This window comes from Nocardioides sp. 503 (assembly GCF_004522095.1).
Classification (GTDB): domain Bacteria; phylum Actinomycetota; class Actinomycetes; order Propionibacteriales; family Nocardioidaceae; genus Nocardioides.
Window position 1 is genome coordinate 1,243,961 of sequence record NZ_SPUI01000003.1, and the last position, 56,791, is coordinate 1,300,751.

Genomic DNA, 56,791 nt, shown 5'->3' on the forward strand with positions numbered 1-56,791 from the left:
CCGGTGCTCGGGTCGAGCGCCACGACCGAGCCCTCGACGTCGCCGGGCAGCGCGTCCAGGCCCTCGAAGGCGGCGTCCTGCGCCTCGGGGTCGATCGTGAGCTGGACGCTGCCGCCCTTGTGGGGGTCATTGGTGAGCAGGTCGACGAGCTTGGTGACGAACAGGCGCGGGTCCTCGCCCGAGAGGACCTGGTTCTGGGAGCGCTCCACGCCGGTCTGGCTGAAGTAGGAGAAGTAGCCCGTGACGGGCGCGTAGCGGAACGGCTCGGCGTAGGTGCGCTGGAACTCGAACCGGTCGTCGCTCGGCACGCTCTCGGCCACCGGGTCGCGGCCGACCAGGATCGCGCCGCGCTCGCGGGAGTAGGACTCCTCGATCACCCGGCGGTTGCGGGCGTCGTTGTTGAGGTCGTCGGCCTTCCAGAACTGCAGGTAGGTCGCGTTGAGCATCAGCGCCACGAACAGGAAGAGGCAGAAGAGCGAGACCGTGCGGATGGGCTTGTTCACAGCTTGATCACCTGCGTGGACTGCTCGTCGGGCGCCTCGCTCGGCCCGGAGAGGTCCGGGACGGGGCGACGGGCCTGGTCGGAGATGCGCAGCAGCAGCGCGATGATGACCCAGTTGGCCACGAGCGAGGAGCCGCCGTAGGACAGGAACGGCGTGGTGAGACCGGTGAGCGGGATCAGCCGGGTGACGCCGCCGACGACCACGAAGACCTGCAGCGTGACCACGCCGGCCAGCCCGACCGCGACCAGCTTGCCGAAGCCGTCGCGCGAGATCAGCGCCGCGCGCAGGGCCCGCTCGACGATGAGGCCGTAGAGCACCAGCACGGCGATGACGCCGGTGAGCCCGAGCTCCTCGCCGATCGCGCCCATGATGAAGTCGGCCTCGGCGTAGGTGATGCGGGTCGGGTCGCCCTCGCCGAAGCCGCGCCCGATGAGGCCGCCCCAGCCCATGCCGAACATGGTCTCGACGATCTGGTCGCTGTAGGGCGGGCGCGGGGCGTTGTAGTAGTCGAAGGGGTGCAGCCAGATGTCGACGCGGTCCTGCACGTGGCCGAAGAGGCGCCACGCGACGAACGCGCCCGAGATGAACAGCCCGCCGCCGACGACCAGCCAGCCGGGCCGCTCGGTGGCGACGTAGAGCATCACGAGGAAGAGGCCGAAGAAGAGCAGGCTGGAGCCGAGGTCGCGCTGGAAGACCAGGATGCCGAGGCTGACCAGCCACATCGCGAGGATCGGGCCGAGGTCGCGGCCGCGCGGCAGGTCGACGAAGAGGACCCGTCGTCCGGCCAGGGCGAGCGCGTCGCGGTGCAGGACGAGGTAGCCGGCGAACGCGACGACCAGCAGCACCTTGGCGACCTCGCCCGGCTGGAAGGTGAAGGGCCCGACGCCGATCCAGATCTTGGCGCCGTTGATGGTCTTGCCGACGCCGGGGACCATCGGCAGGAGCAGCAGCACGATCGCCAGCAGGCCGAAGGTGTAGGTGAACCGGGTCAGGATGCGGTGATCGCGCAGGACCACGAGCGCGCCGACGAACAGCACGACGCCCAGCGTCATCCAGGTCAGCTGCTGGCGGGCGAAGGTGGTGCCCTCGGTGAGGTCGAGGCGGTGGATGACCGCCAGGCCGAGACCGTTGAGCGCGGCGACGACCGGCAGCAGCACCGGGTCGGCGTACGGCGCGACCAGGCGGACCGCGACGTGGGCGCCGACGAGCAGCGCGGCCAGCCAGCCGCCGTAGCCGAGGATGTCGACGGGCACGTGGCCCTCGACCCCGATGCCGACCGCGGCGTAGGCGCCGATGCCGACCCCGAGCGCGAGGATGAGCAGGAACAGCTCGGCACCGCGTCGCCGGCGGTGCACGAACCCCATCAGGGCCGAGGACTGGGACATGGCTCAGCCGGCCCCTTCGGTGCTGGCCGTGCTCGGCGGGGTGCCGGTCGGCGTCTCGGTGGCCGTGCCGGTCGGGGTGTCGGTGGGGGTGTCTGCGGGGCTCTCCGCGGGGGACATCTCGGCGGACAGGTTCTGGACGGTCTCGCGGGCGGCGTCGAGGTCGCTGACCTCGATGCCCTGCCGCACGCGCCCGGCGTCGTAGTCGCTGAGTCGGTCCAGCTCGACGTCGCTGGTCTGGTAGAGGTCGCTGAGGTCCATGCCGGGCAGGTCGGTGTTGATGCCGCGGTAGATGACGACGTTGCCGTCGCTCTCGCCGACGAAGTACTGGCGCTGGGTCCAGGAGTACGCCGCCGCGGCGGCCACCCAGACGACGCCGACCACGACCGCGAGCACGAGCAGGCGGGTCAGCCACTGGTAGCGCGACGGGGGGATCGGGGCGTAGCGGGCGGCCTCGGGGTCCACCGGCGCCGACGAGCCGCCGGCCCCGCCCCCGGGTCCGCCGACGATCTCGTCCTCGATGGGGTCCAGCTCGCCGGTGTCGCCGGCGCGGTGCCCGCGGAAGAGGCTGCCCTTGGCGCGCGGGGCGCGGCGGCGCAGCTCGGCGGCCGCGCCGACCAGCAGCGGCTCCAGGGCCTCGTAGGCCGGGTCGTCGGCCGAGGCCTCCTCGGTGACGACGTCGGCGACCAGGCAGGTGACGTTGTCGGAGCTGCCGGCCTCGAGGCTGGCGCGCACGAGCTCGACCGCGGCGTAGTCGGGCGTGCCCATCGAGAGGATGTCGGCGAGCCGGCCGTCGTCGAGCACGCCGCAGGCGCCGTCGCTGCACAGGAACAGCCGGTCGCCGGGCACCAGCTCGATCATGAACAGGTCGGGGTCGGCCTCCTGCATGCCGTCGAGCGCCTTGAGGATGAGGTTGCGGTGCGGGTGGACCCGCGACTCGGCCTCGGTGATGCGGCCCTCGTCGATGAGCGACTGGACGAAGGTGTGGTCCTTGGTGAGCTGGGAGAGCTCCTGGTCGCGGTAGAGGTAGGCGCGGCTGTCGCCGACGTGGCCCATCCCGACGCGGTCGCCGTCGAAGAGCGCGACGGTGGCGGTGGTGCTGGTGCCGTTGAGGGCCGGGTCGGCGTCGACGAGCTGCCCGATGCGCAGGTGCGCCTCGTGCAGCGTGTCGGCGACCCGGTCGAGCAGGTCGGCGCCGGTGTCGTCGGCCGGCGGCACGTCGAGCTCGCGCAGGGTCTGGATGGCGGTGGCCGAGGCGATGTCGCCCCGGGCCGCCCCGCCCACGCCGTCGCACACGGCGAGCAGCCAGGCGCCGGCGTACCCGGAGTCCTGGTTGTCCTTGCGTACGCGGCCGACGTCGGAGATGGCCGAGTAGTGCAGGCGCAGGCTCATGAGCAGCTCACTTGCGCAGCTCCAGGATCGTCTTGCCGATCCGGACCTGGGTGCCGAGCGTGATCGTGGTGGGCTGGGTGATGCGGACGGTGCCGATGTAGGTGCCGTTGGTGGAGCCGAGGTCCTCGACGAACCACTGGTCGCCCGAGGCGGCGATCCGGGCGTGTCGGGTGGAGACGTAGTCGTCCTCGAGCCGGATCGCGGCGTCGGGGCCGCGGCCGATCAGGATCGGGGCGTGGTCGAGCGAGGCGGTGGCGCCGTTGTTGGTGCCGGAGGTGACGACGACCTGGGTGGGAGAGCCACGGCGCTTGGGCGGCTTCTTCTGCTTGGCCGGCTTGGCGCCGCCGGCGGCGGCCCGCGCGGCCTCGGGCACCCGGGCGCCGAACATGTCGGAGCGGATCACCGAGATCGCGGACAGTACGAAGATCCACAGGATCGCGAGGTAGGCGATCCGGATGAGGAAGAGCGTCAGCTCAGACATCGGCGTCCTCCCGGACCACGCGCACGGTCATGGTGGTGTTGCCGATCTTGACCCGCGAGCCGTCGTGCAGGCCGGCGTGCTTGACCTTGCGGCCCTCGACCAGCATGCCGTTGGTGGAGCCCAGGTCGTGGACCTCGATCTCCAGCTCGTCGCCGACGCCGGAGACGGTGAACTCCACGTGCCGTCGGCTGACGCCCGGGTCGCTGATGCGGACGTCGGCCTCGGTGCCGCGCCCGATCACCAGGCCGGGAGGCTGCAGCGGGTGCTGGGTGCCGTTGACGTCGAGCACCGCGCGGGCCCGGCTGACCTGCGTGTGGGAGGCGTTGCCGGTGACCGACGCCTGGGCGGAGCTGCGGATCCGGAAGCGGCCGGTGGTGAGGTCGTCGGCCGGCTCGAAGCCGAGCTGCACGGGCCCGGTGAAGACGTAGCCCTGGGCGTCGGCGTGCTCACGGAGCTGGCCGATGAGCTCCTTGGCCATGGCGCCCTCGTACGTCGCGAGCCGGTCCAGGTCGGTCTGCGAGAGCTCGACGTGGAAGTCGTTGGGCACCAGCCGGCGGTCGCGCGAGAGGATCTGGGCGTTGTTGTCGCACTCGCGCTGGAGCGCGGCGGCGATCTCGACCGGCTGCACGGCGGAGCGGAACGCCCGGGCGAACGCGCCGGAGATCATCTGCTCGAGCCGTTGCTCGAACCTCTGCAGGCCTCCCACGTCCCCCTCCTTCCGCAGACAGCGCCAGACATGGCGAACGGACCCGTCCTCGAGACGGGGTTCGATCGATCGTATCGGGGTCGTGCCCGCGCATCGTGCACCCTCCGGCCCGGTTTGGGGGTCAAACCCGCCCTGGGATAGCCTGACCCGGCTCACTTGCGCGAGTGGCGGAACGGCAGACGCGCTGGCTTCAGGTGCCAGTGTCCGAAAGGGCGTGGGGGTTCAAATCCCCCCTCGCGCACAGATAGACCGCAGGGCCCCGGGTCTCCCGGGGCCCTGCGGCGTTGTGGCGAGCGGTGCGCAGTGGGTGCGTGGTGGGTCGGTGCGGGGTCGGTGCGGGTCGTGTGCCGCAGGCAGCGCCGGAGCGCGCTCTCCGGCACACGACCCGGTCGGCGGCGCGTCCACCGATCAGCTGGACGGGTCAGGCGCGCCCGGCGGCGGAGGTCGCCCTGGGCGCGTCGGCCGGGGGGACGGGCGGCTCACCGGCGCGGCGCGCCGTGCCGCGCTGCACGAGGGCGGTGGCGCCGTACAGCGTCTCGCCCTGCGGGCCGTCCATGTAGGAGCGGGTGCCGATGACCTCGCCGGTGCGCGGGTCGAGGATGAGGACGTCGCGAGTCAGGAACACGCCGTCGGTGCGGGTGAGCCCGACGCCCGGGCGACCGAGCAGGTCGCGTGCGCCCGCCTCGACCTGGACGCCGGGGATCCGCGTGAGCGCCTGGAAGAGGGCGGCGGTGACGTCGGGCGGCGCGGCCACCTCGCCCATCAGGCTCGCGATCTGGTCGAAGACGACCTGGTCGCGGGTGCGGGCGTCGTCCCAGGGCGCGAGCTGTGACTCCAGCGCGTCGAGGAGCTCGTCGGGGTCGGTCGGCAGGGAGGCCAGGTAGCCGTAGGTGGGACGTGCCGGACCCGCCGGCACCGGCCCGCCGCTGCGGATGGGCCAGTCCTGGCCGAACTCGCGGATCAGCCCGAGGTCCTGGGTGGGTCCGTCCTCCTGGCTCAGCCAGATCTCGCGGACGTGGCGCCCGGCCAGCTGGACCGGACCGCCGTACCGGCCCTCGTTGGAGCGCACGATGCTGCGGGCGTAGAGCAGCTCGCCCGGCGCCGGCGGCGTGACGTCGCGGCGGGCCGCGTTGCGCGAGGCGCGGTCGAGCACCTGGACGGCGAGCGGCGCGGCCACCACGGGACGGACCCGCTGGGCGCTCCCGCTCTCGGGAGCGGGGGACCCGGCGACCAGCACCGTCAGGGTGACCACCGCTCCCAGGCACGCGAGGACGACGCCGGGCGCGGCGACCGCGCCGGCACGCTCGCGCCACGCGGTGGCGCGCTGCTCGCGTCGGGCCTGGTGGCGCAGCCCCTCGCGCAGCCTCGCCTCGATGCGGTCCCGCTCGGGCGCCGTCGGTGAAGTCGTCACCGGTGCGGGGAGGAGGTCGTGCAGGGTCTGCTCGGGGGCGGTCACCGGTGTCCTCGGGGGTTCGTGGGGGCGGGGGCGGGACGAGTGGACGGTGGCGTGGGGGCCGGGTCCGGTCCCGCGGTCAGCGTGCGGAGCCGCCGTCGCGCGCGGTTCAGGCGCGAGCGCACCGTGCCGACCGGGACGCCGAGGGCCTCCGCGGCCTCGGCGTACGTGAGCTCCGACCAGACGCACAGCGTGACCACCTCCAGCTCGGGGCGGGTCAGCGCCGCCATCGCCGCGCGGGTGCGCTCGAGGAGGCGGGCGTCGTCGAGGCGGCCGGCCGTCTCGTCGGCGAAGTCGGCGACCACCCCGGGTCGGGCCCGGCCCGAGTGCAGGAACGACCGCCGCCGGCGGATTCCGCGGGTGGCGTTCATCGCCTGGCGGGCGGCGATGGCGAGCAGCCAGCTCCGCAGCGGGAGGTCGCTCAGCTCGACGGTGTGGCGCCGTCGCCAGGCGACGAGGTAGACCTCGGACGTGACGTCCTCGGCGACGGCTCGCAGGCCGGTCAGGCGCAGGGCCAGCGAGAACACCTCGTCGGCGTGGTCGGCGAAGAGCCGCCCGAAGGCGTCGTGGTCGCCGGCCCGCAGCAGCGCGCGCTGCGCCCGGTGCTGCGGGGCGTCGGGACGGTCGGGGGAGGAGCTCACACCCGTCACTGTCCGCGACGCCGTCACGGTTGCGCGACCAGGCCGGTGTTTCTCGGTCGGGGCTGCGGGTTGCCCGGGAGGGTCGTGTGCCCCCCGCAGCGCCGGAGCGCGCTCTGCGGCACACGACCCCGGCCCGACGCCCGACGCCCCCGCACCGCGACCGGCGCCTGGGGTCCGCGAGAGAATGGGCCCATGACAGCCACCGAGGTCGTGCGCAACGACGCCGAGAGCCGCTACGAGATCCGCGAGGGGGAGACGCTGCTCGGGTTCGCCGCCTACCAGTCGACCCCCGAGCTCGTGGTCTTCACCCACACCGAGGTGTTCCCCGGCTCCGAGGGCCAGGGCGTCGGCGGCGCCCTGGTGCGCGCGGCGCTCGACGACGTCCGCGCCCAGGAGCTGCGGGCGCTGCCGGTGTGCCCCTTCGTGCAGGCCTACCTGCAGCGCCACCCCGAGTACGCCGACCTCGACTACCGCGCGCCCCGCTCGACCGCCACCGACTGAGGGTCCCGCGTCGCGGGGTCGGGTCGTGTGCCGGAGGCCGCGTCCCGGCGCTGGGTGCGGCACACGACCCGCCGCGCCGCCGCGCCGCCGCGACCCACGCCCCGGAGATCGGCGGAACGACGACGCGGCACGCACCTGCCGTGGTCGAATCAGACGAGAGGCAGGCCGGACGTCGGCGCCCGAGAACCTTGGAGCGTCGTGAAGAGCATCCGCGCGTGTGTCACCGTCCTGTCCCTGTGCGTCGCCGGTCTCGCCCTGACGCCGGCCGCGCCCGCTGCCGCGGACCCCGGCTCGGACGTGACCGACCTGCAGGCCGCGCTGGCCGCCTGCGCCGGATCGCCGTACCGCGTCGCGCTGACCCAGGACCTGAGCGGTCCCACCACCGTGCTCGAGGTCGGCTGCGACACCGTGCTCGACCTGGCTGGGCACGACCTGACCGTCCGCAGTGTCCAGATCGGCGGCGGTCAGACGCTCGAGGTCACCGACTCCACGACGGCGGCGACTGCGGGCGTCCTGACCGCCGACGCGAGAGCGAGCGAGGCAGACCAGTACTACGGACCCGCCGGCATCCGCAACGGTGGCCCGCTCGTGAGCTCGGGGTTCGCCCACGTCCGCGCCTACGGCGGCTTCGGCTCCGCCGGCGTGGGCGGCCAGGGTGGCGGTGGCGGTCGTGACGGAGGCGACGTCACGGCGCGCGGCCACTCGACCATCGAGGCAGTCGGCGGCCACGACTCAGCGGGGATCGGCGGGGCGGAGTACGGCGGCAACGGCACCGTCCGCAGCGAGGACTTCGCCACCATCAGGGGGACCACCGGCGACCACGGCGCCGGCATCGGCTTCGGCAGGTCCGGCCGCGGCGGTGCCAACCCGGTGGTCGCCGACGACGACTCGGTCATCACCGGCCTCGGCGTCGAGGGGGGTGCCGGCATCGGCGGGGGGCTCTTCGGCACGGGCGGGGCGACCGTCGTGGCCAACGACCGGGCCACGATCAACGCAGACGGCGACGGCGACGGCGACGGCTACGGCTACGCCGGGATCGGCAGGGGCGCCCAGAGCCCCTCCGGCCAGGCCCTGGGCGCCGTGTCGGTCACGGTCAACGACGAGGCGACCGTCGTGGCCCACGGCAAGGACGGTGCGTCGGCCGTCGGCGACGACGCGGCGGCGCCGACCGGCATCCTCGTCACCGTCAACGGCGGGACCCTGCGTCTGCGGAGCAACCTCGTGGTCCCCAACCTCGGCGCCGATCCGAGCGTGGTCGTCGCGGCCGCCGGGACGATCGAGCGCGACCCGGCCACCTCGGCCGGCCTCACCGGCGCCGGCACCGTCAGCAACGGCGGCGCCATCACCGTCCCCACCGACGGGGTGACCGTCGCCGAGGTCACCGGGCGCCACACCACCATCACCTACGACGCGGACGGCGGCACCCCCGTCCCCGCACCGACCACGGTCTTCGCCGACACGCTCGCCCACGGCGACCGCACGCTGCCGCCGTCCCCCGAACGGGCCGGCCACGTCTTCACCGGCTGGGTCACCGGCGCCGGCGCCGACCCGCTCGGCATCGACACCGACCTGACCGTCTTCGGCTCCAGCACCGACGGCACGGCGGTGGCGGTCACGGCGCGCGCGAGCTGGCAGCAGATCGTCGACGTGCCTGCGCCGACCCTGTCCAACACCAGCAGCGCCACGCGCGGCACGGGCGCCCCCGCCGTCGGGGACGTGCTCCTCGCCAGCACGGGACCGACGTCGCCGAGCGGCGCGGACGTCACCTTCACGTGGCAGCGCACCGCGCGCGGCAGCACGACCCCGGTCGCGGCGGCGACCGGCCCGACGTACGAGCTGACCCCGAGCGACCTCGGTGCCACGTTCAGCGTCGTCGCCGACGCCGAGCTCGCGCCGTACGCCCCGGGCACCGGCACGTCGCAGCCCACCGGCGTCGTCCGGCGAAGCGCCCTGTACGACCTGCCCAGGATCGGGCTCACCGGCCCGTCCCTCGTGGGCCGGAGGATCACCGTCACCCTGCCCGCGTGGACTCCGACTCCGAGAATCATGTGGCAGCGTGACGGCGTGGCGATCGCGGGCGCCACCGGGCTGCAGCACGTCCTCACCGCCGCCGACCTCGGTCACCGCGTCGCCGCCAAGGTCACCTTCTCCAAGGCCGGCTACGTCGACCGCAACCGGTTCGTGGGTCGGGTGGTCCGCCCCGGGCGGCAGCACCGGGTCCCCGTGCCCGCGGTCAGGGGCACGGCTCGGGTCGGCCGGGTCCTCACCGCCGTCCCCGGAGCGCACGACGCGGGCGCCACGCTCACCTACCGGTGGAGCGCGGACGGGGTCGTGATCAGGCGCGGCACCGGCCCCCGGCTGCGGCTCCGGCCGGTCCAGTGGGGCCGGCGGATCACCGTCACGGTGACCAGCGTCAAGACGGGCTACCGGTCCACCGTCCGCACGAGCACGCCCACGGACCGCGTCCAGCGCCGCTGACCGGCGTCGGCGTCGCCCTCAGGCGTGGTGCTCGGTGAGCACCAGCGCGAGGTCGTCGTCGACGGAGGTGCCGGCGTGCAGCAGTAGCTGGTCGACGAGGTGGTCGAGCGCCTGGTCCAGCGAGCCGTCGGCCAGCTCCTCGGCGTGGTCCTCGAGCGGGAAGAAGCGGCCGCGGCGGTCGCGGGCCTCGACCAGGCCGTCGGTGAAGAGGAGCAGGCGGGCGCCGTCGGGCCACTCGTGGGTGCTCAGGACCGGGTCGGCGCCCAGGCCGAGGGGCAGCGTGTGCTCGCTGGGGTCGAGGACCACGGTCCGCCGGCCGGCCACGAGCACCGGCGAGGGGTGGCCGCAGTTGGCCAACGTGACCCGGTCGTGGGTGAACTCCGCGACGATGGCGGTCACGAAGTCCTCGTCGGAGACCATCCGGCCCACGGCCGCGTCGAGCGTGCGAGCCACCGCGCCGACGTCGGTCTCGGTCACCGCGGCGTGGCGGAAGGCGCTCAGCACCGAGGCCGCGATCTGGACCGCCTCGATGCCCTTGCCCTTCACGTCGCCGACGATCATCCGCACGCCGTACGGCGTGGAGCTCACCTCGTAGAGGTCCCCGCCGACCTGGGCGGCGGTGGTGGCCGAGACGTAGCGCGCCGCCAGCTCGACCTCGGCCAGCCGGGACGGCATCGAGCTGAGCAGGGCCTGCTGCGCGGTCGCGGCGATCACCGTCATCCGGCGCAGCCGCTCCTCGCGCCGGTCGCGCACCACGGCCGAGATCACGGCGAGCACGCCGAGGGCGGCGCCGAGCCAGCCGCGCAGGAGCCATTCCTCTCCGGCGGCGCCGTCGTCGAGGTAGCCCACCAGGAACGCCAGCACCCCGCTGACCACGGCCACGGCCGCCGTGCGGCGGGCGGTGGTGAGCATCGAGGCGATGATCGCGCTGGCCGAGTAGGTGGCGGTGAGCAGGATGTCGCGGCGCAGGTCGCCTACGACGAAGAGCGCGAGGACGCCGAAGCCGGCCTGGAGCCCCCGATCGCGTGCGAGGAGCCCCAGCCGTCCGAGAGTGCTGGGGGGCATGCGCAGAGCATCGCAGCAGACAGGCCCCCTGACCTGCGAATACGTAGACCCGCTGCGGAATGTTCCGCATGACGTCGGTCACCCCCGTTCCCGCTTGCTCCTGCTGCCAGGCTGGCCCCATGTCCGCCACCGCCGTGCTCGACGCCGTGCTCGACCGCTCCCTCGTGCTCGGCTACACGAAGATCGGGCCCGCGCTGCGCCGCCGGTGGTGGCCCGCCGACCCGGCGCCCGGCTCGATGCACGGCAAGCGGGTCGTCGTCACCGGGGCCACGTCCGGCATCGGCGAGGCCATCGCGGTCTCCTTCGCCGAGCTCGGCGCGACCGTCCACGTGCTCGGGCGCAGCGCCGACAAGGTCACCCGCTACGCCGAGCGCCTGCGCCGCGCCGTGCCCACCGCCGAGGTCGTCGAGGAGGTGTGCGACATCGGCGACCTGGACGCCGTACGCGTCTGGTGCGCCGACCTCCTCGGGCGCGTCGACGTCCTCCACGGCCTCGTCCACAACGCCGGCGCCATGCCGCCCGAGCGCGCCGAGACCGCGCAGGGTCACGAGCTCGCCCTCGCCGCCCACGTCCTCGGGCCGCACCTCATGACCGAGCTGCTCCTGCCCGTGCTCGGCGCGGCGACCACCACCGGCGGCTCGTCGGTGGTGTTCATGTCGTCGGGGGGCATGTACGGCGCCGGGCTGCGCGACACCGAGGACGGGATCGAGTTCCGCGACGGGACCTACGACGGCGTCCAGGCCTACGCCCGGACCAAGCGGATGCAGGTCGTCCTGGCGGAGGCCTGGGCCGGGCGGCTGCGCGGCGGCGGGGTCCGCGTGGAGAGCATGCACCCCGGCTGGGTCGCGACGCCGGGCGTGAGCGAGAGCCTCCCGCGCTTCGACAAGGTGATGGGACCGCTCCTGCGCGACGCCCGCAGCGGCGCCGACACGGCCGTGTGGCTGGTCGCGACCCGTCCGGAGTCCTCGGGCAGCTACCACTTCTGGCACGACCGGGCGCTGCGCCCGACGACGTACGGCTGGCAGCGCGGCGAGGACCACACCAAGGTGCGGCGCTTCCTCTCCTACGTCTCCGCGGCCACCGGGACGTCCGCCGCCTGGTAGCGGCTGCTCACCAGGCGACGGGCCCGGCCGCGTCGACGAACGTGGCGGCCGGGGTCTCGGTCGGCGACCCGGCCCGCCACACGACCTCGGAGGCCTCCGTGGCGGTGAGCGGCGCGATGTTGCGGCTGAAGGGCGTCAGGTCGGTCTGCACGAAGCCCGGGCAGACGGCCGTGACGACGACGGACGTCCCCTCCAGCTGACGCGCCAGCGAGACGGTCAGGCTGTTGAGTGCGGCCTTGGACGCGCGGTAGGCCGGCACGGCCGTGGCGGCGTACGGCGACGCCGGGTCGGCGTGGTCGCTGAGCGAGCCCATGGTGCTGGACACGTTGACGACCCGGCCCGCGTCGCTGCGCAGCACGAGCGGCAGGAACGCCTCGATGACGAGCGCGGCGCCGACCACGTTGGTGTGGAGCGTCCGGGCCAGGACCGACGGCTCGGCGAACGCCGCGCCCGTCGAGGTCGCCTCGGGCAGGATCCCGGCGTTGTTGACCAGCACGTCGAGGCGGTCGTGGCGGCGCGACACCTCCTGCGCCGCGCAGCGCACGCTGACCTCGGAGTCGACGTCCAGCCCGACGCCGGAGACCTCGAGCCCCTCGAGGCGCAGCCGGTCCACGACCCGGCCGAGGGCCTGCTCGTCGCGGCCGGTGAGGACGACGTGGTCGCCGTCCTCGGCGAAGCGGCGGGCGGTGGCCAGGCCGAGGCCGCGGGTGCTGCCGGTGACCAGGACGATGCGTGACATGGGATCTCCTTCGAGGGGGTGTCCTGCCACGGTGCCGGTCCGGCGCCGCGCGCTCTCGCGGGATCCGGACCTGTCATCCCCGGGCTGCCCGGGCCCGGTGATACTGGCGCCATGGACGAGGGCCACACGGAAGCCGACCGCACGGAGCCGTCGCACGCGCCGATGCCCGGGGCCGAGTCGCTGGCCGAGCCGCTGCGCTCGCGCTGGAGCCCGAGCATCTTCGACGACACCCACCGGCTCGGGCCCGAGGACGTCGAGACGCTGCTGCACGCGGCGCAGTGGGCGCCGAGCTGGGGCAACAGCCAGCCCTGGGCCTTCGTGGTCGCCGAGCGCGGGTCGCCGAGCCACGACCTGCTGGTGCCGCACCTGAGCCGCGGCAACGCCGGCTGGGTGCCGCGGGCGAGCGTCGTCTTCGTGACCGCGGTGCAGGTCGCGCCGGACCCCGCCGGCGAGGGTGGGGCCAGCCCCGGCCACGCCTTCCACGACCTCGGCCAGGCGGCCGCGCACCTCACGCTGCAGGCGCGGTCGATGGGGCTGCACGCGCACCAGTTCGCGGGGTTCGACCGGGAGGCGGTGCACGCGGCGCTCGGGGTCCCGGTGTGGTTCGAGGTGATGACCGGGATCGCCGTCGGCGTGCGCGGCAACCCCGAGGACGTGCCCGAACGCGACCGCGGCCGCGAGCAGAAGGTACGCCGACGACGCGAGCTGTCCGAGTTCGTGTGGGGTCCCTCCTGGGGTGAGCCCTGGGGCGCGCCCGGGCGGGCCGAGTGAGCCGGCGAGGGAAGTCGCTGCTGCTGCTCGCCCTGGTGGCGCTGCTGGTCAACCTCCCCGTGGCGCACAGCACCTGGACGAGCTGGCGCGTGGACCGGCACGGCGTCGACGTCACCGCGGAGGTCACCGACACCGAGGAGCTGGCCGGCGGCGACGGCTACCTCGTGGAGTTCCAGATGCCCGCGGAGGTCGACCCCGACGAGGAGCTGTGGGTCGCGCAGGTCGACGAGGCGACGTACGACGAGGCGATGGCGCGCGAGCGGGTCGACGTCCGCGTGCTGCGCGACCAGCCGTCGGCCTACACCGTGAGCGGGCAGATCACCAGCCGGGTCGGCCTGGTGATCATGGGCCTCGTGGACTCGCTCCTGCTGGTCGGCGCGCTGCTGCTGTGGCGCGGTCGCGGTGGTCGGGGCGGGCACGCGCTGGTGCTCGCCGCCGACGGCGACGTGGAGCGGTGCCGGCCCGGTGCGCTGCTGGAGCGGCAGGGCGACGGGCACTACGTCGTGGCCGGTGAGGTGGTCGCGATCGAGGCCGACCGGCTCGTGCTGGACGTCGACGGGCGCGAGGTGACGGTGCTGCTCGAGGGGCACCACAACCCGGTGGGCCACCAGCAGCCGGCCCGCGTCACCGGACACCTGGTGGGCTGACGTGGGCCGCGGGGGACACTGGGGAGCATGAGCGCACTCCAGGACTTCTCCGCCACGGGCATCGACGGCCGCGACGTCGACCTCGCGGACTACGCCGGCCAGGTCGTGCTGGTGGTCAACACCGCCTCGCAGTGCGGCTTCACGCCGCAGTACCAGGGGCTGCAGCGCCTCCACGACGAGTACGGCGGCCAGGGCTTCACGGTCCTCGGCTTCCCGTGCGACCAGTTCGGCCACCAGGAGCCGGGCGAGGACGCCGAGATCGCGGGCTTCTGCGAGCGCAACTTCGGCGTCACCTTCCCGCTCTTCAGCAAGGTCGACGTCAACGGCGCCGACGCGCACCCGGTCTTCGAGTGGCTGCGCTCGGAGAAGGGCGGCCTGCTGGGCAAGAAGATCAAGTGGAACTTCACGAAGTTCCTGATCGGCAAGGACGGCAAGGTCGTCGGCCGCTACTCGCCCACCACCGCGCCGGAGAAGATCAGCGGCGACATCGAGAAGGCGCTGGCCGCCTGATGGCGGTGTTCTCCTCGACGACCAAGGCCGAGGCGGTCGTGCCCCACGACCGGGCGCGCATCTGGGACGCCCTGGTCGACGCCTCGCTGGTCGGCCGGATGACGCCGTTCGTGAAGAGGATCGAGGCGTCGCCCTCCGGCGAGCACTGGGTCTGGTCGATGACCGGCCTCGAGGTCATGGGCATCGGCTTCTCCCCGACGTTCACCGAGCGGATGACGCTCAAGGACCAGGAGCGCATCGAGTTCGAGCACGACCCGCCGTCGGGCGCCAAGGAGCGCGCCGGCGTCACCGGCTGGTACGACCTGCGCGACGTCGAGGGCGGCACCCGCCTGGAGACCAGCCTCGAGGTCTGCATCAGCCTGCCGCTGCCCCGCGCCGCCGGCCCCGCCGTCCGCTCCGCCATGAAGGGCGTCATGGCGACCATGGGCGACCGTTTCTCGAAGAACCTGCTCGCGCACCTCGCCAAGGGCTGAGCAGGTTTACCAGCATCTGCTGAAAAGCCGCCGCTTCTGGGCGTAACTCCGGCCCAGAAGCAGCGACTTACCAGCATCTGCTGAAAAGCCTGCTCAGACGCGCGCCGAGCGCTCGCTCTCGAGACCCTCGAGCTCGTCCTCGAGCTGGTGGCCGGTGAGGTGGGGGCGGACGAGCTTCTCGCCCTCGACGTCGACGTTGGGCAGCAGGCGGTCGAGCCAGCCGGGCAGCCACCAGGCCTTCTCGCCGAGCAGGTACATCAGCGCCGGGATCAGGGTCATGCGCACGATGAAGGCGTCGAAGAACACCGCGACCGCGAGCGCGAAGCCCATGGACTTGATGATCGGCTCGTCGATCAGGATGAACGCCGCGAACACCGAGATCATGATGACGCCGGCCGCCGCGACCACGCGGGCGCTGTTGCGGAAGCCGTCGACGACGGCCCCGCGGGTCGACATCCCGTGCACGTGCGCCTCGCGCATCCGGGTCACCAGGAAGACCTGGTAGTCCATGGCGAGGCCGAACACCAGGCCGATCAGGAAGATCGGCATGAAGCTCACGATCGGCTGGCCCTCGACGATCCCGAAGGTGCCCTCCTGGAAGACCGCGACCGTCACGCCCAGCGTCGCGAGCACCGAGAGCAGGAAGCCCGCGGTGGCCGTGAGCGGCACCAGGATCGAGCGGAAGACGATCATCAGCAGCAGGAACGCCAGGCCGACGACGACCGCGAGGTAGATCGGCAGCGCACCGCTGAGTCGCTCGGACACGTCGGTGGTGATCGCCGTGAGGCCGGTGACGCCGGTCGTCGTACCGGTCTTCTCCTCGATGCCGCCCTGACCGTCGCGCAGGTCGGAGAGCAGGTCCTCGGTGGCGGTGTCCTCGGGCCCGGTCTCTGGGGTGATGAGCACGATGGCGCCCGTGGCGTCGTCGGCCTCGGGGCTCGTCGCGTTGGTCTGGACGACCTGCGCGTTCTTGACGTTGTCCAGGCCGGCGGCCCAGGCAGCGACCTCGCCGAACGCCGCCCCGCGGTCGGCCTTGGGTACGTCGCGGGCGTCGACCACCGTGAGCATCGGCGCGTCGCGGCCGGGCCCGAACGCCTCGGCCACCAGGTCGGAGGCCTTGCGCTGAGTGGTGTCGGAGCCGGCGGTGCTGTCGCTCGGGAAGGCGAGGTGCAGGTTCTGCAGCGGGAGGGCGAGGGCCCCGAGGCCGACGACCACGAGCAGGACGACGGCGATCGGCGCGCGGGCGATGGTGCGCGCCCAGCGGACGCCGTTGTTGAGGATCAGGCCGTCCTCGTCGCGGGTGGGGCGGTAGTGGCGCACCCGGCCGCCGAACGCCTTGGACTTGGTCATGCCGAGCAGCGCCGGCAGCAGGGTGAGCGCGACGAGCACCGAGATGAACACGGTGGCCGCGGCGGCCAGGCCCATGCTGGCGAGGAACGGGATCCGGACGACGAGCAGCGCGGACAGCGCGATGATCACGGTGAGGCCGGCGAAGACGACGGCCGAGCCGGCCGTGCCGACCGCGATCCCGACCGCCTCCTCGCGGTCGTCGGTGTGGTGCAGCTCGCTGCGGTAGCGCGCCAGGATGAACAGCGCGTAGTCGATGCCCACCGCCAGGCCGATCATCGTGGCGAGCATGGGCGTGGTGGAGCCGATGTCGGTGAACGCGGTCATCGCCGTGACGCCCATGATCCCCAGCCCCACGCCGACGAGCGCGGTGAGGATCGGGAGCCCGGCGGCCACGAGCGAGCCGAAGGTCAGGATCAGCACGATCAGGGCGACGCCGATGCCGATCAGCTCGGAGGTGCCGCTGAGCTCGGTCATGCCGGTGGTGCCGGAGCCGTTGGCCTCGACGGTGAAGCCGTCCCCGCGGGCGTCGTCCATCGCGTCCATGAGCGCCTCGATCGTGGCGGGCTCGACGTCGGCGACGGAGTCCACGTCGAAGTCCCAGGAGATGGTGCCGACCCGACCGTCCTCGCTCAGCGGCGACAGGGCCGCAGCGTTGGCCTTGGCGTCCGCGACGGAGCCGCCGGCGTCGGTGGCGGCCTGGACGAGCTGGTCCTCCTGCGCCTGCGCGGTCTCCACCGGTCCACCCAGCGGGGCGTCCGGCATCTGCGGGAGGGCCGAGAGGTCCTTCAGCAGGGCGTCGACGCGTCCGGCGTACTCCGGGTCGGAGAGCTTGCTGCCCTCCGGAGCGGCCACGACGACCTTCACGGAGGCCTGGTCGAAGGCGTCCACGGCGTCGGGGAACAGCTCGGCCTGCAGGTCGCCGGCCTTCTCCGAGGGGATGCCGGGGATCGAGAACGAGTCGGTCATCGGCTTGGACATCGTCGCCGAGAAGGCGCCGACGGCGAGCACGGCGATGATCCAGCCCGTAAGGAAGAGCGGCCAGCGGCGGAAGGCCGTCTTGCCGAGGCGGTAGAGCACGGTGGCCATGGGGGAACTCCTGGTTCGGGTGGGGAAGGTCGAGGGCTGGTCAGGGGCTGGTCAGGTCAGGGGCAAGGTCAGGCGAGGAGCTCGCGCGCGAGGCGCAGCTGGTCGAGGAAGACGTCACCGAGAGGACGGTCGTCGCCCTCCTGGGTGGGCAGGCAGCCGTCGAAGAGCGCGACGAACAGCTGGACGAGCAGGCGGGCGCGGTCGGCGCCGTACTCCTGGCCCTCGCGGGCCAGGATCATCTCGACGAACTCGCCCGCGAGCGCCTCGAAGCGCTCGTGGGCCGCGACGATCAGGCGCGGCGTGGTGACGACGATGCGCCGACCCCGGGCCATCTCCTCGCGGTCGAGGACCTTGGAGCGCAGCAGGACCATCGCGAGCTCGCCGAGGTCGTCGACCAGGTGGCCGTGCGGGCCGCCGGCGTAGAACGTCGCCAGGACGTCGGGCGGCACCTCCGGCGGGTTGCCGAGCACGGCGTCGATCTTGCTGGGGAAGTAGTTGAACAGCGTCCGGCGCGACACCTCGGCCGTCTCGGCGAGCTCGTCCATCGTGAACCCGTCGAGCCCGCGCTCGTCGGTCAGCCGCTGCGCGCAGATCGTGATCCGGTGCTCGGTCTCGAGCCGGCGCCTCTCACGCAGCGTTGCACTTTCTTCCATGGAGTGCATTCTTGCACTCTTCTCGTGAAAGTGCACAAATGTGTCGCCCGTCACTCGGCGGAGGCGGTGACTTGCCGGTAACCCGCGCGGGGAGCGAAGGTGGCGAGGTGTCCAGACACTCCGCCACCACGTCGTCGTACTCGATCACCATGCGCCTGCACACCGCGCCCGACCACGGGGTCGTCGGCCAGGTCGCCACGGCGATCGCCCAGGCGGGCGGGATCGTCACCGCGATCGACGTCGCGGAGTCGACCGGCACCCGGCTGGTCCTCGACGTCACCTGCTCGGCCGGCGACGCCGACCACGCCAAGGAGCTCGAGGCGGCGGTCGACGCGGTCGGCGGCGTGGAGGTCTACAAGGTCAGCGACCGGACCTTCCTGCTCCACCTCGGCGGCAAGATCGAGGTGTCCTCCAAGGTGCCGCTGCGCAACCGCGACGACCTGTCGATGGCCTACACCCCCGGCGTGGGGCGCGTCAGCAAGGCGATCGCCGACCACCCCGAGGACGTGTGGCGGCTGACGTCGAAGGGCAACACCGTCGCGGTCGTCACCGACGGCTCCGCGGTGCTGGGCCTCGGCAACATCGGCCCCGGCGCGGCGCTGCCGGTGATGGAGGGCAAGGCCGCGCTGTTCAAGCGCTTCGCCGACATCGACGCCTGGCCGATCTGCCTGGACACCCAGGACGTCGACGAGATCGTGCGCGCGGTCGAGATGATCGCGCCCGGCTTCGGCGGCATCAACCTCGAGGACATCGCCGCGCCGCGCTGCTTCGAGATCGAGCGCCGCCTGCGCGAGAGCCTGGACATCCCGGTCTTCCACGACGACCAGCACGGTACGGCGATCGTCGTGCTCGCCGCGCTGACCAACGCGCTGCGGGTGGTCCGCAAGGACCTCGCCGCCGCCCGCGTGGTGGTCTCCGGCGCGGGTGCGGCCGGCAGCGCGATCGTGACCCTGCTGCTCGCGGCCGGCGTCAGCGACGTCGTCGTCTGGGACCGCGAGGGCTGCCTCGCCGAGGGCATGACGGGCCTCTCCCCGGCCAAGCAGCGCCTGGCCGAGAGCACCAACCCGCGCAAGGTCACCGGCGACCTGCGGGCCGGGCTCGCCGGGGCCGACGTCTTCATCGGCGTGAGCGCGCCGGGCGTGCTCAGGGCCGAGTGGATCGCCGACATGGCCGACGACGCCGTCGTCTTCGCGCTCGCCAACCCCGACCCCGAGGTGGATCCGGCCGAGGCCGACAAGTTCGCCGCGGTCGTGGCGAGCGGGCGCTCCGACTACCCCAACCAGATCAACAACGTGCTGGCGTTCCCCGGGGTGTTCCGCGGGCTGCTCGACGCCCGGGCCTCGGAGATCACCGTCGACATGCTGCTGCGGGCCGCCGACGCGATCGCGCACGTCGTGCGCGACGAGGAGCTCAACTCCAGCTTCATCATCCCCAGCGTCTTCGACGCCGACGTGCCCAAGGCGGTCGCCGCGGCGATCCGCGGCGACCAGCGCTAGCCGGGTCCGTGCCCGCTCAGCGGTGCGTGAGGCTCTCGGGCTCGCGGAACCGCACGGTGGAGGCCAGCGCGTCCTCGCGCAGCACCCTGCGCTCGGCCACCACCTGCACGGCGTAGGGGTGGTCGACGTACATGACGGTCACCGCGTAGCCGCCCCCCGGCAGCTCGCGGCGCCACTCGTGGCGCAGCGGCGTGCCGTCCCGGCCCTCGACCGTGGTGCGCCGGTTGCCGGCGTACTCCTCGTCGATGGCCTTCCGACCGCCCTTGACCGAGCGCAGCTCGCTGTAGGTGATGGAGACCGGTGAGCCGGAGACCTCGAAGTCGCACATCCACACCGTGCGCCGGCCGGACCCGCGGCCGCTGCGGCGCAGGTCCTGGCAGTCGTCGCCGCGCGGGCTGAACGACGGGAAGACCCAGGTCAGCCCGCGCACGCCCTTCGGTCGCCCGCACGTGTCGACGTCGTCGACCTCGTCGCCGTTCCAGCAGACGAGGCTCGGAGCGGTGGCGTCGGCGCTGGGCGGGTCGGCCCACATCAGGCGGGCGCCCACCAGTCCGGCCAGCAGGAGACCACCCACCAGGGGCAGCACGACCAGCGGCGTGCGCCGCTGGAGCAGACGGCGTACGGCGCCGCCCGGTGCCTTCGGGGTCATGACCCACCTCGCCTCGGTCCGATCGTGTCATTGTGACCACCGCCACCACCGAAGTCAGCAGATCGGCGATTTCCGGCGCTGCGGCACGGTGTCGCGCTGACGCCGCGCACCCACCGATGAGTCCCCGGCCGCACGCCGGTCTGCCCCTGCTCGCGGGCCCTGCCGGGCGTCCCCGGCTCCCACTACCCTGCGAGATCGACCCCTGAGGAGACACATCGATGATCGAAGCACGCGGACTGGTGCAGACCTTCCACACCGGGCAGGGCAGGAAGAAGCGCCCGGTCCACGCCGTGAGCGGGGTCGACCTGGACGTCGCCGAGGGCGAGGTGGTGGGCTTCCTCGGCCCCAACGGCGCCGGCAAGACCACGACGCTGCGGATGCTGGTCACGCTGCTCAAGCCGACCGCCGGCACCGCCCGGGTGGCTGGCTACGACGTCGCGCGCGAGCCCGCGCAGGTGCGCCGCAGCATCGGCTACGTCTCCCAGACCGGCGGCGTGTTCAGCAGCGCGCGCGCCGGTGAGGAGGTCATGGACCACGGCATGCTCTACGGCCTGTCCCGCTCCCAGGTGGAGACCCGCGGCCGCGAGCTCTTCGAGCAGCTCCAGCTCGACGGGCTCTGGGAGCGGATGCCCAAGAACATGTCCGGTGGCCAGAAGCGCCGCCTCGACATCGTCGCCGGGCTGATCCACGACCCCACCCTGGTCTTCCTCGACGAGCCCACGACCGGCCTGGACCCGCAGGCGCGCGCCAACCTCTGGGAGCACATCGCCAGGCTGCGCTCCGAGCGCGGCGCCACGGTCTTCCTCACCACCCACTACCTCGACGAGGCCGACGTGCTGAGCGACCGCATCGTCATCATCGACCAGGGCCGCATCGTCGCCAGCGACACCGCCGACAACCTCAAGGCGCAGGTCTCCGGCGACCTGGTCGACCTCGAGGTCGCCGCCGACGGGCAGGTGGCGGTGGCCCGCGACAAGCTGGCCTCGATCGCCACGCAGGTCGAGGTCGAGGGCCGCCACGTCCGCGGGCGCGTGCAGCGCGCCGGGCGGGCGATCCCCTCGCTGCTGCGCGACCTGGAGGCCGCCGAGGTCTCCCTCGACTCGATCGAGGTGGCGCGCCCGACGCTCGACGACGTCTTCCTGACCCTCACCGGCCGCTCCCTGCGCGACGCGGAGGCCGCCCCCGACCGCGCCGACGGCGACGGCGCCGACCCCGAGACCGAGCTCGAAGGAGCCTCCTCATGAACAGCTTCGTCCGCGACTCCTCCATCGTCTTCCGCCGCCAGATCCGGATGAACCTTCGCAACCCCGCCTGGGTGCTCATCGGCGTCATGCAGCCGGTGCTCTACCTCCTGCTCTTCGGGCCGCTGCTCAAGCCGGTCGTGCGCACCTTCCCCGGCTTCGACGGCAACGAGTTCACGTTCCTGGTGCCGGGTCTGCTCGTGCAGCTGGGGCTCTTCGGCGCCTTCTTCGCCGGCTTCGGCCTGATCGCCGAGTGGCGCGAGGGCGTGGTGGAGGCCGAGCGGGTCACCCCGGCCAGCCGCACCGCGCTGCTGTGCGGGCGGCTGCTGCGCGACCTCGCCCAGCTGCTCGTCCAGGCGATCATCCTGGTGGCCCTCGGCTACGTCATGGGGCTGCGCGGGTCCTTCGGCGGGATCCTCGTCGGCATCGTGCTGACGCTGCTCATCGGCGGCGCCTGCGCGGCGGCCTCCAACGCGCTGGCGCTGACCACCAAGTCCGAGGACGTCATGGCGCCGCTGATCAACATGATCATGATGCCGGTGCTGCTGCTCAGCGGGATCCTGCTGCCGATGACCCTCGGCCCGGCCTGGCTGCAGCACACCAGCGACTTCATGCCGTTCCGCTGGATCGTCGACGGCGTGCGCGACTCCTTCACCGGCGACCTCGGCAGCAGCGGGGTCGTGTGGGGCACCACCTGGGCCGCCGCGCTGTTCGTCCTCGCCCTCTGGTGGGGCACGTCGGTGTTCCGCCGCGACGACGCCTAGGCCTGGGAGGAACCACCCGGGCTGGCCCCACGTCCCAGGACCATGAGCCTCGGACCCCGCCGCACCGCTGTCGCCCTGACCACCCTGACCGCCGCGCTCACCCTCGGGCTCGCCGGCTGCTCGGACCACCACGAGCCGGAGCCCGGCCCGGAGCCCGGCACGGTGACCCGCGGCATCGACGCGGCGGCGTACGCGGAGGACTACGAGGAGGCCGAGCAGGGCGACGGGGCGGTGAACTACTCGGCCACCGCCCCCGGAGCGGTCGCCCAGGACGGCGGCTCAGAGCCGACGTACGAGCCGGGGCTCCTGGAGGACGACACCTTCGTCGACGCGGGCACGAGCGGCTTCGTGGACCCGCGCGAGGACGCCGAGTCGACGTTCGCGCTGGACGTGGACACCGGGTCGTACGGCGTGGCGCGCACCCTGCTGCGCGAGGGGGTGCTGCCGCCGCCGGAGTCGATCCGGGTGGAGGAGTGGGTCAACGCGCTGCCGACCGGCACCGGCCGCGCGCCCGAGGACGGCCAGGACCTGGCCGTCACCAGCGACTCCGCGATGGCGCCCGGGCTCGACGACGGCACCCAGCTGGTGCGCGTGGCGGTCGAGGCGCGCGAGGTGACGCCGGCCGAGCGACCCCGGGTCAACGTCACCCTCGTGGTCGACCGCTCGGGCAGCATGGACATCCGCGCGCGGCTCGGGCTGGTGCGCTCCTCCCTCGCGCTGCTGGCGGACCGGCTGCGCGACGACGACACGGTCTCGGTGGTGTCCTTCGAGGACGAGGCCACGCCGATCCTGCAGCCGACCCCGGTGCGCGAGACCGAGACCATCCTGGACGCGGTCGAGGAGCTGACGCCCGGCGGCAGCACGAACCTCGAGGCGGGGCTGGCGCTTGGCTACGAGCAGGCGCGCCGGGGCTTCGACGAGGACGCGGTCAACCTGGTGGTCCTCTGCTCCGACGGCGTCGCCAACGTCGGCGCCACCGGCCCCGGCTCGATCAGCGAGCGGATCGCCGAGGAGGGTCGCGACGGGATCAACCTGGTGACGGTCGGCTTCGGCATGGGCAACTACAACGACCACCTGATGGAGCAGCTCGCCGACCTCGGCGACGGCTTCTACTCCTACGTCGACAGCTTCGCCGAGGCCGAGGAGCTCTTCGGCAGCGCGCTGACGACCACCCTCACGCCGGTCGCGGCCCAGGCGCGGACCCAGGTGACGTTCGACCCCGAGCGCGTGGCGTCGTACCGCCTGGTCGGCTACGACAACCGCGCGATCGCCGACGAGGACTTCGAGGACATGGGCGTCGACGCCGGCGAGCTGGGGGCCGGCCACCACACCACGGCGCTCTACGAGGTACGGCTGGCCGACGGCGTCGTGCCCGGCGACCTGCTCGGCACGGCCTCGCTGCGGTGGACCTCGCCGCGCGACGGCGGGACCGGGGAGGCCGCCGCACGGCTGCGCGCCGCGGACCCCGAGCAGGCCGTCGACGGCTCGCTCGCGCTCGCGGCGGCCACCGCCGACCTGGCGCAGCTGCTCAAGCACGACATGCCGCACGCCCACCTGGCGGGACCGCTCGAGGCGCTTCGCGACCGGGTGGAGCGACTGGACGCCGAGGGGGTCGCCGGCGCGGAGGAGCTGGCCGAGCTGGTCCGCGAGGCGCAGGCGACCACCTGACTTTACAAACGCGAAGGGGTTGTCAACCCGGTTTACAAACGTTACCTTCCTGTAAACCGCACGGAAGGCAGTCCTCATGGACCAGATCGCCCACAGCACCGTCCCCGCCGGCTCCACCGACCACTGGCGCGACCGCAAGCGCCGGCTCTGGCTGATCGGGCTGGTGGTGCCCAGCCTGGCGTTCCTGGGCTACGGGATGTGGCTCGCCACCGGCCTGGGCGCCTGGTTCTGGATCGGGCCGGTGGTGATCCTCGTGGTCGTCCCCGCGATCGACCTGGTCACCGGCCTCGACCGCTCCAACCCGCCCGACGACGCGATCGAGGCGCTGGAGAAGGACCGCTACTACCGCTGGATCACCTACCTCTTCCTGCCCGTGCAGTACGCCGGCTTCGTCGGCGCGATGTACCTCATCGCCCGCGGCGACCCGCTCGGTCTCGGCGGCGACCTGGCGGTCGTGGACAAGATCGGCCTGGCGATCTCGATCGGCTGCATCGGCGGCATCGGGATCAACACCGCCCACGAGCTCGGCCACAAGCGCGAGGCCAACGAGCGCTGGCTCTCCAAGATCGCCCTGGCCCAGAGCTTCTACGGCCACTTCTACATCGAGCACAACCGCGGCCACCACGTGCGCGTCGCGACGCCCGAGGACCCGGCGTCGTCGCGGCTCGGCGAGACGTTCTACGCGTTCTGGCCGCGCACGGTGCTCGGCTCGCTCAGGAGCGCCTGGCGCGTGGAGAAGCGCCGCTACGCCCGGCGCAAGCAGCACCCGTGGCGCCTGGGCAACGACGTGCTCAACGCCTGGCTGATGTCGGCGGTCCTCTTCGCCGGGCTCGTGGCGTGGCTGGGCGTCGGCATCGCGCCGTACCTCGTGCTGCAGGCGGTCGTGGGCTTCTCGCTGCTGGAGGTCGTCAACTACATGGAGCACTACGGGATGCTGCGCCGACGCGTCGGCGTCGGCGAGCGTCAGCGCTACGAGCGGGTCGACCCGTCGCACTCGTGGAACTCCAACAACCTCGCCACCAACGTGCTGCTCTACCACCTCCAGCGCCACAGCGACCACCACGCCAACCCGACCCGGCGCTACCAGACGCTGCGCGACTTCGAGGAGTCCCCGGTGCTGCCGACCGGGTACGCCGGCATGATCGTGCTCGCGCTCGTCCCGCCCGTCTGGCGGCGGGTCATGGACCCCCGCGTGGTGGCGCACTTCGGCGGCGACGTCACCCGCGCCAACCTCCAGCCGGGCCAGGAGGCCAGGCTCCTCGCGCGCTGGCCGAAGCCTCCGGAGGTTGAGGAGGTTGCGCAGCAACCGTCTCGAAACCCCGGGACCCGGTCAGTCGCCGACGACGTCGTCGCCGCGCGCTGCCCCGGCTGCGGCTACACCTACGAGGTCGAGGCCGGCAACGAGCTCGAGGGCTTCGCGGCCGGCACCGCCTGGTCGGAGGTCCCCGACGACTGGTGCTGCCCCGACTGCGGGGTCCGCGACAAGGCGGACTTCGTGCCCCTGAGCTCCGCCGACGCCTGACGTCTACCCTTCTGGGCGTGAGCCCCCCGCCCGCCGAGACCATGCGCGCCCGCGTGGTCGACGCCGCGGTGCGGCTCACGTCCGAGACGGGCTGGGCCCACGTCACGATGGCCCGGCTGGCCGACGAGGTCGGCGTCAGCCGGCAGACCGTCTACAACGAGATCGGCTCCAAGGCCGGGCTGGCCGAGGCGATGATCCTGCGCGAGCTGGAGCGCTTCCTGGGCGTCGTGACCGTGGCCTTCGACGAGCACCCCACCGACCTGGTCGACGCGATCCGCGCAGCCGCGACCAGCGTGCTCGGGCTGGCCCAGGACAACCGGTTGCTGCACGCCGTGGTCTCGGCCACCCACGGCGCCGACACCGAGCTGCTGCCGCTGCTCACCACGCACGCCACCTCGCTGCTCACCGCGGCCAAGCTGGTGATCGCCGAGCGCCTCACGCCGTACGACGTCGGGCTGGGCGAGGAGCGGCTCGACGCGGCCATCGACATGGTGGTGCGCGTCGTCCTCAGCCACGTCATGCAGCCCAGCGCCACCCCGGAGGCCACCGCCGACGACATCGCCTGGATCGCCGGCCGGGTGCTGCGGGTGGAGTGACGACGAGGCAGGCACGTGGCCGCGGGCCTAGGGTGCAGCCGTGAGTGCTTCGGAGACCTCGGCGGTGCGGCTGGGCACGAGGACCGGGCGGGCCGTGGTGGCCGCGGCGGTGCTGGGATCCGGCCTGACGATGCTGGACGGCACGGTCGTCAACGTCGCGCTCCGCACGATCGGCGAGGACCTCGACGCGAGCCTGGCGCAGCTGCAGTGGGTGACCAACGGCTACCTGCTCTCGCTGGCCAGCCTGATCCTGCTCGGCGGCTCGCTCGGCGACCGGTTCGGGAGGCGGCGGGTCTTCGTGGTGGGGACGGTGTGGTTCGCGGCGGCCTCCCTGCTCTGCGGCATCGCGCCCAACCCCGAGGTGCTGATCCTCGCGCGGATCCTGCAGGGCGTCGGCGGCGCGCTGCTGACCCCCGGGAGCCTCGCGATGATCCAGGGAGCGTTCGTGCAGGACGACCGGCCGGCCGCCATCGGCGCCTGGTCGGGGCTCGGCAGCATCGCCGCGGCGCTGGGCCCGTTCGTGGGCGGCGTCCTGATCGACTACGCCCACTGGCGCTGGATCTTCCTGATCAACCTGCCGCTGGCCGTGGTCACCGTCGTGATCGCCCAGCGCTGGGTCCCCGAGACGCGCGACCCGCACGCCTCCACCCACTTCGACCTGCCCGGTGCCCTGCTGGCGACGCTGGCGCTGGGCGGCACGACGTACGCGCTGATCGAGTGGGGCGGCGACCTCGCGCCGTACGCGGCGGTGGCCTCGGTGCTGGCGGTCGCGGCGTTCCTGACGGTCGAGCGGCGCAGCCGCGAGCCGATGCTCCAGCTGGGGATCTTCGCGGACCGGACGTTCAGCGCCGCCAACGCCATGACGCTGCTGGTCTACGCCGCCCTGGGCGCGGTGCTGTTCTTCCTCACCCTGCAGCTGCAGACCGTGGCCGGCTACACCGCGCTGGCGGCCGGGCTGGCCTCGCTGCCGATGACGCTGTGCATGCTCTTCCTCGCGGCCAAGGGCGGCCAGCTCGGTGCGCGCATCGGCCCGAGGATCCCGATGACCGTCGGCCCGATCGTGATGGCCGGCGGCACGCTGCTGCTGCTCGCGGTGGGCGAGGACGGGTCGTACTGGACCGACGTCCTGCCGGGGATCACCCTGTTCGGGCTGGGGCTGGCGCTCCTGGTCGCGCCGCTGACCGCGACCGTGCTCGCGGCCGCGCCGGACGAGCACGCCGGCATCGCCAGCGGCGTCAACAACGCGGTCGCGCGAGCCGGCTCGCTGCTGGCCGTGGCCGCGCTGCCGGTGGCGGTCGGTCTGGGTGGGGAGCAGTACGCCGACCCGGTGGCCTTCGACGCCGCCTTCCGCTCCGCGATGGTGGTCTGCGCCGCGCTGCTCGCGGCCGGCGGCGTGCTGTCGTGGCTGACGATCCGCAACCACGTCCTGACCGAATGACCTCGCGCCTGTGACGGGCGGCATACCCTCGGGGCGGGAGGGACACATGCGGAGAACGCGCGCGCTGGCGGCGACCGGGCTGGTCGTCGTGCTCGCCGTGCTGCCCGCCTGCAGCCCCGCCGCCGACGACGAGGGGGAGCCCCAGGCCGGCGACACCACCTCGGCCACCCCGGCGCCGAGCGCGACTCCCGCCGGGACGCCGGCCATCGACCCCGCCATGGCGGTCGAGGCGCCCGGACCGCGACAGGGAGCGCTGGAGTCCTCGGACATGATCCTCATCGCCGAGGAGCCGTTCACCGAGGAGGACGTGACGGCCATCGGCGCGGTCCGCGGCGTCCAGCGGGTGGTGCAGTTCTCCTACTCGCAGGTCCCCATCGAGAACCGGCTGCTCAACGTCGCGGCGGTCGACCCCGCGACGTACCGCAACTACACGCCGCTGGGCTCCGCGGACTCCGCGGCCTGGGACCGGGTGGCCGGCGGGGAGTTCGCGATCGACCGCAGCCTGGCCAAGCGGCTGCCCACCGACGAGGACGGCTTCCTCAAGCTCGGCGTGGCCGACGACGCCCCGCTGGTCCACCTCGGCGCCACCGTCGACCAGGCGCCGCTCGTCGACGTCGTCGTCAACGAGAAGTGGGTGGAGCCGCTGAAGATGAAGCAGGGCAACGCGCTGCTGGTCGGCACCGGCACCACCTCGCCGTACGCCGTGCGCACGGCCGTCGAGCGGGCCGCCGGCGTCGCCGCCTCGATGACCGACGTCGTCGCGCGCGAGGGCCTCGACCCCGGCGCGAAGCAGATCGCGGTGCCCACCGGGACCGTGGCGGAGGCGGTCGGCACCTTCTCCTACACCGTCCTCGGCGGCGGCCGCATCGCGCCGGACCCGGCGTGGGTGTCCTCGCACATCGCCACCGAGCAGGTGCCGATCCTCGGCAGCGTCACCTGCAACCGCTTCATGATCGCGCAGCTGCGCGAGGCGCTCCTGGAGATCCAGCAGACGGGTCTGGGCGACGAGATCCACCCCGACGAGTACGCCGGCTGCTACTACCCGCGCTTCATCGCCGGGTCCACCAAGCTCTCCAACCACTCCTTCGGTCTCGCGCTCGACCTCAACGTGCCCGGCAACCAGCGCGGCACCGTCGGCGAGATGGACCGCCTCGTCGTCGAGATCTTCAAGAAGTGGGGCTTCGCCTGGGGCGGCGACTGGAACTACACCGACCCCATGCACTTCGAGATGAGCCGGATCGTCCGGCCGAAGTGAGCGGGCGCGAGACCGGGTCGAGCACCGCGGGCGGCCGTGGGGCGGCTGCCTAGGGTGTCCTCTCCACCGTCGGAGCGAGAGGGGAGCCCGTGTCGTCGTTGCTCGACTGGCTCGTCGGGCTCATGCGGGCGGTCGGTGCGCCGGGGGTCGGGTTCGCCACCGCGCTGGAGACGGTCTTCCCGCCGGTCCCCTCGGAGGCGGTCCTCCCGCTGGCCGGCTACACCGCGAGCCAGGGCCACTACGGCCTCGTCGCCGCCATCGCCTGGGCCACGGCCGGCTCGCTGGTGGGGGCGCTGGTCCTCTACCACGCCGGCGCCCGCCTCGGCCCGCAGCGGCTCTCGGCCGTGGCCGAGCGGGTGCCGCTGCTGCACGCGCGTGACGTCGAGCGCGCGATGGAGTGGTTCGACCGGCACGGGCGCACGGCGGTCCTGCTGGGGCGGCTGGTCCCCGGCGTACGCAGCCTGATCTCGATCCCCGCGGGGGTCAACCGGATGCCGCTGCTGCAGTTCGCCGGCTACACCACCGCCGGCAGCCTGCTGTGGAACGGCCTGCTGATCGGCGCCGGCTACGAGCTCGGCGCGCAGTGGCACGTCGTCGAGGCCCGCGCCGGCGAGATCTCGAACGTCGTCTACGTGCTGCTCGCGCTCGTCGTCGTGTGGTTCGTGGTCCGTCGTTGGCGGCGCCGCAGGTCGGCCTGAGGTCGATCCCGGGCATGTAACACGTCGTAATGACCTCTTCCACGTCGAAATATCAACGTGGAAGAGGTCATAGCGACGTGTTACATGCTTGTGGCCGGAGCCGCCGCCGGCATCCGGCACGCGTCGGTGCCGCCGGGGAGGCGGTAGCGGTAGCGGGCGACGACCGCGTAGCCCGCGGCCGCGATCGGGCGCACCGGCGGGAGGTCGAGGGCGCGTCCGACGAGTCGCCACCCGGGGCCGCACGAGCGCAGCGCGGCCGCGACGGCGCGGGCGCCGCGGAGGGTGTCGTCGCCGTCGAGCCAGTACGCCGCCGTGGTGACCTGCTCCTCGGTCAGCCCGGCCGCGGGCAGGTCCAGCGACTGCCACGGCGCCACCTCGGCGGAGCTGCGGGCGGCCACGAAGTCCGCCGAGCGCGTGCAGAAGCCGCAGTCGGCGTCGTACACGAGGGTGGGCACACCTCGAGCCTACGCACGGCCCGGTGGGTAGCCTCCGACCCATGCGCGCAGCCCAGGTCGTCACCACCGCCGGACCCGCCGACGTCGTGATCCGCGAGGTCCCCGACCCCACCCCCGGCCCCGACGACGTGCTGATCGAGGTGCACCGCGTCGGCACGTCGTTCCCCGACCTGCTGCTCAGCCGGGGGGAGTACCAACTCAAGCCCGACGTCCCGTTCACCCTCGGCGTCGACGTGGCCGGCACGGTCGTCAGCGGGCCCGGCTTCGAGCCCGGTCAGCGGGTCGCGGCCGTCGGTCCCTACGGCGGCGCCGGCGAGCTGGCGGCCATCCCGGCGATGTTCACGTTCGCGCTGCCGGACTCGCTCACCTTCGACGAGGGTGCGGCGCTGCCGATGAACTACCTCACGGCGCAGTTCGCGCTCGCCGAGCGCGGCAGCCTCCGCGCCGGCGAGACCGTGCTCGTGCACGGCGCGGCCGGCGGCGTGGGGACGGCGACGATCCAGGTCGCCAAGGGCTACGGCGCCCGCACCATCGCCGTGGTGAGCACTGAGGAGAAGGCCGAGGTCGCCCGGGCCGCGGGTGCCGACGAGGCCGTGCTGGTCGACGGCTTCAAGGACGCCGTGATGGGCCTGACCGACGGCAGGGGCGTCGACGTCGTGCTCGACGTGGTCGGCGGCGACGTCTTCACCGACTCGCTGCGGGTGCTGGCCGCGCAGGGGCGGCTGCTCGTCGTGGGGTTCGCCTCCGGGCAAGGCATCCCCGAGGTCAAGGTCAACCGGCTCCTGCTCAACAACGTCGACGTCCGCGGGGTCGGCTGGGGCGCCTACGCGATGATGCGGCCCGGCTACATGCAGGAGCAGTGGGCCGCGCTGCTCCCGATGATGGAGAGCGGTGTCGTGAAGCCGCCGGTCGGCAGGGTCTACGACTTCGAGGACTTCGGCGCGGCCCTCACCGACCTCGACGAGCGCCGCACGCTGGGCAAGGGCGTCGTCCGGGTCCGTGACTGACCCGCGCGCCGCCGCGGCGCACGGTCAGCGGGCTCACGCCGTACGGATGGAGTGGGGCCCCGCCGGAGGTACGGCGGTCGCCGCCGGCGCCGACGTGGCGGTGGTGGTCGACGTGCTGTCGTTCACGACGACGCTGACCGTGGCCGTCGAGCGCGGCATGGCGGTGCACCCCTTCGCGTGGCGCGACGAGCGGGCGGCGCAGCACGCGGCCGAGCTCGACGCCGTGCTGGCGGTGGGGCGCTTCGAGCAGCCGTCGGCCGGGGTGGCCGCGGTCAGCCTCTCGCCCGCGGCGATGAGCCGGGTGGAGGGGGTCGAGCGGATCGTCCTGCCCTCGCCCAACGGCTCCACGATCAGTGCGGCGCTGGCGGGCTCCGGCGCCACCGTGGTCGGTGCCTGTCTGCGCAACCGCGCGGCCGTCGCCCGGTGGCTGGCGCCGCGCGTGGCCGCGGGCGCGGTCGTGGCCGTCGTACCCGCGGGGGAGCGGTGGCCCGACGGCTCGCTGCGTCCGGCGGTCGAGGACCTGTGGGGAGCCGGCGCGGTGCTCGCCGAGCTGGTCGACCTCGTGATGACCGGCGCTCCCGGGGGCGTCGGGCTCAGCGCCGAGGCGGCGTTCGCGCGCGACGCGTTCCTGGCCGTGTCGACGACGCTGGCCGGGTCGCTCGCCGACTGCGCGAGCGGGCGCGAGCTGGCCGCGGTCGGCTTCGCCGACGACGTGGCCGTGTCCGCCGGGCTCGACGTCAGCGATGTGGTGCCGGTGCTGGGCGAGGACGGCGCCTTCCGCGACGCCGGCGTACCGACGCAACCCTGATCACTCGCGCCCCACTGCCGTCACGAAACTCATGCTTCCGTCACGAAGTTTCGTACGGGAAGCGTGAGTTTCACCGGGTACCCGGTGAAACTCTCACCTCAGCGGCGCGAGCGTGTGGATCGCCAGCTCGCCGGCGAGGACCGGCCCGAGGACCTCGAACGCCTTGGCGACGTGCGGGGTGGACATGTGGGCGGTCATGTCGTCCTCGCTGCGCCACTCCTCGATCGTGACGAAGGTGCCGGGGGTGGAGGAGGACTCGTAGGCGACGTAGGAGACGCAGCCGTCCTCCTGCGAGGAGGACGCCGCGAGCTCGGCGAGGGCCGGTCCGGCGGCGGCGACGCCCTCGGAGGTGATCGGGATGGTCGCGACGACACGCAGGACATCAGTCATGGCGCATGTCTAGCAGTCCCGCGGCGCCCTGGGCGCGCTTCCGCGAGACGGTTAGGGTCGTGGGGTGAGCATCCTCGATGACGCCCGTGACGGCATGAACCCCGACATCCGCCCGCAGGACGACCTCTTCGGCCACGTCAACGGCCGCTGGCTCGACGAGGTGGAGATCCCCTCCGACCGCTCCAGCTGGGGCCCGTTCGTCCAGCTGGCCGACGCCGCCGAGGACCACGTCCGCACGATCATCGAGGACCTCGCCGCCGGGGAGCCCCGCGACGACGACGCCCGCAAGATCGGCGACCTGTTCGCGTCCTTCATGGACACCGCCGCCATCGACAAGCTCGGCACCCGACCGGTCCGCCCGCTCATCGACGCGGTGGCCGCGCTGCGCGACGTGCGCGACCTGGCGGCGTTCCTCGGCGAGTTCGAGCGGATCGGCGGCCACGGCGTCTTCGGGTCCTACGTCGACACCGACGACCGCAAGTCCGACCGCTACCTCTTCCACCTCACCCAGGGCGGGCTCGGGCTGCCCGACGAGTCCTACTACCGCGACGACAAGTTCGCCGAGCAGCGCGAGGCCTACGTCGCCTACCTCACCCGGCTGCTGGCCCTGGGCCGCCACGAGGACGCCCCGGCCGCTGCGGCCACGATCCTCGAGCTGGACACCAAGCTGGCCGCCGGCCACTGGGAGCGCGCCGAGACCCGCGACGTCCAGAAGACCTACAACCTGCTGACCGCGGCCGAGCTCAAGGAGCTGTGCCCGGCCTTCGACTGGGACGCCTACGTCACCAACCTCGGCGGCAGCGACGAGACCATCGCCGAGGTGTGCGTGCGGCAGCCGTCGTACTTCGCCCACCTCTCCACCGTCCTGGAGTCGGTGCCGCTCGAGGACTGGAAGGCCTGGCTCCTCGCGCACGTCCTGCGCTCCGCGGCGCCGTACCTCACCGACGACTTCGTCGAGACCAACTTCGACTTCTACGGCCGCACCCTCAACGGCACCCCCGAGCTGCGCGCCCGCTGGAAGCGCGGCGTCGGCCTGGTCGAGGGGGCGCTCGGCGAGGCCGTCGGCAAGGAGTACGTCGCCCGCCACTTCCCGCCGCGGTCCAAGGAGCTGATGGACGACCTGGTCGCCAACCTGCTCGCCGCCTACCGCGACTCGATCTCGGCGCTGGACTGGATGACCGAGGAGACCAAGCAGCGGGCCTACGAGAAGCTCGACACCTTCCGTCCCAAGATCGGCTACCCCGAGAAGTTCCGCGACTACTCCGGGCTGCGCATCAGCGCCGGTGACCTGCTCGGCAACGTCGCGGCCGCGTCCGCCTTCGAGACCGACCGTCAGCTGGGCAAGATCGGCTCCCCGGTCGACCTCGACGAGTGGTTCATGCTGCCGCAGACCGTCAACGCCTACTACAACCCCGGCACCAACGAGATCTGCTTCCCCGCGGGCATCCTGCAGAAGCCGTTCTTCTCCCCGGACGCCCACCCGGCCGAGAACTACGGCGGCATCGGCGCGGTCATCGGCCACGAGATCGGCCACGGCTTCGACGACCAGGGTGCGCAGTACGACGGCTCCGGCAACCTCAACGACTGGTGGACCGCCGACGACAAGGCGGCGTTCGAGGTGAAGTCCAAGGCGCTCGTCGAGCAGTACGACGCCTTCGAGCCGCGCGCCCTGCCCGGCGAGAAGGTCAACGGCGCGCTGACCGTCGGTGAGAACATCGGCGACCTGGGCGGGCTGACCATCGGCCACAAGGCGTTCGTGATCTCCGAGGGCGGCGACGCCTCGGTCGAGGACCGCCGCGCGCTGTTCCTCAACTGGGCCTACGTCTGGCGCACCAAGCGCCGCACCGAGCAGGAGCGCCAGTACCTCACCATCGACCCGCACAGCCCGCCGGAGTTCCGCGCCAACATCGTGCGCAACCTCGACGAGTTCCACGAGGTGTTCGAGACCCGCGAGGGTGACGGCCTGTGGCTCGAGCCGGCGGATCGGGTCCGGATCTGGTGAGCTCGGCACCGCTCAGGGGATGACGATGTTGAAGTCCTGGTCGTAGGGCGCCAGCTCCGTGGTGTCGGCGTCGGGGAAGGTGCGCCGGAGCGTGACCACCCCGAACGCCGGCGCGACACACGAGTCGGACGTCTCCACCATCGCCTGGCTGCCGTTGGTCACGGGCTGGCTGGCCGACGTGGAGAAGTTGAGCGACAGCATCGCCACGCGGTCCGCCGAGCTCACGCCCGGCACCGTGACGCAGTAGAAGCCGGTCCCCTCATGGGCGACGGTGATCCCGCCGGACTGCTTGGTGACCTCGGTGTCGTGGACGTAGGCGTAGGCACGTGCCACCCCGGGGCGACCGGGAGCGCCGGGTGCCCCCGTCCGGCCCTTCAGCTGCGTGACGGTGGCGGGCGCGAGGTCCTTGGTCCGCAGGCTCTTGTTCCTCACGTCGGCGCTGGCCACGGTGTTGTCCTTGATCTGGGCGCCGGTGACCATGGTGCCGGCGACGGCCCCGCCGCCCGCGGAGAGCAGGAGGGCTCCGGCCGCGAGGGCGAGGGTCAGCGTGGTGGGCCGGATGCGGGTGGTGGGGGTCGCGGTGCCTCGTGTCTGCGTCATGCCGAGGACGCTACGAGCGCCCACTTCGAGTCTCCTTCGGGTTTCCTTTCGCTCGCGTCGCCCGTCCCGGGTCCTACGCTGGGCCGATGACGGCCCCGGGGCGCGAGCGATCCCTCGCCCGGCTGCTCGATGCCGTGGTGGACGGCTCGGTCAGCGGGTGGACCTGCGAGCTCGTCGCCGGTGACGACCCGGCCTGGGACGCGAGTCTGCGGGTGCTGGCGCTCGTCCTGCTCGGCCGCTGGGACCACGCCTCGGAACTGGCGCACTCGCTGCCGCCCGTCGACCCGGACGACGGCGACGCCTGGTGGCTGCGCCTCGCCGTGACCGCCTGGGCGGTCTCCGGTGACCCGCGCCCCGGCTCGGACTCGGTGCTCGTGGCCCTGGACGGCACGCTGCTCGGGAGCGTGCCGGGAGCGCGCCTCCCGGACCCGACCACCGCGCTGGGCCGCTTCGGCGCCTCCGTCCTGGCCGAGGCCCTGCTGGCTCACGCCCGCCTGGACCTCGCCCGAGCCCTGGTCGACCGGCTCGGACCGCCGCTGTGGGAGCCGCTGGTGCTCGAGGGCCGGCTGCATGCCTTCGGCTCCGTGGTCGCCGCGTGCCGGGTCCGGCTGCTCGCGTTCCGCGGCGACATCGACGCGGCCGGGGCGGCGCACCGCGAGGCGCCCGCGGCGTCGCCGGGTCCGGTCGCCGCGCTCCAGGCCGCCACCGGGTGCCTCGTGCGCGGCAACGACGCCCAGCCGTCCGACGTACGCCGCCTGGTCGGCGAGGTCGACCGCTGGGCACCGGAGCCGGCCGACCTGCTGGGGCGCGGCGCGCAGATGCTGGTGGCGTTCGGGCTGATCGCCGTGGGCGACGTCGCGGAGTCGGCCCGACGGGTCCTGGCGGCCGGGGGCGACCCGGACCTCTCGGCCCTCAACGTGATCGACCGGGCCCTCGGGCTGGAGCTGCTGGTGGCGCTCGCCGTCGCCGAGGAGGACCTCGACGCGGCCCAGGCGTGGGCCGCGCGGGCGCTGCCGCTGCTGGCCTCGCCGATCGCGGACTCCACAGTCAGCCGGCTGCTGAGCCGGGTCGCCCTGCTCGACGACCGGGTGGAGGAGGCGGTGGCCTGGGCCGAGCGGGCCGTGGCCCGGGCGCGCGCGGCCGACCGGATGATCGAGTACGCCGAGGGCGAGATCGTGCTCTCCCGCGCGCGGCTGCGTCGCACCGGTGGCGCCGGCTCAGCGGCCGCGGTGCGGGCGCTCGAGCGGATGGTCGCCGAGGCCGAGCGCACCGGGCACCGGGCGGCGCGCCGCTCGGCGGCGCGCGAGCTGCGACCGATCGGGCGGCGGCTGAGGCCGACGTCCGGCAGCGCCTGGGCCGGCCTCACCGCCCGCGAGGCCGACGTCGCCCGGCTCGTCGCCGAGGGCGCGAGCAACCGCGAGGTCGCCACCCGCCTGCACCTGTCCGAGCACACGGTCCGGGTCCACGTCTCCCGGGTCCTCGCGGCGTTCGGGGTGGCGACCCGCTCCGCGCTGCCCGGCGCGATCGGGGCCGCGCCCACCGCGGCGGCGTACCCCTCGCTGACGCCGCGGCAGCGCGAGGTGGCGGCCCTCGTGGCGCGCGGCCTGTCCAACCGCGAGATCGCCGACGGCCTCGGGCTGAGCCCGCGAACGGTCGAGCGGCACGTCGCGGACGTCCTCACCCGGTGGGACCTGACCGGGCGCACGGCCATCGCGAGGGTGGTCGGCGCCCCGCCGCCCTGACCGTCAGGGGACGAGGATCGTGAAGCCCTGGTTGGCGTTCTCGAGCACCGTGGTGTTGGCGCTGGGGAAGGTGCGGATGAACGTGCGGACGCCGAAGGTGCCCTGGGGGCAGGCCAGCGTCGCCACCTCGATCGCTCCCTGGGGCGCGTTGGGCTCGGTGCTCGTCGAGGAGTGCGCGTAGTCGAGCGAGACCACCGCCGGGCTCTCGAGCGGGTCCACGCCCGGCACGGTCAGGCAGAAGGTGCCGGTGAACGGGTTGGTGACGGTGATGCCCCCGGACTGGCGGTCGATGTTGGCGCCGACGACGTGCGCGTAGCCGCGGACCGTGCCGGGGGCGCCGGGCTGGCCCTTCGGCCCCTGCTGGCCGCGGAGCCGGGCGACGGCCTTCGGCGCCAGGTCGGCGGTGCGCAGGCTCCGGTCCTTGACGTCGGCCGAGGTCACGGTGCCGTTCTTGATCTGGGCGCCGGTGATCATCGTGCCCGCGACCGCACCGCCGGTGGCGGTGAGCACCAGGGCGCCGGCCGCGACGGCCAGCGTCAGTCCGGTGGGCAGGGTGGGACGGAGACGGAGACGGAGACGGAGGCGGGGGCGGGAGGGCGTCGAGGCGCCGCGCGGGGTGGTCATGACGCGGACGCTAGGAGGGCCGGCTTCGGGTTGCCTTCGGGATTCCTTCCAACGTCTTTGTAAGCGTGTAATCATGTAAGCATGAGCAACGCGACGACGGAGCGGGTGCGGGGCTGGTTCACCGGCCGGCTGCCCGCGCAGTGGCAGGACCAGGCCCCCGAGGTGGCGGTCGACCGCGAGGAGGTCACGGTGGTCCTCACCCTGGCCGACGTGGCCGGGGGCTCGTCCGAGATCGAGCGGTCCGAGGCCCGCGCCGGGAGGGCGCGGGCCTTCCGCGAGGAGACCCGCGAGGAGCGCATGGCGATCGCCCGCGAGGCGGAGCACCGCTTCGAGCGCACGGTGTCGTGGGGCGTCCGGGTGGGCGAGCGCGAGGAGCTGTGGACCCACGTCTCGGCGCCGGTGATGACCCGCCTGCGCCAGCCCCAGCGCCGGGTGCTCGACACGCTGGTGGAGTCGGGCGTCGCCCGGTCGCGGTCCGAGGCGCTCGCGTGGTGCGTGCGCCTGGTCGGCCAGCACGAGGCCGACTGGCTCGCCGAGCTGCGGGACGCGATGACGCACGTGGACGACGTACGCGCCCAGGGCCCCACCGCCTGACGACTCGCCGCACACCGGACGGGTGTCCCTGCACCCCCGCGCTACCGCAGCGCGGCCTCGCGCACGGGCTCGCCGGCCGCCGCGGTGGGCGCGACGTCGTCGTGCAGGTCACGGCCCCGGGTCTCGGGTAGCAGCGCCGCGCACGCCAGGCTGATCAGCGCGACGACGACGTTGTAGCCGGCCACCAGCCAGAGGGTGCCGTCGCCCTTGGTCACGAGCCAGGCGGCGATCAGCGGGGTCAGCCCCGAGGCGAGGACGCCGGAGACCTGGTAGAGCGTGCTGAGGGCGGAGTAGCGGTAGCGGGTGTCGAACAGCTCGCTCCAGAACGCCGCCAGCGGGCCGTAGACGATGCCGTAGACGACCCCGAGCCCGCCGATGAACGTCACGGCGATGCCGAGGGTGGTCCCGCCCTGGACCAGCCAGGCCGCCGGGAACGCGAACAGCAGGGCGATCACGACGCCGGTGTTGTAGACGCGCTTGCGGCCGAAGGTGTCGCTCAGCCGGCCGGAGGCCAGCACCAGCGCGACGCCGAGCAGCGCGCCGACCATGATCGCGTTGAGGGCGGTGGACTTGGGGATGCCGACGTTCTTGACGGTGTAGGCCAGCAGGTAGACCGAGAACAGGTTGAACGTGAAGCCCTCGATGAAGCGGGTGCCCATCCCCAGCAGCAGGGTGCGCGGCTGGCGGCGGACGAGCTCGGCCACCGGGTTGGGGGAGATCTCCTTGGTCGCCTGCACCACCTGGAAGGCCGGCGTCTCCATCACCGACAGCCGGATCCACGCGCCGATCGCGAGCAGCACGATGCTCACCAGGAAGCACGCCCGCCAGCCCCACGCCAGGAACGCCTCGTCGGGCAGCTGGCTGGCGAGGGCGAAGGCGCCCGAGGCCAGGAACAGCCCGCCCGGCACGCCGATGTGGGCGAAGCTGCCGAAGAAGCCGCGTCGCTCCGCCGGGGCGAACTCGACGGCGAGCAGCACGGCGCCGCCGTACTCGCCGCCCACGCCGATGCCCTGCAGGATGCGGAGCACCACGAGAAGGACGGGCGCCCAGACGCCGATCTCGTCGTACGTCGGCAGCAGCCCGATCGCCGCGGTGCCGGCGCCCATGATGAGCAGCGTCCAGATCAGCATCGTCTTGCGGCCGATCCGGTCGCCGAAGTGGCCGAAGATCAGCCCGCCGATCGGGCGCGCCACGAACCCGACGGCGAAGGTCCCGAACGCCGCGAACTGTGCCGCCGGCCCGTCGAGACCGTTGAAGAAGAGCTGGTCGAAGACCAGGCCGGCGGCGGTGCCGTAGAGGAAGAAGTCGTACCACTCGATCGTGGCGCCGACGGCGGAGGCGGCGGCGACCTTGCGCGGCGAGCTGGCGGCGGTCCCGTCCGGGAGGGTGGGCGCGGTGGTCATGGGAGTCCCCTCGAGAGATGTCCTGGTCAAAACCCGACAAAGACTAGTGCAATTGTGTTATATGGGGAAGCGAGCCTGTCGGAGTCCACTGGTAGACATGCGGTCATGAGCTCCACCGACGTCGTGACCGGCGACCGCCAGGCGGTGCGCGAGAGCGCCGAGGCGCACCTGCGCGCGCTGGTCGGGCGCGACGACGTGACGCTGCGCGAGGACCAGTGGACCGCCATCGAGGCGCTCGCCGTGGACAAGCGCCGTGCGCTCGTCGTGCAGCGCACCGGTTGGGGCAAGTCGGCGGTCTACTTCGTGGCGACCCTGCTGCTGCGGGCGCAGGGGGCGGGCCCGACCGTCATCGTGTCGCCGCTGCTGGCCCTGATGCGCAACCAGATCGCCGCCGCCGAGCGCGCCGGCATCCGCGCGGTCACCATCAACTCCACCAACCTCGACGACTGGGAGTCCACCCACGACGCCATCCGCGCCGGGGAGGTCGACGTGCTGCTGGTGAGCCCCGAGCGGCTCAACAACCCCGGCTTCCGCGACGAGGTGCTGCCGCGGCTGGCCGCGACGTGCGGGCTGCTGGTGGTCGACGAGGCCCACTGCATCTCCGACTGGGGCCACGACTTCCGGCCCGACTACCGCCGCATCCGCACCCTCCTGGACGACCTGCCGCCGGGCATCCCCGTGCTGGCGACCACCGCGACCGCCAACGCCCGGGTCACCTCCGACGTCGGCGAGCAGCTCGGTGAGGGCGTCCTGGTGCTCCGCGGCACGCTCGACCGGGAGTCGCTGCGGCTCGGCGTGGTCCACCTCAAGACCGCCCAGCAGCGCCTCGCCTGGCTGGCCGACCACCTCGCCGAGCAGCCCGGCTCCGGCATCGTCTACTGCCTCACGGTCGCGGCCACCCAGGAGGTCGCCGACTACCTCCGCTCGCGCGGCCACGACGTCGCCGCCTACTCCGGGCAGACCGAGCAGACCGAGCGCCTCGCGCTCGAGGCCGACCTGATCGCCGGCCGGGTCAAGGCGCTCGTCGCCACCAGCGCGCTCGGCATGGGCTTCGACGCGACGCTCGGGTTCGTCGTCAACCTCGGCGCCCCCTCGTCCCCGGTCGCCTACTACCAGCAGGTCGGCCGTGCCGGCCGCGGACTGGCCAAGGACGGGGACAGCGCGACCGTGGTGCTGCTGCCCGCGATCGAGGACCGCGACATCTGGGCCTACTTCGCCTCGCTGGCCTTCCCCCGCGAGGAGCTCGTCCGCCGCACGTTGGAGGTCCTCGCCCAGGAGGGCCGCCCGCTGAGCACCGCCGCGCTGGAGACCCACGTCGAGCTCAACCGCAACCGGCTCGAGACGATGCTCAAGGTGCTCGACGTCGACGGCGCCGTACGCCGGGTGCGCGGCGGGTGGGAGTCCACGGGGCAGCCGTGGTCCTACGACGAGGAGCGCTACCGCCGCGTCGCCGAGGCTCGCGAGCGCGAGCAGCAGGCGATGGTCGACTACCTGCGCACCACCGAGTGCCGGATGTGGTTCCTGCGCGACCAGCTCGACGACCCGCAGGCCGAGCCGTGCGGCCGCTGCGACAACTGCGGCGGTCTCGCGCTGTCGCTCGACGTCTCCAGCGCCGCCGTCGCCGAGGCGGAGGAGCGGCTCTCGCGTCCCGGCGTGGTCGTGGAGCCGCGCAAGATGTGGCCCACCGGCCTGGCCTCGATGGGCATCGACCTCAAGGGCAAGATCTCCGCCGGCGCCTCCGAGGGTCGCGCGGTCGCCCGGCTCACCGACCTGGGCTTCGGCCAGGCCCTCCGGGAGCTGTTCCGCCCCGGCGCCGGCGACGGACCGGTCCCCGTGCCGCTGGTCCAGGCCGTCGTGGCGGTCCTCGGCGACTGGCGCCCGCACGTCGAGGCGATCGCCGTCGTGGAGTCCGCGACGCGCCCCACGCTCACCGCCGACCTGGCCGACGGGCTCTCGCGCTACCTCAAGGTGCCGGTCGTGGCCCGCTACGCGATCGTCGACCCCGACGTCGCGCCCGGGCAGGGCGCGATGAACTCCGCCCAGCGGGTCGCGGCGGTCGGTCGCCGCTACGCGCTCCAGGGCGACGTGCCCGCGGGGCCGGTGCTGCTGGTCGACGACCTCGTCGTCACCGGCTGGACGCTCACCCGGGCCGCCCACGCGCTGCGCGAGGCGGGCGCCTCCGAGGTGCTGCCGCTGACGTTGGCCGTCCAGAGCTGACCGCGCCACGCCGCGCTGATCTGGGACTTCCGGTGAGGCCGCCCGACCGACCTTAGGGTGCCCGCATGACCCAGGCACCGCCTCCCGGCCCCCCGACCGGCCCGTCCAGCGCCCCGCTGGCACCCCCGACGCCACCGACCTCAGGGGTGTCGCGCCTCGTCGACGACTTCCGGCCGCTCGTCTCGGTCGGCGTCGGCCTCCTGGCGACCGCGGTGGTGCTCTCCACGGCCTACTCGCGCGCCGACGGCGACCTCGACTGGTCCAACTACGCCGTCGGGCTGCTCGCGACCCTCGGTCTCCTCGGCATCGCGGCCGTCGCCCTCGTGACCGCGCGGGCCGCCGACCCGATGACCGACCTGGTCGCCTGGCCGGGCGCCTTCGGGGCCGGCAGCGTCGGGCTGATGATCGCCGTCGCGATGGACGGCGGCGAGGCCACGGCGTACGTCGGCGGGCTGGCCGTGGTCGCCCTCTCGCTGGTGGGCCTGCTCCTCACCGGTCGCGGGCCGTTCGTCGTGACCGCGGTGCTGGGCCTCTACGTCACCTACGCCAAGGTGCTCGACGACGTGATCAGCGTCCCCGACGACGCCTCCGAGGAGGTCGGGGCGATCTCGATCGCGCTGGGGCTGGCGCTGTTCGCGGTCATCGTCACCGTCGCGGGCTGGGTGCGCGCCGACACGCGCGTGCTCGCCGGTGCGGTGTCCGGCGCCCTCACCGTCGTGGGCTTCGCCGGCCTGACCGGCGTCCTGGTCGTGGCGCAGGCCCTCGCGCCGCTCATGTCCATGAGGTTCGACGAGGACATGATGCCGAGCGAGCCGCCGCGGTTCGACGGCTACGACGACGACACCTGGGTGATCCTGGGCCTCTCCCTGCTGCTGATGGTGGGCTGGGCGGTCTGCGCGGCGCTGACCGGCCACGTGGTCTACCGGATCCTGGTCGTGGCGATCGCGGTGTCGGTGACGCCACTGGCGACCGCGGTGCTGTCGGTCGAGCACCCCTCCTGGTGGGGCCTGGCCGTGGGTGCGGTGGGCGGCGCGCTGCTCGTGCTGGCCACGGTGCGCACGGTGGGGACCAGCCGACGGCGGTCCCTGGACGTCAACTAGAACGCGTTCTAGTCTGCGGGGCATGACACCCCTGCGCGTGGTCCAGTGGACGACCGGCAACATCGGACGGCGCTCGCTGCACGCGATCCTCGGCCGCGACGACCTGGAGCTGGTCGGGGTCTACGCCCACGGCGCGGACAAGGTGGGCGTCGACGCGGCCGAGCTCTGCGGCTGGCCGGACCCGACCGGCGTGCTCGCGACCGACGACGTCGCCGCGCTGCTGGCGCTGAAGCCCGACGCGTGCTGCTACAACCCGCTCTGGCCCAGCATCGACCACCTGGTCGCGCTGCTGGAGCAGGGCGTCAACGTCTGCTCGAGCGCGGCCTGGATCACCGGCGGCAAGCAGTCGCCCGAGGACCTCGCCCGGATCCGCGCCGCGTGCGAGGCCGGCGGGTCGACGATCTTCGGCAGCGGCGCCCACCCCGGCATGACCAACCTGGTGGGGATGGTGCTCAGCGGCTCGTGCGAGCGGGTCGACGAGATCCGGATCACCGAGTCGGTCGACTGCTCGACGTACGAGTCGGCGGGAACGCAGCGGGCAATGGGCTTCTCGCAGTCACCCGACACCCCCGGCCTCGCCGAGAGCGTGCGGCTCGAGAGCGAGGTGTTCGCGGAGTCCGCGGCGATGATGGCCGACGCGCTCGGCGTCACCCTGGACCGGATGAGCTTCGACGTGGAGTTCACCGCGGCGACCGGCGACACCGACCTCGGCTTCATGACGATCCCGGAGGGCACGGTCGCCGGCGTCCTGGGCTACCACCGCGGCTGGGTGGGCGAGCGCAACGTCGTCAGCGTGGGCTTCAACTGGACGATGGGCGACCACGTCGTCCCGCCCAAGCCGCTCGCCCACGGCCACGTCATCCAGGTCTTCGGCCTGCCCAACATGCGCACGGTGATCCACTGCCTGCCCCCCGCCGACTGGAAAGAGGAGGGCTTCATGGGCCTCGGCATGATCTACACCGCGATGCCCGTCACCAACGCCGTCCCCGCCGTGGTCGCCGCCGCCCCCGGCATCAAGACCCTCGCCGACCTCCCCCCGATCACGGGCCGGGTGCGGGTCTGATCCATGTAACACGTCGTCCACGTCTCTTCCATCCCGTTGCAGCGGGCTGAAAGAACCGTGGACAACGTGTTACATGCAGTGCGGCGCGCTCAGTGGCCGACGAGCGCGGTCGGGTCGACGGGGGCGGCGGACCTGCGGCGGGGGAGGAGGAACGCCGGCACGAGGACCAGCGCGACCATGACCGTGGCGACGACGAAGACCGTGGCGAAGGAGTCGGCCAGGCCGGCGACGTAGCGGGCGGGGTCCTCGGCCGGGGAGACGCCGATGTCGAGGATGCCGTTGGTGAGCAGCACGGCGAAGACCGCCGTCCCGATGGATGCGGCGACCTGCTGGACGATGTTCATCAGCGTCGAGCCGCGCGCGATCGTGTGCGGCTCCAGGGTCGCCAGCGCCGCGGACATGATCGGCATCATCGTGCCGCCCATGCCCAGGCCCATCACGAACAGCGCGCCGAGGATGAACGCGTACGACGTGTCGGCGGTGAGCTGGGTGAACATCGCCATGCCGATGGTGATGACCGCGATGCCGGTCATCACGATCTTGCCGGGGCCGATGCGGTCGGCGAGGATCCCCGCGACCGGCATGGTGAGCATCGCGCCGATGCCCTGAGGCGCCAGCAGGAGCCCGGCGCCCAGGGCGTCCTCGCCGCGGACCTGCTGGAAGTACAGCGGGAAGAGCAGGCTGGCGCCGAAGAACGCGATCGCGAACAGCGCCATCGCCAGGACCGCCACCGTCATGGTGCGGCTCTTGAAGAGGCGCAGGTCGATGAGCGGGTGGACGTTGCTGCGGTGCAGGGCCCACGGCACGAACGCCGCGATCAGCAGCGCGCCCACGACCGCGGGTGCCACGACCTCCGGCGTCCACACGGTGCCCTCGCTCTGCTTGGCCTCGGGGATCGACGAGACGCCGTAGAGGAACGCCGCCAGGCCGGGCGAGAGCAGCAGCATCCCGACCCAGTCGAAGGTCTCGGACGGCTCGACCTCGTCGGCCGGGAGCACCTTCCACGCGTAGACGAGCGCGACGATGCCGATGGGCAGGTTGATCAGGAAGATCCAGTGCCAGCTGGCGGAGTCGATCAGCGCGCCGCCGAGGATCGGGCCGAAGATCGGGCCGAGCAGCATCGGGATGCCGAGCACGGCCATGACGCGACCGACGCGCTCCGGCCCGGCGGCGCGGGTCAGGATGGTCATGCCCAGCGGCATCAGCATGCCGCCGCCCAGGCCCTGCAGCACGCGGAAGGCCACCAGCATCCCCAGCGAGGACGCCGCGGCGCACAGCACCGACCCGGCCGTGAACAGCACGACGGCGAGCAGGTAGAGCCGCTTGGTGCCGAACCGGTCGGCCGCCCACCCCGTGAGCGGGATGACGCTCGCCAGGGCCAGGGTGTAGCCGGTCATCGTCCAGGCGACCTCGGCCGACGTGGCGTCGAAGTCCCGCTGGAACGTCTCGAGCGCCACCGACACCACCGTGATGTCGAGGATGGACATGATCGCGCCGAGCACGACCACGCCGGCCACCATCAGGACGCGGCGGTCCAGCTTGTCGGTGGTGGGCGGGGCGGTCTCGGAGCTGGTCTCGGTACTCACCGCAGAATCCTAGGAGCCCTGCTCAGGCCCGCGCATCCGACTTTGGTCGGTCCCGGCCGTGGTGTCGGTCACGACCCCCGCTCACGACCAGGGGCGATCAGGACAGCTGCGACTCGATCGCTGTGACGAGCGCGGGGTCCTGCGGCTCGACGCCGGGGTTGAAGCGGGCCACGACCGAGCCGTCCGCGGCGAGCAGGAACTTCTCGAAGTTCCACTGCACGTCGCCGGTCTCGCCCTTCTCGTTGGGCACCTCGACCAGGGAGCGGTAGAGCTCGTGGCGCCCATCGCCGTTGACCTCGACCTTCTCGGTCATCGGGAAGCTCACGCCGTACGTCGCCGAGCAGAACTCCGCGATCTCCTCCGACGTCCCGGGCTCCTGGCCGCCGAACTGGTTGCACGGCACCCCGACGACGGTGAAGCCGCGCTCGCCGTAGGCCTGCTGCAGCTCCTCGAGGCCGGTGTACTGCGGTGTCAGCCCGCACTTGCTCGCCACGTTGACCAGCAGCGCCGGCCCGCCGCCGGTGAGGTCGCCCAGCGTGGCCGGGGAGCCGTCGAGGCGGGCGATGGGGGTGTCGAGGAGGCTCATGCCCCGACTCTAGGCGCCAGCAGGTCGGCGGCGGGCAGCTCCTCGACCTCCGGACGGGAGTCCCCGCCCAGCACCGCGAGACAGGCCACGTGGCCGGCCGGCGCCCCGTCCAGGCGGTGCAGCGAGACGCGGCGTACGACGTCGGGCCGCTCGGCCCAGCCGACCAGCCGGTACGGCGCCCGGTCGCCGCCGAGCTCGAGGCCGGCCATGGGCAGGCGCAGCCCGTCGCCCGTGGCCTTGAGGATCGCCTCCTTGGCCACCCAGCGCTCCGCGAACCCGCGGACGAAGACGGCCTCGTCGAGCCGGGACGGCCCGGTGAGTCGGCTGAGCTCGGCGCGCGTGAGGGCGTCGGCGGCGAGCGTCCTGGCGTCGTCCAGCCCCGCGAGCGGCTCGACGTCGACACCCACGGGCAGGTCGAGGGCCGCGGCGACGCCGACGGCGTCCCCCGCGTGCGTGACCGACAGCCGCAGCCGCGACCCGGGGCTGCGTGGCGGCCCGTGCGGTCCGCCGCACGTCGCGCAGCGGCGGTCGACGGGCACCTCCGCCGGCGGCACCCCGAGGTCGCGGCCGAGAGCGTGGCGCACCATCAGCGCCCCCAGCACGAACCGGCGCCGGTCGTCCTCGCGCCGGAACGCGGCCGCGCGCGAGCGCTCGACCGGGTCGAGGGGTCGCTCGTCGAGAAGGGCACCTCCCAGGCTCGCCCACCAGACGCGCACCGTCGTCACGATCGTCGGGCTCCGTCCACGGGGCCAGGCTGCCACGGGGTCCGCCGCAGGGGGGAACGACTTGTCCCTGCCAGGCGTTAGCGTCTGAGTCCCACCCCGCCACTGCTGAGGTCTGCGCTTGAGCTTCGTCCCTGTCACCGGGCCTGCGACCTTCCGCCCGGCCGACCCGCCCCGCGAGGGCGTGGTCGAGTTCAGCGACGACCGGCGCACGGTGGCCCTGCCGATCCGCGCGGCGCTGCCGGTGCTGACCAAGGCCCACGCACGCGAGGACGTGCACCCCAGCGTGGGGCTGCTCAGCGGCGCGGCCCTGCTGGGCCTGCGGCTGGTCGCGGCGGGCCGGTTCGAGCCGTCCGAGAGCGGACGCAGCTGGCGTGCCGGGCCGCTGGGGGCCGACGACACCGACCGGGTCGCGATGCTCGCCCGCTGGCGGTCCTACGACGACGTGGTGGGCGCCGACGCGGAGGCCCTGGTCCGGCAGGTGCTCGACGCGGTCACCGACGCGATGCCGCGCTCCGCCCCGCTCGCCACCGCCAGCCGCGCGCGCACCCCCAGCGCGGCGGGCGGCGCCGCGGGAGGCCGCTCCGAGCGCGGGTCCGACTTCGAGTCCCGGCTGCAGGCCCGCCTCGCGCGCCACCGGCGCACGGCCGACCTCGACCTGCCGCACCTCGTCACGATCTCGCTGCGCGTCGAGGCCGACGAGGAGGAGCTGGTCGCGGGGGCGGTGCGCCTGGTGCTGCAGGTCGCCGACGAGCAGAACCCCCTCCACCTCTGCGACGCCGTCGCGCTCTTCACCGAGCACGGCCGCGACGCGACCCACGGCTTCGGTGAGCGGGCGCGCACGCACGCACTGATCGCGCTGCGCGCGGCCGCCGACGCCTGGCCGGTGCTGGACCGCCTGCTCGCCCTGCGCGTGCCCGACCAGATCACCCTCGACGCCGACGAGCTGGTCAGCCTGCTGGAGCACGGCGTCGGCGCCCTCAAGGACCGCGGCGTCGACGTGCTCTGGCCGCGCAGCCTGGGCCGCGACCTGACCGCGACGGCGGTGCTCGACCGGGCGCCGAGCGGCCCGCGCGAGGAGCCGCTGCAGCAGGGGCTGCTGTCGACGGAGGCGATGTTCTCCTTCAAGTGGCAGCTGGCGCTGCACGGGGAGCCGCTCAGCTCCGAGGAGATGGACCTCCTGGCCAACGCCGCCGCCCCGGTCCTCAAGCTGCGCGGCAGCTGGACCGTCGTCGACCCGGCGATGGCCAAGCGGGCGCGCAAGCGGCTGGTCCGCACGGTCAAGCCGGTGCAGGCGGTCGCGGCCGCGCTCACCGGCGTCGTACAGCTGGAGCCGGCCGACGGGGGCGGCTCGGCCACCGAGACCCAGGTGGTGGTCGGCGCCTCGCTGCTCCAGGTGCGCGACCAGCTGCTCAACGCCGCCACCCGCGACCCGGTCGAGGTGCCGGTCGCCCTGGAGGCGACCCTGCGCGACTACCAGCGCCACGGCCTCACCTGGCTCGCCGACCTCACCGAGCTCGGCCTGGGCGCCTGCCTGGCCGACGACATGGGCCTGGGCAAGACCATCACCCTGATCGCGCTGCACCTGCACCGCCGCGCCGCCGGCGCGACCGGCCCGACGCTCGTCGTCTGCCCCGCCAGCCTCCTGGGCAACTGGGAGGCCGAGGTCGCGCGGTTCGCCCCCGGCACGCTGACGCGTCGCTTCCACGGCAACCAGCGCTCGCTCGAGGGGCTGACCGGCCCGGGCGGCGAGGGCGGGTTCGTGCTGACCACCTACGGGACGATGCGCGTCGACCACGCCGCGCTCGCCGGGGTCGGCTGGGACCTGGTGGTCGCCGACGAGGCCCAGCACGTCAAGAACCCCCAGTCCTCCACCGCCCGCGCGCTGCGCGCGATCCCGAGCCGGGCCCGCGTGGCCCTGACCGGCACCCCCGTCGAGAACAACCTGACCGAGCTGTGGGCGATCCTCGACTGGGCCACCCCCGGCCTGCTCGGCAGCCGCAACGCCTTCCGCAAGGTGTGGGCGGGCCCGATCGAGTCCGGGCTCGAGCCGACCAAGGCGCGTCAGTTCGCCGACCTCATCGAGCCGTTCCTGCTGCGGCGGCGCAAGTCCGACCCCGGCATCGCACCCGAGCTGCCGCCCAAGACCGAGACGGACCACCCGCTGGGGCTCACCCAGGAGCAGGTGGTCCTCTACGAGGCGTTCGTGCGCGACTCCATGGAGCGCATCGAGCGCGCCGACGAGGAGACCCGCCGCGGGCTGGTGCTCGCGCTGCTCACCGGGCTCAAGCAGATCTGCAACCACCCGGCCCACTTCCTCAAGCAGTCGAGCGGCCGGCTCGCCGGCCGCTCGGAGAAGCTCGACCTGCTCGACGAGCTGCTCGGCACCGTCCTGGTCGAGGACGGCGCCGTGCTGATCTTCACCCAGTACGTTGCCATGGCACGTCTGCTGGAGACCCACCTCGCGAAGGCGGGGGTCCCCCACCAGTTCCTCCACGGAGGCACCCCGGTCCGCGAGCGGGAGGCGATGGTCACCCGCTTCCAGGCCGGCGAGGTGCCGGTCTTCCTGCTGTCGCTCAAGGCCGGCGGCACCGGCCTCAACCTCACCCGCGCCGACCACGTCGTCCACGTCGACCGCTGGTGGAACCCCGCCGTCGAGGAGCAGGCCACCGACCGCGCCTACCGGATCGGCCAGACCCGGCCGGTGCAGGTGCACCGGATGATCACCCAGGGCACGATCGAGGAGAAGATCGCCGAGCTGCTCACCCGCAAGCGGTCGCTGGCCGACTCCGTCCTCGGCCGCGGCGAGGCGGCCCTGACCGAGCTGGGCAACGACGAGCTGCGCGACCTGGTCACGCTGCGGCGTACCTGATGGGTCCCCCATGACGACCGAGGTCGACCGCCGCGTCGTCCACGCCCGGCTCGCGCCGCGGCGCAGCGCGGCACGGGCCACCCGCTGGTGGGGCAAGGCGTGGGTGCGCGCGGTCGAGGAGGCCGCCTACACCGAGACCGACCTGCGCGCCGCGCGTGGCCTGGCGCGGGCCGGCCGGGTCGGCGGCATCACCGTCGGCGTCGGCGAGCTGGTCGCGAGCGTCGAGGACGAGGGCGGCCTCGCGACGGTCTCCGGCACGCTGCCGGTCCTCGACGGCGCGAGCCGCGACGCGCTCGTCGAGACCGTGGCCGCCGAGTCCGGCCGGATCGCCGCCCTCCTGGCCGGTGACCTCCCGCACTCGCTCGTGGAGCACGCCGACCAGATGGGCGTCGAGCTGCTGCCCTACGGCGCCGAGCTCGCCACGTCCTGCACCTGCGACTTCTGGGCCGACCCCTGCCCCCACGCGCTGGCCGTCCTCTACCAGCTGACCTGGCTGATCGAGGCCGACCCGTTCGTCCTGCTCCACCTGCGCGGCCTCCCGCGCGAGGAGCTGCTCGCCGACCTGCACGCCCGCACCGTAACCGCCGACGAGCTCGCCGGCGACTCGTCGCCGGGCCGTGCCGACGACGTGGACACCGCCCTCGACGCCGCGGTCCGCGCCGCCCGCATCCTCGAGCTCGTCGACGACCCGGCGCGGCCGATCGACCACCTCTTCTGAGCCCTTGCCGAGCCAGTTCGTGGGCCGACGTCCGGGGCCATAAAATGCGGCGACACCGGCACGCGGAGCAGGGAGGATCTCGGGATGCCCACCGCCCTGATGCGCCATGCGCGCCCGCCGTCGCCGCTCGCCGGCCGGCTGGCCGGGCAGTCGCTGCTGTTCGCGCTCGGCGAGGGCACGTTCATGACGGGGTCGGCGGTCTTCTTCACCCAGATCGTGGGGCTCTCCGCCGCCCAGGTGGGGCTCGGGCTCACCATCGCGGGTGCCGCCGCGTTCCTCGCCGCCCTGCCGATGGGCAAGCTGGTCGACCGCTTCGGCCCCAAGCGGATGTGGGCGCTCAGCGCGACCGGCCAGGCCGCCATGTTCTCCTTCTGGCCGTTCATCACCGACTTCCGCGGCTACGTCCTGATGGCCGTCGGCATGGAGGTCATCGGCTCCCTCGGCGGCGCGGCCCACGGCGCCTACACGATCGGCGTGCTGCCGCCAGGCGAGCGGGTGCAGTCGCGCGCCTACATGTACTCCGCGCTCAACGTCGGGTTCACGCTCGGCTCCCTGCTGGGCGGCATCGCGCTCGCCTTCCACTCCAACACCCTGCTGCACGCGCTGCCGTGGTTCACCGCGGCGGTCTTCCTGGTCAACGCGGCCGCGATCATCCGGCTGCCCCGCGCGCCCCACGACGACCGCACCCCGGAGGACCGGAAGCTGAAGGTCCCGGGGCCGGGACCGCTGCGCAACCCCGGGTGGCTGCTCACCGAGTTCTTCGGCGGCGTCTTCTGGACCAACCAGGTGCTGCTCAACATCGTCATCCCGCTCTGGCTCGTGGAGGAGACCGACGCCCCGCGGGTGCTGCTGGCCTTCCTCTTCGGGACCAACACGGTGATGTGCATCTTCCTGCCCATGGCCGCCGCGCGGGGCGTCCGCGACGTGACCACCGCGCTGAAGGCGATCCGCATCTCGTCGTCCTTCTTCGTGGTCTCCTGCCTGATCACGCTGGCCACCCACGACACCGTCGGCTGGACCACCATCGCGCTGGTCTGGCTGGGACACGTCACGGTCACCGGGGCCGAGCTCTACCTCTCCGCGGCCAGCTGGGCCTTCGAGGCCGAGCTGATGGACCCGCGCCAGCGCGGCGCCTACCAGGGCGCCGGGGAGCTGACCTCCACGCTCGGGCGGGTGTGGGCGCCGGCCGTCTACACGTTCCTGGCCATGAACTGGGGCGCCGCGGGGTGGCTGGTCATCGCCGGCATCATCGTCGTCGCCACCGTGGGCATCCACCCCTCGACCCGGATGGCGCACCGCTTCCTCGAGCGGCACGTCCCCGCCGACGTGCTGGCCGAGGCCCGGGCGTCGGCCCCGGAGGCCGAGGAGGGGGCCGGTGCCGGTCCGCCGTCCCTCATCGACTCCGAGCCGCCCACCGCGGGGCCCGCCCGCTGAGCCGGACGCTCACCGAGGCAGCAGTGCGCGCAGCGCCATCGCGATCAGCAGGTCGTGCAGCGACGGGTCGGGCAGCGCGCCGGTGCGCGGGGTGGAGTTGATGAGGCCGAACGCCGCGTGCGCCATCGCCCGCGCGGCGGTGAGGTCCAGGCCGTCGTGCAGCAGCCGGAGCTGGTCGGCCCAGAGGTCGACGTAGGACCGCTGCAGGTCGCGCACCCGCGCCCGGGCGTCGAACGGGAGCGACTCCCAGTCGCGGTCCTGGACGATGATCAGGGCGCGGTGGCGCAGCGCGAAGTCCACGTGCCAGTCGACGAGACCGCGCAGCGCCTCCTCGGGGCCGCCCGCCGCGGCCACCCGCTCCCGCCCGACGTCCAGCAGTCGCACGCTGATGTCGACCAGCATCTCGGCCAGCACGGCGTCCTTGGACGCGAAGTGCTTGTAGAGCGCCGGTCCGGAGATGCCGCAGGCCGAGCCCAGGTCGGCGACCGAGACGCCGTGGAAGCCGCGTGCCGCGAACAGGTCGGCCGCCGTCGCCAGGATCTGCTCGCGCCGGGTCGGCGCCTCCTCGGTCGACGTGGTCACGGCCTCAGGTTAGCGGTCGCTAACGCGGTCACGGAGGAGGACATGGACGCCCAGGTTAATGATCGCTAACCTAGAGGCGTGCCCGCAGACCTGAAGGACCTCGTCGCCGACCTCCGAGAGCGGCTGGCGGCCGCTCGGCTGGGCGGGAGCGAGGCGGCCCGCACCAAGCACACCGACCGCGGCAAGCTCCTGGTCCGCGACCGGGTGGACGCGCTGCTGGACCCCGGCAGCCCGTTCCTGGAGCTGAGCCCGCTGGCCGCCACCGGCATGTACGGCGACGCCGTGCCGAGCGCCGGCGTCGTCACCGGCATCGGGCGCGTGAGCGGGCGCGAGTGCGTGATCGTCGCCAACGACGCCACGGTCAAGGGCGGCACCTACTACCCGATGACGGTCAAGAAGCACCTGCGCGCGCAGACCGTCGCCTCCGACAACCACCTGCCGTGCCTCTACCTCGTCGACTCCGGCGGCGCGTTCCTGCCGATGCAGGACGAGGTCTTCCCCGACCGCGAGCACTTCGGCCGGATCTTCTTCAACCAGGCCAACCTGTCCGCGCGCGGCATCCCGCAGGTCGCCAGCGTCATGGGCTCCTGCACCGCGGGCGGCGCCTACGTCCCGGCCATGTCCGACGAGACCGTCATCGTGCGTAACCAGGGCACGATCTTCCTCGGCGGCCCGCCGCTGGTGAAGGCCGCCACCGGCGAGGTCGTCAGCGCCGAGGACCTCGGCGGCGGCGACGTCCACGCGCGCACCTCCGGCGTCGTCGACCACCTCGCCGACGACGACCGCCACGCGCTGGCGATCGTGCGCAGCATCGTCGACACCTTCGAGCGGCCGGTCACGCGCTCGATCGCGGTGCACGACGTCGAGGAGCCGGCCGAGGACCCCGCGACGCTCTACGACGTCGTGCCGGCCGACACCCGCACGCCGTACGACGTGCGCGAGGTGATCCGCCGCATCGTCGACGGCAGCCGCTTCCACGAGTTCAAGAAGCTCTACGCCGAGACCCTGGTGACCGGGTTCGCGCGGATCTGGGGGATGCCCGTCGGCATCGTGGCCAACAACGGCATCCTCTTCGGGGAGTCGGCCCTCAAGGGCGCGCACTTCATCGAGCTGTGCAACCAGCGCGGCATCCCGCTGGTCTTCCTGCAGAACATCACCGGCTTCATGGTCGGTCGCGAGTACGAGAACAAGGGCATCGCCCGCGACGGCGCCAAGCTCGTCACCGCGGTCGCCTGCTCGGTGGTCCCCAAGTTCACCGTCGTCATCGGCGGCTCGTTCGGCGCCGGCAACTACGGCATGTGCGGGCGCGCCTACGACCCGCGCTTCCTGTGGATGTGGCCCAACGCGCGCATCTCGGTCATGGGCGGCGAGCAGGCCGCCTCGGTCCTCGCGACCGTCGCGGGCCGGCCGGACGACGAGGACCTCAAGGCCCCGATCCGCGAGCAGTACGAGACGCAGGGCTCGCCCTACTACTCCACCGCCCGCCTCTGGGACGACGGCGTCATCGACCCCGCCGACACCCGCCGGGTGCTCGGCATGGGCCTCGCCGCGGCCGCGAACGCGCCGATCCCCGAGCCCTCCTACGGCATCTTCCGGATGTGAGATCACCCCACGACGTTCTTCGCTCCCCCGCTGCGCTCCTCCGCGAACAACGCCGCGGGGACCCCGATCCCGATAGAGGTGTTCTGCTTTGCTTGATCCGAGCATGAGAGTCCTGATCGCCAACCGCGGCGAGATCGCGGTCCGGATCGCGCGCACCTGCCGCCGGCTCGGGGTGCCGACCGTCGCGATCTTCACCGACACCGACGCCGACGCGCCCCACGTCAGGGCGTGCGACGAGGCCGGGCGGGTGTCGTCGTACCTCGACATCGACGAGGTCGTGCAGCAGGCCCGGCGCTTCGGCTGCTCGGCGGTCCACCCCGGCTACGGCTTCCTGTCGGAGCGGGCGCCGTTCGCGGCCGCGCTGGAGGCCGCCGGGCTCAAGCTCGTCGGGCCCTCGGCGGCCGTCATGGAGCAGATGGGCCGCAAGGACGCCGCGCGCGAGATCGCCGTGGCCGCCGGCGTCCCGGTGGTGCCCACCGGTGACGACGCGCCGTTCCCGGTGCTGGTGAAGGCCGCCGCGGGCGGCGGCGGCAAGGGGATGCGCGTCGTGCGCTCCGCCGACGAGATGGACGAGGCCGTCGCGGCGGCCAGGCGCGAGGCGCTGTCGGCGTTCGGCGACGACACCATGCTCGTCGAGAAGTACGTCGAGCGCGGCCGTCACATCGAGGTCCAGGTGCTCGCCGACGCCCACGGCAACGTGGTGCACCTCTTCGAGCGCGACTGCTCCACCCAGCGCCGGCACCAGAAGGTCCTGGAGGAGGCGCCGGCCCCGACGATCACCGCCGAGGTCCGCGAGCTGGTGACCTCCAGCGCGGTCGCGCTGGCCGCCCACGTCGGCTACGAGAACGCCGGCACGGTGGAGTTCCTCCTGGACAGCGACACGGGGGAGGCCTACTTCCTGGAGATGAACACCCGCCTCCAGGTCGAGCACCCCGTCACCGAGGCCGTCGTGCTGGTCGACGGCGAGAGCCTCGACCTCGTCGAGCTCCAGCTCCGCGTCGCCGCGGGTGAGCCCCTGCCGTTCGGTCAGTCCGACGTCACCGTCTCTGGCCACGCCATCGAGGCGCGCGTCTACGCCGAGGACTCCTTCGGCGGCTTCCTGCCCCAGGCCGGTACGGCGAGCATCGTGCGCTGGCCCTCGGGCCCGGGCGTCCGGGTCGACCACGCCCTGGAGAGCGGCCAGGTCGTGAGCACGTCGTACGACCCGATGCTCGGCAAGGTGATCGCCCACGGGCCCGACCGCGAGAGCGCCCGTGACGCGCTCGTGGCGGCGCTGGAGGAGACCGCGGTCCTCGGGCTGACCACCAACACCGGCTTCCTGCGCACGCTCGTGGAGAGCGAGGCGTTCCGCGACGCGAGCATCGACACCGCCTGGCTCGACCGCGTCGACATCGGCACCGACGTCCCGGCACCCCGGGCCGACGTGCCGCGGGCGATGGCCGCCTGGGTGTCGGCGATGATCACCGCCTTCGACGCCGGTCACCCGTTCCAGGCCGACGGCTTCCGGCTCGGCGGCCCGCCCGCGCCGACCCTGGTCGAGCTCGACCGCGACGTCTCCGTCGACCGCCACGCCGGCACCGTCGACGGCGTGCCGTTCGTGGTGCTCAGCGCGGCGGACCACGTCGTCGACGCGGTCGTCGACGGCCAGCGCGAGCGCGCGGTCGTCAACGTCCAGCCCGACGTCGTCGACGTGTCCTACCGGGGGCAGCGCTTCGTGCTGACGCCACCCGACCGCCTCGCCGACGCGGTCGCGGCCGGGGACGGCGTCCTGGTCGCCCCGATGCCGGGCACGGTGCTGGACGTCCGCGTCGCCGAGGGCCAGCAGGTCGCCGAGGGTGACGTGCTGGGGATGATGGAGGCGATGAAGATGGAGCTCACCCTGAAGGCGCCGTTCGCCGGCACCGTCACCGCCGTCGGCGCCGCCGCCGGCCAGCAGGTCGCGCTCGGGGCGCGGCTGTTCGTCGTCGAGCCGGAGGAGGCCCCGTGAGCGCGCTGCCGGAGCAGGTCACGATCTACGAGGTCGGTCCGCGCGACGGCCTCCAGAACGAGAAGGCGCTGGTCCCCACCGACGTCAAGGCGCAGTTCGTACGCCGCCTGGTCGCCGCCGGCCTGCCGGTCGTCGAGGCCACGAGCTTCGTGCACCCGAAGTGGGTGCCCCAGCTCGCCGACGCCGCGGAGCTGATGGAGCTGCTCGGCGACGAGGGCCGCGACCACCCGGTGCTGGTGCCCAACGAGCGCGGGCTGGACCGGGCGCTGGAGCTGGGGATGCGCCACATCGCGATCTTCGGCTCGGCCACCGAGACCTTCGCCCAGGCCAACCTCAACCGCAGCCTGGACGAGCAGTTCGCGATGTTCGAGCCGACCGTCCGGCGCGCGCGCGACGCCGGCCTCGACGTCCGCGCCTACGTCTCGATGTGCTTCGGCGATCCGTGGGAGGGCGCCGTGCCGGTCGAGCAGGTCGTCGGCGTCGGCAAGCGGCTCTTCGACCTCGGGGCCAGCCAGCTCAGCCTGGGCGACACGATCGGTGTCGGCACCGCCAACCAGGTGACCGCGCTCGTGGCGGCGTTCGGCGCCGCCGGGATGTCCACCGACCAGCTGGCGCTGCACTTCCACGACACCTACGGCCAGGCCCTCGCCAACGCCCACGCCGGGCTGCAGGCCGGCGTCACGACGTTCGACGCCAGCGCCGGCGGTCTGGGCGGCTGCCCCTACGCCAAGAGCGCCACCGGCAACCTCGCCACCGAGGACCTCGTGTGGCTGCTCACCGGCCTGGGCATCGAGCACGGCGTCGACCTCGACCAGCTGGTCGCGACCAGCGCCTGGATGGCCGAGCAGCTCGGACGGCCCAGCCCCTCGGCGGTGGTGCGGGCGCTCAGCCCGGGTGCGGCAGAATCAGCCGGGTGAGTGCCAAGCGACGCGTCTTCCTGCACGTCGGAGCCCCCAAGACCGGCACCACCTACGTCCAGGACCGCCTCGCGCTCAACGCCAAGCTGCTCGCCGACCACGACGTGCACTTCCCGACCCGTCCGCCGCGGGTCAACGCCACGCTGTTCCACTTCCGGGCCGCGCTCGACCTGCTCGGCCAGGACTGGGGCGGCCATCCCGGCCACGCACGCGGCAGCTGGGACGCGATGGTGCGCCGCGTACGGCGCCGCAGCGGCACCGTCGTCATCAGCCACGAGATCCTGGCCCCGGCCCCGGCCGACGCGATCGTGCGCGCCAAGCGGGACCTGGCCGACGCCGAGCTCCACATCGTCTACAGCGCCCGCGACCTGGCGCGCCAGATCCCCGCGGCGTGGCAGGAGTCGGTCAAGCAGGGCCGGCGCTGGACCTACCGCCGCTTCCTCGACGGCCTCGAGAAGGACAGGCCCTGGTTCTACCGCGCCTTCGACCTGCCCAGCGTGCTCAGCGCCTGGGGGGCCG

At 73.2% G+C, this 56,791-nt stretch carries 52 protein-coding genes and 1 tRNA gene (2 of these 53 cut by a window edge); 32 read left to right on the forward strand and 21 right to left on the reverse strand.

The features are described from left to right. The 5 genes in view from E4622_RS13050 to E4622_RS13070 are tightly spaced (at most 7 nt apart) and all read right to left on the reverse strand, a layout consistent with a single transcriptional unit that may run on beyond the window. Positions 1-503: the beginning of a penicillin-binding protein 2 gene (locus E4622_RS13050; protein WP_134740584.1), read on the reverse strand. Its footprint begins 967 nt before the window's first position; 503 of the gene's 1,470 nt are visible here — the first part of the coding sequence; it begins with the start codon at positions 501-503; the stop codon falls past the left edge of the window. Then, a complete protein-coding gene (locus tag E4622_RS13055; protein WP_134740585.1) occupies positions 500-1,888 on the reverse strand; it encodes an FtsW/RodA/SpoVE family cell cycle protein in 1,389 nt (462 codons plus the stop codon). The genes E4622_RS13050 and E4622_RS13055 overlap by 4 nt, the downstream gene beginning before the upstream one ends. A 3-nt stretch (positions 1,889-1,891) precedes the next feature. Beyond that, positions 1,892-3,277: a protein phosphatase 2C domain-containing protein gene (locus E4622_RS13060; RefSeq protein WP_134740586.1), complete on the reverse strand. Its 1,386-nt coding sequence runs from the start codon at positions 3,275-3,277 to the stop codon at positions 1,892-1,894. 7 nt (positions 3,278-3,284) lie between these two features. Beyond that, positions 3,285-3,758: an FHA domain-containing protein gene (locus E4622_RS13065; protein ID WP_134740587.1), complete on the reverse strand. Its 474-nt coding sequence runs from the start codon at positions 3,756-3,758 to the stop codon at positions 3,285-3,287. Next, positions 3,751-4,464 (reverse strand): DUF3662 and FHA domain-containing protein, encoded by a 714-nt coding sequence (locus E4622_RS13070; protein ID WP_134740588.1) that lies wholly within the window; start codon positions 4,462-4,464, stop codon positions 3,751-3,753. The genes E4622_RS13065 and E4622_RS13070 overlap by 8 nt, the downstream gene beginning before the upstream one ends. Positions 4,465-4,622: 158 nt before the next feature. Between E4622_RS13070 and E4622_RS13075 the strand changes: the two genes are divergently transcribed. After that, positions 4,623-4,705 (forward strand) — tRNA-Leu (locus tag E4622_RS13075). Between the two features lie 180 nt (positions 4,706-4,885). Here the strand turns inward: E4622_RS13075 and E4622_RS13080 are convergent. Then, entirely contained in the window at positions 4,886-5,920 is a 1,035-nt protein-coding gene (locus E4622_RS13080) for a CU044_5270 family protein (RefSeq protein ID WP_134740589.1), read from the reverse strand. Further along, positions 5,917-6,558 (reverse strand): RNA polymerase sigma factor, encoded by a 642-nt coding sequence (locus E4622_RS13085; RefSeq protein ID WP_167736070.1) that lies wholly within the window; start codon positions 6,556-6,558, stop codon positions 5,917-5,919. Before E4622_RS13085 ends, E4622_RS13080 begins: the two co-directional genes overlap by 4 nt. A gap of 192 nt (positions 6,559-6,750) precedes the next feature. Between E4622_RS13085 and E4622_RS13090 the strand changes: the two genes are divergently transcribed. Beyond that, positions 6,751-7,059, forward strand: a complete 309-nt coding sequence (locus E4622_RS13090) for a GNAT family N-acetyltransferase (RefSeq protein WP_134740591.1) — start codon at positions 6,751-6,753, stop codon at positions 7,057-7,059. Between the two features lie 198 nt (positions 7,060-7,257). After that, complete coding sequence (locus E4622_RS13095) at positions 7,258-9,537, forward strand: InlB B-repeat-containing protein (RefSeq protein WP_167736071.1); 2,280 nt, start codon at positions 7,258-7,260, stop codon at positions 9,535-9,537. An 18-nt stretch (positions 9,538-9,555) separates the two neighbouring features. Here the strand turns inward: E4622_RS13095 and E4622_RS13100 are convergent, their stop codons facing one another. Continuing rightward, positions 9,556-10,602 carry a PP2C family protein-serine/threonine phosphatase gene (locus tag E4622_RS13100; RefSeq protein ID WP_134740593.1) on the reverse strand — a complete coding sequence of 349 codons (1,047 nt, stop codon included), beginning with the start codon at positions 10,600-10,602 and terminating at the stop codon, positions 9,556-9,558. A gap of 119 nt (positions 10,603-10,721) precedes the next feature. Between E4622_RS13100 and E4622_RS13105 the strand changes: the two genes are divergently transcribed. After that, the gene (locus E4622_RS13105) at positions 10,722-11,705 is read left to right on the forward strand and encodes an SDR family NAD(P)-dependent oxidoreductase (protein ID WP_134740594.1); all 984 of its coding nucleotides are present in this window, start codon (positions 10,722-10,724) and stop codon (positions 11,703-11,705) included. Between the two features lie 7 nt (positions 11,706-11,712). Here the strand turns inward: E4622_RS13105 and E4622_RS13110 are convergent, their stop codons facing one another. After that, positions 11,713-12,444, reverse strand: coding sequence for an SDR family NAD(P)-dependent oxidoreductase (locus E4622_RS13110; protein WP_134740595.1), 732 nt, complete (start codon positions 12,442-12,444; stop codon positions 11,713-11,715). A 111-nt stretch (positions 12,445-12,555) separates the two neighbouring features. Between E4622_RS13110 and E4622_RS13115 the strand changes: the two genes are divergently transcribed. Genes E4622_RS13115 through E4622_RS13130 form a run of 4 tightly spaced genes read left to right on the forward strand, consistent with a single transcriptional unit; the run spans position 12,556 to position 14,845 of the window. Next, entirely contained in the window at positions 12,556-13,215 is a 660-nt protein-coding gene (locus E4622_RS13115; protein ID WP_134740596.1) for a nitroreductase family protein, read from the forward strand. After that, the gene (locus E4622_RS13120; protein WP_134740597.1) at positions 13,212-13,862 is read left to right on the forward strand and encodes a hypothetical protein; all 651 of its coding nucleotides are present in this window, start codon (positions 13,212-13,214) and stop codon (positions 13,860-13,862) included. Before E4622_RS13115 ends, E4622_RS13120 begins: the two co-directional genes overlap by 4 nt. A 27-nt stretch (positions 13,863-13,889) precedes the next feature. Then, positions 13,890-14,372, forward strand: coding sequence for a glutathione peroxidase (locus E4622_RS13125; RefSeq protein WP_134740598.1), 483 nt, complete (start codon positions 13,890-13,892; stop codon positions 14,370-14,372). Continuing rightward, complete coding sequence (locus E4622_RS13130) at positions 14,372-14,845, forward strand: SRPBCC family protein (protein WP_134740599.1); 474 nt, start codon at positions 14,372-14,374, stop codon at positions 14,843-14,845. Before E4622_RS13125 ends, E4622_RS13130 begins: the two co-directional genes overlap by 1 nt. A gap of 93 nt (positions 14,846-14,938) precedes the next feature. Here the strand turns inward: E4622_RS13130 and E4622_RS13135 are convergent, their stop codons facing one another. Next, positions 14,939-17,281 (reverse strand): MMPL family transporter, encoded by a 2,343-nt coding sequence (locus E4622_RS13135; RefSeq protein ID WP_134740600.1) that lies wholly within the window; start codon positions 17,279-17,281, stop codon positions 14,939-14,941. Positions 17,282-17,349: 68 nt separating this feature from the next. Further along, positions 17,350-17,934 carry a TetR family transcriptional regulator gene (locus E4622_RS22820; protein ID WP_209021901.1) on the reverse strand — a complete coding sequence of 195 codons (585 nt, stop codon included), beginning with the start codon at positions 17,932-17,934 and terminating at the stop codon, positions 17,350-17,352. A gap of 149 nt (positions 17,935-18,083) precedes the next feature. Between E4622_RS22820 and E4622_RS13145 the strand changes: the two genes are divergently transcribed. Next, complete coding sequence (locus E4622_RS13145; RefSeq protein ID WP_209021942.1) at positions 18,084-19,430, forward strand: NAD-dependent malic enzyme; 1,347 nt, start codon at positions 18,084-18,086, stop codon at positions 19,428-19,430. Between the two features lie 16 nt (positions 19,431-19,446). Here the strand turns inward: E4622_RS13145 and E4622_RS13150 are convergent, their stop codons facing one another. Further along, complete coding sequence (locus E4622_RS13150; protein ID WP_134740602.1) at positions 19,447-20,079, reverse strand: hypothetical protein; 633 nt, start codon at positions 20,077-20,079, stop codon at positions 19,447-19,449. A 218-nt stretch (positions 20,080-20,297) separates the two neighbouring features. Here E4622_RS13150 and E4622_RS13155 point away from each other — a divergent pair, with 218 nt between their 5' ends. The 8 genes from E4622_RS13155 to E4622_RS13190 all read left to right on the forward strand — a co-directional run bounded on the left by E4622_RS13155 (position 20,298) and on the right by E4622_RS13190 (position 29,261). After that, positions 20,298-21,323 (forward strand): ATP-binding cassette domain-containing protein, encoded by a 1,026-nt coding sequence (locus E4622_RS13155; protein ID WP_134740603.1) that lies wholly within the window; start codon positions 20,298-20,300, stop codon positions 21,321-21,323. Then, positions 21,320-22,084, forward strand: a complete 765-nt coding sequence (locus tag E4622_RS13160) for an ABC transporter permease (protein ID WP_134740604.1) — start codon at positions 21,320-21,322, stop codon at positions 22,082-22,084. The genes E4622_RS13155 and E4622_RS13160 overlap by 4 nt, the downstream gene beginning before the upstream one ends. A gap of 42 nt (positions 22,085-22,126) precedes the next feature. Beyond that, positions 22,127-23,752 (forward strand): von Willebrand factor type A domain-containing protein, encoded by a 1,626-nt coding sequence (locus E4622_RS13165; protein ID WP_134740605.1) that lies wholly within the window; start codon positions 22,127-22,129, stop codon positions 23,750-23,752. 76 nt (positions 23,753-23,828) lie between these two features. After that, complete coding sequence (locus E4622_RS13170; protein WP_134740606.1) at positions 23,829-25,274, forward strand: fatty acid desaturase; 1,446 nt, start codon at positions 23,829-23,831, stop codon at positions 25,272-25,274. Positions 25,275-25,291: 17 nt separating this feature from the next. Next, entirely contained in the window at positions 25,292-25,870 is a 579-nt protein-coding gene (locus tag E4622_RS13175) for a TetR family transcriptional regulator (protein WP_245156003.1), read from the forward strand. Positions 25,871-25,910: 40 nt separating this feature from the next. Further along, positions 25,911-27,308, forward strand: coding sequence for an MFS transporter (locus tag E4622_RS13180; protein WP_245156004.1), 1,398 nt, complete (start codon positions 25,911-25,913; stop codon positions 27,306-27,308). Positions 27,309-27,354: 46 nt separating this feature from the next. Then, on the forward strand, positions 27,355-28,563 hold the full coding sequence (locus E4622_RS13185; RefSeq protein ID WP_134740607.1) for a M15 family metallopeptidase: 1,209 nt from the start codon (positions 27,355-27,357) through the stop codon (positions 28,561-28,563). 89 nt (positions 28,564-28,652) lie between these two features. Then, positions 28,653-29,261, forward strand: a complete 609-nt coding sequence (locus E4622_RS13190; RefSeq protein ID WP_245156005.1) for a DedA family protein — start codon at positions 28,653-28,655, stop codon at positions 29,259-29,261. Positions 29,262-29,341: 80 nt separating this feature from the next. Here the strand turns inward: E4622_RS13190 and E4622_RS13195 are convergent, their stop codons facing one another. Further along, positions 29,342-29,716: a DUF393 domain-containing protein gene (locus E4622_RS13195; RefSeq protein ID WP_134740608.1), complete on the reverse strand. Its 375-nt coding sequence runs from the start codon at positions 29,714-29,716 to the stop codon at positions 29,342-29,344. 41 nt (positions 29,717-29,757) lie between these two features. Here E4622_RS13195 and E4622_RS13200 point away from each other — a divergent pair, with 41 nt between their 5' ends. Both E4622_RS13200 and E4622_RS13205 read left to right on the forward strand, forming a co-directional pair. Then, on the forward strand, positions 29,758-30,723 hold the full coding sequence (locus E4622_RS13200) for an NADPH:quinone oxidoreductase family protein (protein ID WP_134740609.1): 966 nt from the start codon (positions 29,758-29,760) through the stop codon (positions 30,721-30,723). Next, on the forward strand, positions 30,716-31,531 hold the full coding sequence (locus E4622_RS13205; protein ID WP_245156006.1) for a 2-phosphosulfolactate phosphatase: 816 nt from the start codon (positions 30,716-30,718) through the stop codon (positions 31,529-31,531). The genes E4622_RS13200 and E4622_RS13205 overlap by 8 nt, the downstream gene beginning before the upstream one ends. Before the next feature lie 93 nt (positions 31,532-31,624). Here E4622_RS13205 and E4622_RS13210 read toward each other — a convergent pair whose 3' ends face one another. After that, on the reverse strand, positions 31,625-31,921 hold the full coding sequence (locus tag E4622_RS13210; protein ID WP_134740610.1) for a putative quinol monooxygenase: 297 nt from the start codon (positions 31,919-31,921) through the stop codon (positions 31,625-31,627). A 64-nt stretch (positions 31,922-31,985) separates the two neighbouring features. On the opposite strand from E4622_RS13210, the gene E4622_RS13215 reads away from it, so the two are divergent. Next, a complete protein-coding gene (locus E4622_RS13215; RefSeq protein ID WP_134740611.1) occupies positions 31,986-33,923 on the forward strand; it encodes a M13-type metalloendopeptidase in 1,938 nt (645 codons plus the stop codon). Between the two features lie 12 nt (positions 33,924-33,935). Here E4622_RS13215 and E4622_RS13220 read toward each other — a convergent pair whose 3' ends face one another. Continuing rightward, a complete protein-coding gene (locus E4622_RS13220) occupies positions 33,936-34,523 on the reverse strand; it encodes a hypothetical protein (RefSeq protein WP_134740612.1) in 588 nt (195 codons plus the stop codon). 86 nt (positions 34,524-34,609) lie between these two features. Here E4622_RS13220 and E4622_RS23170 point away from each other — a divergent pair, with 86 nt between their 5' ends. After that, positions 34,610-36,265, forward strand: coding sequence for a helix-turn-helix transcriptional regulator (locus E4622_RS23170; protein WP_134740613.1), 1,656 nt, complete (start codon positions 34,610-34,612; stop codon positions 36,263-36,265). A 3-nt stretch (positions 36,266-36,268) separates the two neighbouring features. Here the strand turns inward: E4622_RS23170 and E4622_RS13230 are convergent, their stop codons facing one another. Then, a complete protein-coding gene (locus E4622_RS13230) occupies positions 36,269-36,889 on the reverse strand; it encodes a hypothetical protein (protein ID WP_134740614.1) in 621 nt (206 codons plus the stop codon). Between the two features lie 81 nt (positions 36,890-36,970). On the opposite strand from E4622_RS13230, the gene E4622_RS13235 reads away from it, so the two are divergent. Then, positions 36,971-37,483, forward strand: coding sequence for a hypothetical protein (locus E4622_RS13235; protein WP_134740615.1), 513 nt, complete (start codon positions 36,971-36,973; stop codon positions 37,481-37,483). Positions 37,484-37,524: 41 nt separating this feature from the next. On the opposite strand, the gene E4622_RS13240 is transcribed toward E4622_RS13235, so the two are convergent. Continuing rightward, positions 37,525-38,886, reverse strand: a complete 1,362-nt coding sequence (locus tag E4622_RS13240) for an MFS transporter (protein ID WP_134740616.1) — start codon at positions 38,884-38,886, stop codon at positions 37,525-37,527. A 105-nt stretch (positions 38,887-38,991) separates the two neighbouring features. Here E4622_RS13240 and E4622_RS13245 point away from each other — a divergent pair, with 105 nt between their 5' ends. The 3 genes from E4622_RS13245 to E4622_RS13255 all read left to right on the forward strand — a co-directional run bounded on the left by E4622_RS13245 (position 38,992) and on the right by E4622_RS13255 (position 43,266). After that, the gene (locus E4622_RS13245; protein WP_134740617.1) at positions 38,992-41,103 is read left to right on the forward strand and encodes a DEAD/DEAH box helicase; all 2,112 of its coding nucleotides are present in this window, start codon (positions 38,992-38,994) and stop codon (positions 41,101-41,103) included. A gap of 65 nt (positions 41,104-41,168) precedes the next feature. Then, positions 41,169-42,203 (forward strand): hypothetical protein, encoded by a 1,035-nt coding sequence (locus E4622_RS13250; protein ID WP_134740618.1) that lies wholly within the window; start codon positions 41,169-41,171, stop codon positions 42,201-42,203. A 22-nt stretch (positions 42,204-42,225) separates the two neighbouring features. Then, positions 42,226-43,266 carry a dihydrodipicolinate reductase gene (locus E4622_RS13255; protein WP_134740619.1) on the forward strand — a complete coding sequence of 347 codons (1,041 nt, stop codon included), beginning with the start codon at positions 42,226-42,228 and terminating at the stop codon, positions 43,264-43,266. 89 nt (positions 43,267-43,355) lie between these two features. Here the strand turns inward: E4622_RS13255 and E4622_RS13260 are convergent, their stop codons facing one another. The 3 genes from E4622_RS13260 to E4622_RS13270 form a co-directional block, all read right to left on the reverse strand. Beyond that, positions 43,356-44,852 (reverse strand): DHA2 family efflux MFS transporter permease subunit, encoded by a 1,497-nt coding sequence (locus E4622_RS13260; RefSeq protein ID WP_348537001.1) that lies wholly within the window; start codon positions 44,850-44,852, stop codon positions 43,356-43,358. Between the two features lie 97 nt (positions 44,853-44,949). Beyond that, the gene (locus E4622_RS13265; protein ID WP_134740620.1) at positions 44,950-45,438 is read right to left on the reverse strand and encodes a glutathione peroxidase; all 489 of its coding nucleotides are present in this window, start codon (positions 45,436-45,438) and stop codon (positions 44,950-44,952) included. Continuing rightward, positions 45,435-46,163 carry a 4'-phosphopantetheinyl transferase superfamily protein gene (locus tag E4622_RS13270; RefSeq protein WP_134740621.1) on the reverse strand — a complete coding sequence of 243 codons (729 nt, stop codon included), beginning with the start codon at positions 46,161-46,163 and terminating at the stop codon, positions 45,435-45,437. The genes E4622_RS13265 and E4622_RS13270 overlap by 4 nt, the downstream gene beginning before the upstream one ends. A gap of 118 nt (positions 46,164-46,281) precedes the next feature. Between E4622_RS13270 and E4622_RS13275 the strand changes: the two genes are divergently transcribed. From E4622_RS13275 to E4622_RS13285, 3 genes are all read left to right on the forward strand, one after another. Beyond that, positions 46,282-49,032: a DEAD/DEAH box helicase gene (locus tag E4622_RS13275; protein WP_134740622.1), complete on the forward strand. Its 2,751-nt coding sequence runs from the start codon at positions 46,282-46,284 to the stop codon at positions 49,030-49,032. A gap of 10 nt (positions 49,033-49,042) precedes the next feature. Continuing rightward, positions 49,043-49,750, forward strand: a complete 708-nt coding sequence (locus E4622_RS13280) for an SWIM zinc finger family protein (RefSeq protein ID WP_134740623.1) — start codon at positions 49,043-49,045, stop codon at positions 49,748-49,750. 84 nt (positions 49,751-49,834) lie between these two features. Continuing rightward, positions 49,835-51,184, forward strand: a complete 1,350-nt coding sequence (locus E4622_RS13285) for an MFS transporter (protein ID WP_134740624.1) — start codon at positions 49,835-49,837, stop codon at positions 51,182-51,184. 9 nt (positions 51,185-51,193) lie between these two features. Here E4622_RS13285 and E4622_RS13290 read toward each other — a convergent pair whose 3' ends face one another. Then, positions 51,194-51,766 carry a TetR/AcrR family transcriptional regulator gene (locus E4622_RS13290; protein WP_134740625.1) on the reverse strand — a complete coding sequence of 191 codons (573 nt, stop codon included), beginning with the start codon at positions 51,764-51,766 and terminating at the stop codon, positions 51,194-51,196. Positions 51,767-51,844: 78 nt separating this feature from the next. Here E4622_RS13290 and E4622_RS13295 point away from each other — a divergent pair, with 78 nt between their 5' ends. The 4 genes from E4622_RS13295 to E4622_RS13310 form a co-directional block, all read left to right on the forward strand. Beyond that, a complete protein-coding gene (locus tag E4622_RS13295) occupies positions 51,845-53,368 on the forward strand; it encodes a carboxyl transferase domain-containing protein (RefSeq protein ID WP_134740626.1) in 1,524 nt (507 codons plus the stop codon). Between the two features lie 103 nt (positions 53,369-53,471). Further along, positions 53,472-55,355 carry a biotin carboxylase N-terminal domain-containing protein gene (locus tag E4622_RS13300; RefSeq protein ID WP_134740627.1) on the forward strand — a complete coding sequence of 628 codons (1,884 nt, stop codon included), beginning with the start codon at positions 53,472-53,474 and terminating at the stop codon, positions 55,353-55,355. Beyond that, positions 55,352-56,272, forward strand: coding sequence for a hydroxymethylglutaryl-CoA lyase (locus E4622_RS13305; RefSeq protein WP_134740628.1), 921 nt, complete (start codon positions 55,352-55,354; stop codon positions 56,270-56,272). The genes E4622_RS13300 and E4622_RS13305 overlap by 4 nt, the downstream gene beginning before the upstream one ends. Further along, positions 56,269-56,791, forward strand: the 5' end (the start) of a protein-coding gene (locus E4622_RS13310; protein WP_134740629.1) for a hypothetical protein. The gene runs 569 nt beyond the window's last position; 523 of the gene's 1,092 nt are visible here — the first part of the coding sequence; the start codon lies at positions 56,269-56,271; the stop codon falls past the right edge of the window. The genes E4622_RS13305 and E4622_RS13310 overlap by 4 nt, the downstream gene beginning before the upstream one ends.

Coding starts and splice junctions, on each gene's coding strand:
- E4622_RS13055 (WP_134740585.1), bottom strand. CDS start 1,888: ATGTCCCAGTCCTCGGCCCTGATGGGGTTCGTGCACCGCCGGCGACGC.
- E4622_RS13060 (WP_134740586.1), bottom strand. CDS start 3,277: ATGAGCCTGCGCCTGCACTACTCGGCCATCTCCGACGTCGGCCGCGTA.
- E4622_RS13065 (WP_134740587.1), bottom strand. CDS start 3,758: ATGTCTGAGCTGACGCTCTTCCTCATCCGGATCGCCTACCTCGCGATC.
- E4622_RS13090 (WP_134740591.1), top strand. CDS start 6,751: ATGACAGCCACCGAGGTCGTGCGCAACGACGCCGAGAGCCGCTACGAG.
- E4622_RS13100 (WP_134740593.1), bottom strand. CDS start 10,602: ATGCCCCCCAGCACTCTCGGACGGCTGGGGCTCCTCGCACGCGATCGG.
- E4622_RS13105 (WP_134740594.1), top strand. CDS start 10,722: ATGTCCGCCACCGCCGTGCTCGACGCCGTGCTCGACCGCTCCCTCGTG.
- E4622_RS13110 (WP_134740595.1), bottom strand. CDS start 12,444: ATGTCACGCATCGTCCTGGTCACCGGCAGCACCCGCGGCCTCGGCCTG.
- E4622_RS13115 (WP_134740596.1), top strand. CDS start 12,556: ATGGACGAGGGCCACACGGAAGCCGACCGCACGGAGCCGTCGCACGCG.
- E4622_RS13125 (WP_134740598.1), top strand. CDS start 13,890: ATGAGCGCACTCCAGGACTTCTCCGCCACGGGCATCGACGGCCGCGAC.
- E4622_RS13130 (WP_134740599.1), top strand. CDS start 14,372: ATGGCGGTGTTCTCCTCGACGACCAAGGCCGAGGCGGTCGTGCCCCAC.
- E4622_RS13135 (WP_134740600.1), bottom strand. CDS start 17,281: ATGGCCACCGTGCTCTACCGCCTCGGCAAGACGGCCTTCCGCCGCTGG.
- E4622_RS22820 (WP_209021901.1), bottom strand. CDS start 17,934: ATGGAAGAAAGTGCAACGCTGCGTGAGAGGCGCCGGCTCGAGACCGAG.
- E4622_RS13145 (WP_209021942.1), top strand. CDS start 18,084: ATGCGCCTGCACACCGCGCCCGACCACGGGGTCGTCGGCCAGGTCGCC.
- E4622_RS13150 (WP_134740602.1), bottom strand. CDS start 20,079: ATGACCCCGAAGGCACCGGGCGGCGCCGTACGCCGTCTGCTCCAGCGG.
- E4622_RS13155 (WP_134740603.1), top strand. CDS start 20,298: ATGATCGAAGCACGCGGACTGGTGCAGACCTTCCACACCGGGCAGGGC.
- E4622_RS13160 (WP_134740604.1), top strand. CDS start 21,320: ATGAACAGCTTCGTCCGCGACTCCTCCATCGTCTTCCGCCGCCAGATC.
- E4622_RS13165 (WP_134740605.1), top strand. CDS start 22,127: ATGAGCCTCGGACCCCGCCGCACCGCTGTCGCCCTGACCACCCTGACC.
- E4622_RS13170 (WP_134740606.1), top strand. CDS start 23,829: ATGGACCAGATCGCCCACAGCACCGTCCCCGCCGGCTCCACCGACCAC.
- E4622_RS13185 (WP_134740607.1), top strand. CDS start 27,355: ATGCGGAGAACGCGCGCGCTGGCGGCGACCGGGCTGGTCGTCGTGCTC.
- E4622_RS13200 (WP_134740609.1), top strand. CDS start 29,758: ATGCGCGCAGCCCAGGTCGTCACCACCGCCGGACCCGCCGACGTCGTG.
- E4622_RS13210 (WP_134740610.1), bottom strand. CDS start 31,921: ATGACTGATGTCCTGCGTGTCGTCGCGACCATCCCGATCACCTCCGAG.
- E4622_RS13220 (WP_134740612.1), bottom strand. CDS start 34,523: ATGACGCAGACACGAGGCACCGCGACCCCCACCACCCGCATCCGGCCC.
- E4622_RS23170 (WP_134740613.1), top strand. CDS start 34,610: ATGACGGCCCCGGGGCGCGAGCGATCCCTCGCCCGGCTGCTCGATGCC.
- E4622_RS13230 (WP_134740614.1), bottom strand. CDS start 36,889: ATGACCACCCCGCGCGGCGCCTCGACGCCCTCCCGCCCCCGCCTCCGT.
- E4622_RS13235 (WP_134740615.1), top strand. CDS start 36,971: ATGAGCAACGCGACGACGGAGCGGGTGCGGGGCTGGTTCACCGGCCGG.
- E4622_RS13240 (WP_134740616.1), bottom strand. CDS start 38,886: ATGACCACCGCGCCCACCCTCCCGGACGGGACCGCCGCCAGCTCGCCG.
- E4622_RS13245 (WP_134740617.1), top strand. CDS start 38,992: ATGAGCTCCACCGACGTCGTGACCGGCGACCGCCAGGCGGTGCGCGAG.
- E4622_RS13250 (WP_134740618.1), top strand. CDS start 41,169: ATGACCCAGGCACCGCCTCCCGGCCCCCCGACCGGCCCGTCCAGCGCC.
- E4622_RS13255 (WP_134740619.1), top strand. CDS start 42,226: ATGACACCCCTGCGCGTGGTCCAGTGGACGACCGGCAACATCGGACGG.
- E4622_RS13265 (WP_134740620.1), bottom strand. CDS start 45,438: ATGAGCCTCCTCGACACCCCCATCGCCCGCCTCGACGGCTCCCCGGCC.
- E4622_RS13280 (WP_134740623.1), top strand. CDS start 49,043: ATGACGACCGAGGTCGACCGCCGCGTCGTCCACGCCCGGCTCGCGCCG.
- E4622_RS13285 (WP_134740624.1), top strand. CDS start 49,835: ATGCCCACCGCCCTGATGCGCCATGCGCGCCCGCCGTCGCCGCTCGCC.
- E4622_RS13300 (WP_134740627.1), top strand. CDS start 53,472: ATGAGAGTCCTGATCGCCAACCGCGGCGAGATCGCGGTCCGGATCGCG.